The sequence below is a fragment of the Nonomuraea roseola genome (assembly GCF_039535395.1).
Taxonomy (GTDB): Bacteria; Actinomycetota; Actinomycetes; order Streptosporangiales; family Streptosporangiaceae; genus Nonomuraea; species Nonomuraea roseola.
In genome coordinates this window covers 5,259,793-5,314,855 of record NZ_BAAAXC010000015.1, presented here as the reverse complement: position 1 = coordinate 5,314,855, position 55,063 = coordinate 5,259,793, and the positions used below count along the sequence as shown (strand labels likewise).

General features: G+C 70.8%; 55 protein-coding genes (2 of these 55 running past the window's edge). 16 read left to right on the top strand and 39 right to left on the bottom strand.

Going from position 1 to position 55,063, the window contains the following annotated elements; genetic code table 11:
• The 3 genes from ABFX55_RS48580 to ABFX55_RS48570 all read left to right on the top strand — a co-directional run.
• A protein-coding gene (locus ABFX55_RS48580; RefSeq protein WP_346130926.1) for a TIGR03557 family F420-dependent LLM class oxidoreductase crosses the window boundary here: on the top strand, positions 1 to 363 show its 3' portion. It extends 606 nt beyond the left edge of the window; only the last 363 of its 969 coding nucleotides appear in the window; its start codon lies beyond the left edge, outside the window; the stop codon is at positions 361 to 363.
• A gap of 50 nt (positions 364 to 413) precedes the next feature.
• Positions 414 to 1,601, top strand: coding sequence for a cytochrome P450 (locus tag ABFX55_RS48575; RefSeq protein ID WP_346130925.1), 1,188 nt, complete (start codon positions 414 to 416; stop codon positions 1,599 to 1,601).
• 189 nt (positions 1,602 to 1,790) lie between these two features.
• Complete coding sequence (locus ABFX55_RS48570) at positions 1,791 to 2,909, top strand: alkene reductase (protein WP_346131486.1); 1,119 nt, start codon at positions 1,791 to 1,793, stop codon at positions 2,907 to 2,909.
• A 13-nt stretch (positions 2,910 to 2,922) separates the two neighbouring features.
• On the opposite strand, the gene ABFX55_RS48565 is transcribed toward ABFX55_RS48570, so the two are convergent.
• The 4 genes from ABFX55_RS48565 to ABFX55_RS48550 are packed head-to-tail and all read right to left on the bottom strand — an operon-like array spanning position 2,923 to position 7,136.
• Positions 2,923 to 3,111, bottom strand: a complete 189-nt coding sequence (locus tag ABFX55_RS48565) for a hypothetical protein (RefSeq protein ID WP_346130923.1) — start codon at positions 3,109 to 3,111, stop codon at positions 2,923 to 2,925.
• Positions 3,077 to 6,142 (bottom strand): AfsR/SARP family transcriptional regulator, encoded by a 3,066-nt coding sequence (locus ABFX55_RS48560; protein ID WP_346130921.1) that lies wholly within the window; start codon positions 6,140 to 6,142, stop codon positions 3,077 to 3,079. Before ABFX55_RS48560 ends, ABFX55_RS48565 begins: the two co-directional genes overlap by 35 nt.
• A gap of 34 nt (positions 6,143 to 6,176) precedes the next feature.
• A complete protein-coding gene (locus tag ABFX55_RS48555; RefSeq protein WP_346130919.1) occupies positions 6,177 to 6,674 on the bottom strand; it encodes an ion channel in 498 nt (165 codons plus the stop codon).
• Positions 6,675 to 6,710: 36 nt separating this feature from the next.
• Entirely contained in the window at positions 6,711 to 7,136 is a 426-nt protein-coding gene (locus tag ABFX55_RS48550; protein WP_346130917.1) for a helix-turn-helix domain-containing protein, read from the bottom strand.
• Positions 7,137 to 7,182: 46 nt separating this feature from the next.
• Between ABFX55_RS48550 and ABFX55_RS48545 the strand changes: the two genes are divergently transcribed.
• Positions 7,183 to 8,145 (top strand): NAD(P)/FAD-dependent oxidoreductase, encoded by a 963-nt coding sequence (locus ABFX55_RS48545; protein ID WP_346130915.1) that lies wholly within the window; start codon positions 7,183 to 7,185, stop codon positions 8,143 to 8,145.
• A 5-nt stretch (positions 8,146 to 8,150) separates the two neighbouring features.
• Positions 8,151 to 9,575: an MDR family MFS transporter gene (locus tag ABFX55_RS48540; protein ID WP_346130914.1), complete on the top strand. Its 1,425-nt coding sequence runs from the start codon at positions 8,151 to 8,153 to the stop codon at positions 9,573 to 9,575.
• A gap of 144 nt (positions 9,576 to 9,719) precedes the next feature.
• On the opposite strand, the gene ABFX55_RS48535 is transcribed toward ABFX55_RS48540, so the two are convergent.
• Positions 9,720 to 10,673 carry an AraC family transcriptional regulator gene (locus tag ABFX55_RS48535; RefSeq protein WP_346130912.1) on the bottom strand — a complete coding sequence of 318 codons (954 nt, stop codon included), beginning with the start codon at positions 10,671 to 10,673 and terminating at the stop codon, positions 9,720 to 9,722.
• A gap of 114 nt (positions 10,674 to 10,787) precedes the next feature.
• Between ABFX55_RS48535 and ABFX55_RS48530 the strand changes: the two genes are divergently transcribed.
• Positions 10,788 to 11,237, top strand: a complete 450-nt coding sequence (locus tag ABFX55_RS48530) for a DUF6069 family protein (protein WP_346130911.1) — start codon at positions 10,788 to 10,790, stop codon at positions 11,235 to 11,237.
• 8 nt (positions 11,238 to 11,245) lie between these two features.
• Here the strand turns inward: ABFX55_RS48530 and ABFX55_RS48525 are convergent, their stop codons facing one another.
• Positions 11,246 to 11,626: a winged helix-turn-helix transcriptional regulator gene (locus ABFX55_RS48525; RefSeq protein WP_346130909.1), complete on the bottom strand. Its 381-nt coding sequence runs from the start codon at positions 11,624 to 11,626 to the stop codon at positions 11,246 to 11,248.
• 75 nt (positions 11,627 to 11,701) lie between these two features.
• Here ABFX55_RS48525 and ABFX55_RS48520 point away from each other — a divergent pair, with 75 nt between their 5' ends.
• Entirely contained in the window at positions 11,702 to 12,271 is a 570-nt protein-coding gene (locus tag ABFX55_RS48520; RefSeq protein WP_346130908.1) for a carboxymuconolactone decarboxylase family protein, read from the top strand.
• 33 nt (positions 12,272 to 12,304) lie between these two features.
• Here the strand turns inward: ABFX55_RS48520 and ABFX55_RS48515 are convergent, their stop codons facing one another.
• Positions 12,305 to 12,952 carry a response regulator gene (locus tag ABFX55_RS48515; RefSeq protein ID WP_346130906.1) on the bottom strand — a complete coding sequence of 216 codons (648 nt, stop codon included), beginning with the start codon at positions 12,950 to 12,952 and terminating at the stop codon, positions 12,305 to 12,307.
• A 4-nt stretch (positions 12,953 to 12,956) separates the two neighbouring features.
• The gene (locus ABFX55_RS48510) at positions 12,957 to 14,105 is read right to left on the bottom strand and encodes a sensor histidine kinase (RefSeq protein WP_346130904.1); all 1,149 of its coding nucleotides are present in this window, start codon (positions 14,103 to 14,105) and stop codon (positions 12,957 to 12,959) included.
• A 138-nt stretch (positions 14,106 to 14,243) separates the two neighbouring features.
• On the opposite strand from ABFX55_RS48510, the gene ABFX55_RS48505 reads away from it, so the two are divergent.
• From ABFX55_RS48505 to ABFX55_RS48495, 3 genes are all read left to right on the top strand, one after another.
• A complete protein-coding gene (locus ABFX55_RS48505) occupies positions 14,244 to 14,957 on the top strand; it encodes an ABC transporter ATP-binding protein (RefSeq protein ID WP_346130903.1) in 714 nt (237 codons plus the stop codon).
• A complete protein-coding gene (locus tag ABFX55_RS48500) occupies positions 14,954 to 15,697 on the top strand; it encodes an ABC transporter permease (protein WP_346130902.1) in 744 nt (247 codons plus the stop codon). The genes ABFX55_RS48505 and ABFX55_RS48500 overlap by 4 nt, the downstream gene beginning before the upstream one ends.
• 134 nt (positions 15,698 to 15,831) lie before the next feature.
• A complete protein-coding gene (locus ABFX55_RS48495) occupies positions 15,832 to 17,193 on the top strand; it encodes a serine hydrolase domain-containing protein (protein ID WP_346130900.1) in 1,362 nt (453 codons plus the stop codon).
• A 7-nt stretch (positions 17,194 to 17,200) separates the two neighbouring features.
• On the opposite strand, the gene ABFX55_RS48490 is transcribed toward ABFX55_RS48495, so the two are convergent.
• The 13 genes from ABFX55_RS48490 to ABFX55_RS48430 form a co-directional block, all read right to left on the bottom strand.
• The gene (locus ABFX55_RS48490; RefSeq protein WP_183658227.1) at positions 17,201 to 17,380 is read right to left on the bottom strand and encodes a hypothetical protein; all 180 of its coding nucleotides are present in this window, start codon (positions 17,378 to 17,380) and stop codon (positions 17,201 to 17,203) included.
• A gap of 80 nt (positions 17,381 to 17,460) precedes the next feature.
• On the bottom strand, positions 17,461 to 18,426 hold the full coding sequence (locus ABFX55_RS48485) for an ABC transporter ATP-binding protein (RefSeq protein WP_346130898.1): 966 nt from the start codon (positions 18,424 to 18,426) through the stop codon (positions 17,461 to 17,463).
• Positions 18,423 to 19,394: an ABC transporter ATP-binding protein gene (locus ABFX55_RS48480; RefSeq protein WP_346130896.1), complete on the bottom strand. Its 972-nt coding sequence runs from the start codon at positions 19,392 to 19,394 to the stop codon at positions 18,423 to 18,425. Before ABFX55_RS48480 ends, ABFX55_RS48485 begins: the two co-directional genes overlap by 4 nt.
• Positions 19,391 to 20,221, bottom strand: a complete 831-nt coding sequence (locus tag ABFX55_RS48475) for an ABC transporter permease (protein ID WP_346130894.1) — start codon at positions 20,219 to 20,221, stop codon at positions 19,391 to 19,393. Before ABFX55_RS48475 ends, ABFX55_RS48480 begins: the two co-directional genes overlap by 4 nt.
• A complete protein-coding gene (locus tag ABFX55_RS48470; protein ID WP_346130892.1) occupies positions 20,218 to 21,189 on the bottom strand; it encodes an ABC transporter permease in 972 nt (323 codons plus the stop codon). Before ABFX55_RS48470 ends, ABFX55_RS48475 begins: the two co-directional genes overlap by 4 nt.
• On the bottom strand, positions 21,186 to 22,787 hold the full coding sequence (locus ABFX55_RS48465) for an ABC transporter substrate-binding protein (RefSeq protein ID WP_346130891.1): 1,602 nt from the start codon (positions 22,785 to 22,787) through the stop codon (positions 21,186 to 21,188). Before ABFX55_RS48465 ends, ABFX55_RS48470 begins: the two co-directional genes overlap by 4 nt.
• Positions 22,787 to 23,482, bottom strand: coding sequence for a PIG-L deacetylase family protein (locus ABFX55_RS48460; protein ID WP_346130889.1), 696 nt, complete (start codon positions 23,480 to 23,482; stop codon positions 22,787 to 22,789). Before ABFX55_RS48460 ends, ABFX55_RS48465 begins: the two co-directional genes overlap by 1 nt.
• The gene (locus ABFX55_RS48455) at positions 23,479 to 24,420 is read right to left on the bottom strand and encodes a GNAT family N-acetyltransferase (protein ID WP_346130887.1); all 942 of its coding nucleotides are present in this window, start codon (positions 24,418 to 24,420) and stop codon (positions 23,479 to 23,481) included. Before ABFX55_RS48455 ends, ABFX55_RS48460 begins: the two co-directional genes overlap by 4 nt.
• A 190-nt stretch (positions 24,421 to 24,610) precedes the next feature.
• Positions 24,611 to 24,955: an ArsR/SmtB family transcription factor gene (locus tag ABFX55_RS48450; RefSeq protein WP_346130886.1), complete on the bottom strand. Its 345-nt coding sequence runs from the start codon at positions 24,953 to 24,955 to the stop codon at positions 24,611 to 24,613.
• The gene (locus ABFX55_RS48445; protein ID WP_346130885.1) at positions 24,952 to 25,884 is read right to left on the bottom strand and encodes a 2-dehydropantoate 2-reductase N-terminal domain-containing protein; all 933 of its coding nucleotides are present in this window, start codon (positions 25,882 to 25,884) and stop codon (positions 24,952 to 24,954) included. Before ABFX55_RS48445 ends, ABFX55_RS48450 begins: the two co-directional genes overlap by 4 nt.
• Positions 25,885 to 26,008: 124 nt before the next feature.
• Complete coding sequence (locus ABFX55_RS48440; RefSeq protein ID WP_346130883.1) at positions 26,009 to 26,338, bottom strand: STAS domain-containing protein; 330 nt, start codon at positions 26,336 to 26,338, stop codon at positions 26,009 to 26,011.
• Positions 26,335 to 27,678, bottom strand: coding sequence for a PP2C family protein-serine/threonine phosphatase (locus tag ABFX55_RS48435; RefSeq protein WP_346131484.1), 1,344 nt, complete (start codon positions 27,676 to 27,678; stop codon positions 26,335 to 26,337). The genes ABFX55_RS48440 and ABFX55_RS48435 overlap by 4 nt, the downstream gene beginning before the upstream one ends.
• Positions 27,678 to 28,478 (bottom strand): alpha/beta fold hydrolase, encoded by an 801-nt coding sequence (locus tag ABFX55_RS48430; RefSeq protein WP_346130881.1) that lies wholly within the window; start codon positions 28,476 to 28,478, stop codon positions 27,678 to 27,680. The genes ABFX55_RS48435 and ABFX55_RS48430 overlap by 1 nt, the downstream gene beginning before the upstream one ends.
• A 114-nt stretch (positions 28,479 to 28,592) precedes the next feature.
• Between ABFX55_RS48430 and ABFX55_RS48425 the strand changes: the two genes are divergently transcribed.
• Entirely contained in the window at positions 28,593 to 29,147 is a 555-nt protein-coding gene (locus ABFX55_RS48425; protein ID WP_346130879.1) for a TetR/AcrR family transcriptional regulator, read from the top strand.
• 30 nt (positions 29,148 to 29,177) lie between these two features.
• On the opposite strand, the gene ABFX55_RS48420 is transcribed toward ABFX55_RS48425, so the two are convergent.
• The 5 genes from ABFX55_RS48420 to ABFX55_RS48400 all read right to left on the bottom strand — a co-directional run bounded on the left by ABFX55_RS48420 (position 29,178) and on the right by ABFX55_RS48400 (position 33,773).
• Positions 29,178 to 30,749 carry an MFS transporter gene (locus tag ABFX55_RS48420; protein WP_346130877.1) on the bottom strand — a complete coding sequence of 524 codons (1,572 nt, stop codon included), beginning with the start codon at positions 30,747 to 30,749 and terminating at the stop codon, positions 29,178 to 29,180.
• Positions 30,750 to 30,898: 149 nt separating this feature from the next.
• On the bottom strand, positions 30,899 to 31,819 hold the full coding sequence (locus ABFX55_RS48415) for an NAD-dependent epimerase/dehydratase family protein (RefSeq protein WP_346130875.1): 921 nt from the start codon (positions 31,817 to 31,819) through the stop codon (positions 30,899 to 30,901).
• Complete coding sequence (locus ABFX55_RS48410) at positions 31,816 to 32,220, bottom strand: hypothetical protein (RefSeq protein WP_346130873.1); 405 nt, start codon at positions 32,218 to 32,220, stop codon at positions 31,816 to 31,818. Before ABFX55_RS48410 ends, ABFX55_RS48415 begins: the two co-directional genes overlap by 4 nt.
• Before the next feature lie 87 nt (positions 32,221 to 32,307).
• Positions 32,308 to 33,009 carry an HAD family hydrolase gene (locus ABFX55_RS48405; RefSeq protein WP_346130871.1) on the bottom strand — a complete coding sequence of 234 codons (702 nt, stop codon included), beginning with the start codon at positions 33,007 to 33,009 and terminating at the stop codon, positions 32,308 to 32,310.
• Positions 33,010 to 33,044: 35 nt separating this feature from the next.
• Positions 33,045 to 33,773 carry a helix-turn-helix domain-containing protein gene (locus tag ABFX55_RS48400; RefSeq protein WP_346130869.1) on the bottom strand — a complete coding sequence of 243 codons (729 nt, stop codon included), beginning with the start codon at positions 33,771 to 33,773 and terminating at the stop codon, positions 33,045 to 33,047.
• Positions 33,774 to 34,021: 248 nt separating this feature from the next.
• Here ABFX55_RS48400 and ABFX55_RS48395 point away from each other — a divergent pair, with 248 nt between their 5' ends.
• A complete protein-coding gene (locus ABFX55_RS48395) occupies positions 34,022 to 35,101 on the top strand; it encodes a serine hydrolase domain-containing protein (protein ID WP_346130867.1) in 1,080 nt (359 codons plus the stop codon).
• A 28-nt stretch (positions 35,102 to 35,129) separates the two neighbouring features.
• Here the strand turns inward: ABFX55_RS48395 and ABFX55_RS48390 are convergent, their stop codons facing one another.
• From ABFX55_RS48390 to ABFX55_RS48375, 4 genes are all read right to left on the bottom strand, one after another.
• On the bottom strand, positions 35,130 to 35,909 hold the full coding sequence (locus ABFX55_RS48390; protein WP_346130865.1) for an acyl-CoA thioester hydrolase/BAAT C-terminal domain-containing protein: 780 nt from the start codon (positions 35,907 to 35,909) through the stop codon (positions 35,130 to 35,132).
• A gap of 1,033 nt (positions 35,910 to 36,942) precedes the next feature.
• Positions 36,943 to 40,167: a WD40 repeat domain-containing protein gene (locus tag ABFX55_RS48385; protein WP_346130863.1), complete on the bottom strand. Its 3,225-nt coding sequence runs from the start codon at positions 40,165 to 40,167 to the stop codon at positions 36,943 to 36,945.
• Between the two features lie 58 nt (positions 40,168 to 40,225).
• Positions 40,226 to 40,537: a hypothetical protein gene (locus tag ABFX55_RS48380; protein ID WP_346130861.1), complete on the bottom strand. Its 312-nt coding sequence runs from the start codon at positions 40,535 to 40,537 to the stop codon at positions 40,226 to 40,228.
• A 38-nt stretch (positions 40,538 to 40,575) separates the two neighbouring features.
• Positions 40,576 to 41,124 (bottom strand): helix-turn-helix domain-containing protein, encoded by a 549-nt coding sequence (locus tag ABFX55_RS48375; RefSeq protein WP_346130859.1) that lies wholly within the window; start codon positions 41,122 to 41,124, stop codon positions 40,576 to 40,578.
• Positions 41,125 to 41,182: 58 nt separating this feature from the next.
• On the opposite strand from ABFX55_RS48375, the gene ABFX55_RS48370 reads away from it, so the two are divergent.
• Entirely contained in the window at positions 41,183 to 42,511 is a 1,329-nt protein-coding gene (locus ABFX55_RS48370) for an erythromycin esterase family protein (protein ID WP_346130857.1), read from the top strand.
• A gap of 126 nt (positions 42,512 to 42,637) precedes the next feature.
• On the opposite strand, the gene ABFX55_RS48365 is transcribed toward ABFX55_RS48370, so the two are convergent.
• A complete protein-coding gene (locus tag ABFX55_RS48365; protein ID WP_346130856.1) occupies positions 42,638 to 43,357 on the bottom strand; it encodes a Crp/Fnr family transcriptional regulator in 720 nt (239 codons plus the stop codon).
• Positions 43,358 to 43,380: 23 nt separating this feature from the next.
• Here ABFX55_RS48365 and ABFX55_RS48360 point away from each other — a divergent pair, with 23 nt between their 5' ends.
• Positions 43,381 to 43,647, top strand: a complete 267-nt coding sequence (locus tag ABFX55_RS48360; protein ID WP_346130854.1) for a YciI family protein — start codon at positions 43,381 to 43,383, stop codon at positions 43,645 to 43,647.
• An 82-nt stretch (positions 43,648 to 43,729) separates the two neighbouring features.
• On the opposite strand, the gene ABFX55_RS48355 is transcribed toward ABFX55_RS48360, so the two are convergent.
• Positions 43,730 to 45,508 (bottom strand): PA14 domain-containing protein, encoded by a 1,779-nt coding sequence (locus ABFX55_RS48355; RefSeq protein ID WP_346130852.1) that lies wholly within the window; start codon positions 45,506 to 45,508, stop codon positions 43,730 to 43,732.
• Positions 45,509 to 45,664: 156 nt separating this feature from the next.
• The gene (locus tag ABFX55_RS48350; RefSeq protein WP_346130850.1) at positions 45,665 to 47,431 is read right to left on the bottom strand and encodes a serine/threonine protein kinase; all 1,767 of its coding nucleotides are present in this window, start codon (positions 47,429 to 47,431) and stop codon (positions 45,665 to 45,667) included.
• Positions 47,432 to 47,543: 112 nt separating this feature from the next.
• Here ABFX55_RS48350 and ABFX55_RS48345 point away from each other — a divergent pair, with 112 nt between their 5' ends.
• Positions 47,544 to 48,302, top strand: coding sequence for an IclR family transcriptional regulator (locus ABFX55_RS48345; protein WP_183658184.1), 759 nt, complete (start codon positions 47,544 to 47,546; stop codon positions 48,300 to 48,302).
• A gap of 39 nt (positions 48,303 to 48,341) precedes the next feature.
• Here ABFX55_RS48345 and ABFX55_RS48340 read toward each other — a convergent pair whose 3' ends face one another.
• From ABFX55_RS48340 to melA, 4 genes are read right to left on the bottom strand one after another with little or no spacing between them, the layout of a single operon-like run.
• On the bottom strand, positions 48,342 to 49,160 hold the full coding sequence (locus ABFX55_RS48340) for a carbohydrate ABC transporter permease (protein ID WP_346130848.1): 819 nt from the start codon (positions 49,158 to 49,160) through the stop codon (positions 48,342 to 48,344).
• A complete protein-coding gene (locus ABFX55_RS48335) occupies positions 49,157 to 50,083 on the bottom strand; it encodes a carbohydrate ABC transporter permease (protein ID WP_346130847.1) in 927 nt (308 codons plus the stop codon). Before ABFX55_RS48335 ends, ABFX55_RS48340 begins: the two co-directional genes overlap by 4 nt.
• Positions 50,080 to 51,372, bottom strand: a complete 1,293-nt coding sequence (locus ABFX55_RS48330; protein WP_346130846.1) for an ABC transporter substrate-binding protein — start codon at positions 51,370 to 51,372, stop codon at positions 50,080 to 50,082. Before ABFX55_RS48330 ends, ABFX55_RS48335 begins: the two co-directional genes overlap by 4 nt.
• Positions 51,369 to 52,658: an alpha-glucosidase/alpha-galactosidase gene (melA, locus tag ABFX55_RS48325; protein WP_346130844.1), complete on the bottom strand. Its 1,290-nt coding sequence runs from the start codon at positions 52,656 to 52,658 to the stop codon at positions 51,369 to 51,371. The genes ABFX55_RS48330 and melA overlap by 4 nt, the downstream gene beginning before the upstream one ends.
• A gap of 246 nt (positions 52,659 to 52,904) precedes the next feature.
• On the opposite strand from melA, the gene ABFX55_RS48320 reads away from it, so the two are divergent.
• Positions 52,905 to 53,897 carry an endo alpha-1,4 polygalactosaminidase gene (locus ABFX55_RS48320; protein ID WP_346130843.1) on the top strand — a complete coding sequence of 331 codons (993 nt, stop codon included), beginning with the start codon at positions 52,905 to 52,907 and terminating at the stop codon, positions 53,895 to 53,897.
• Positions 53,898 to 53,935: 38 nt separating this feature from the next.
• On the opposite strand, the gene ABFX55_RS48315 is transcribed toward ABFX55_RS48320, so the two are convergent.
• Together ABFX55_RS48315 and ABFX55_RS48310 are read right to left on the bottom strand one after the other, a co-directional pair.
• Complete coding sequence (locus ABFX55_RS48315) at positions 53,936 to 54,985, bottom strand: amidohydrolase family protein (protein WP_346130841.1); 1,050 nt, start codon at positions 54,983 to 54,985, stop codon at positions 53,936 to 53,938.
• A 12-nt stretch (positions 54,986 to 54,997) separates the two neighbouring features.
• Positions 54,998 to 55,063: the 3' end of a zinc-binding dehydrogenase gene (locus ABFX55_RS48310; RefSeq protein WP_346130839.1), read on the bottom strand. Its footprint extends 870 nt past the window's final position; 66 of the gene's 936 nt are visible here — the last part of the coding sequence; the start codon falls outside the window, past its right edge — the gene reads right to left on this strand; it ends in the stop codon at positions 54,998 to 55,000.

Below are 55,063 nucleotides of genomic sequence, written 5' to 3'. Positions count from 1 at the left end.
GCCGCGGGCGGTACGGGCAAGCCGGTCTACGGCCAGCTGCCCATCGCCTACGACACCGACGCCGAGGCCGCCAAGGAGCGCGCCCACCGGCTGTGGCGCTGGTCGGGCGTGGGCGGGTGGAAGGTCATGGCGGAGCTGCCAGGCCCGGTGAACTTCGCGGCCGCGGCGAGCACGGTACGGCCCGAGGACGTGGCAGAGAGCGTGCCCTGCGGGGACGCCGTGGACGCCGTCGTCCAGGCGGTGCGGAAGTTCGCCGACGCCGGGTACACGCATGTGGCGCTGGTGCAGATCGGAGCAGACCAGCAGCAGCCGTTCTTCGACTGGGCGAAGGGCTCGCTGCTTCCCGCGCTCAGGGAGATCTAGCCGCGGCTCAGGCCTGTCCAGTCGGTGGATCAGTGGATAGCGTCCGGTTCATGGCCGACTTTGAGCGCTACCCGTTCGTACCCGGTCCACGGGGAGTCCCTGCGCAGACGTACGCCGAGCGGCGGGCCAAGGAGCCCCTCGGCAAGGTCCTGTTGCCCAGCGGGGACACGGCGTACCTCACCACGACCCACGAGGACGCCGTGGCCGTGTTGAGCGACCCGCGGTTCAGCCGCGACCTCAGCCGCCCTGGCGCGCCCAGGATGTTTCCCGGGTTCACCATCGCCGACTCCCCAGGGACCCTCACCAGCATGGACCCGCCCGACCACACCAGGCTGCGCAGGCTGCTGTCGGGGGTGTTCACGCCGCGCGTGGTCAACGGCTGGCGGCCCAGGCTGCGCGAGCTCACCGCCGAGCTCATCGAGGGGCTTCAGGAGGAGTTCGAGTTCCTGCACGACTTCGCCTTCCCCCTGCCCATCCAGGTCATCTGCGACGTCATGGGCGTGCCCGGGATCGACTCCGTCCGGGTTCGGGCCTGGTCGGACGCGATGCTGTCCACCTCCAGCCTGTCGGAGGAGGACAAGCTCACCGCGGCCATGGAGTTCTACGCCTACATGGCCGAGGTGATCGCCGGGCATCGGGAGGATCCGGGGGACGGCCTGCTGGCCGCGATGATCCACGCCCGCGACGGCGAGGACCGGCTGAACGAGGACGAGCTCGTGCGCAACGCGCTGGGACTGTTCCTCGCGGGGCACGAGACGACCGGATCGGTGCTGGGCAGGGCGGTGCTCAGGCTGCTCGACCCCCGCGACGGCTACGCCCGGCTGGCCGCCCGGCCCGAGCTGGTGCCCGACGCGGTGGAGGAGCTGCTCAGGATGGAGCAGCCCGGCGACAGCCCGCTGCTCAGGGTGGCCACCGAGGACATCGAGCTGCCTTCGGGCACGGTGCGGAAGGGCGAGGGAGTGATCGCCTCCTTCGCGGGGGCCAACTTCGACCCCTCGGTCTTCCCCGACCCGCACACCATGGACCTGCGACGTGAGACGGCCCAGCACCTCGCCTTCGGCCGCGGCCCGCACTACTGCCTGGGCGCGAACCTGGCGCGCATGGAGCTGCAGGAGATCCTCGGCGTCCTCGTCCGGCGGCTGCCCGGTCTCACGCTGGCGGGAGCGGCCGAGGACGTGCGGTGGACGTCGGGCAGCATCATCATCCGCCCGGCTCGCCTGCCGGTGCGCAAGGGCTGACGCCCGCTTCGTGTCGTGCGTCAGCCCGATGCGCAAGGGCCTGACGCCCGCCTCGTGACGCGCGTCAGCCGACCGTCAGCGCCTCCGAAGCGCCTGAGAGCACAGTCGTCCCTGTCAGCGAAAACACGCAGCAGGGAGCAGATCATGACGACGTACGCCGACGAGGCCACCACCGCGAACGCACCGGTGATGTCGCGCCTGTTCGAACCCGCAAGCCTCGGCGACCTCCGCCTGCCCAACCGCCTGGTGATGGCGCCGATGACCCGCAACCGCGCCGCAGCCGACGGCGTCCCGCAGCCGATCATGGCCACCTACTACGCCCAGCGAGCCTCGGCCGGGTTGATCATCGCCGAGGCGTCCACCCCGAACGCCGTGGGACAGACCTATCCCAACATCACCGCGATCCACGACCGGGCGCACGTGGCCGGGTGGCGGCAGGTGACCGACGCGGTGCGCGCCGCCGGTGGCCGGATGTTCCTGCAGCTGCAGCACGGCGGGCGGGTCGGCCACCCCGACAACAGCGGACTGGCGCCGGTCGCGCCCTCACCGGTCCCGCTCCCCGACACGATCTTCACCCCGAGCGGGCACCAGCCGGCCGTCGTGCCGAGGGAGATGACCATCGACGAGATCCACGCCACCGTGGCCGACTTCGCCGCCGCCGCCCGCAACGCCGTCGACGCGGGCTTCGCCGGGGTGGAGGTGCACGGCGCCAACGGCTACCTCATCCACCAGTTCCTCGCGGGGGGCACCAACCACCGCACCGACGCCTACGGCGGCTCGGTGGCAGGCCGCATCCGGTTCGCGGTGGAGGTGGTCAAGGCCGTCGCCGACGCGGTCGGCCCCGAGCGGGTCGGACTGCGCATCGCTCCCGGACTCACCGTCAACGGCATCGAGGAGGGCGACACCGGCGACATCTACCGGGCGCTGCTCGACGCGCTGGCGGACGTCGGCCTGGCCTACCTGCACGTCGTCTTCGCCGACCCCGGCCAGCCGCTCTTCCACGACCTGCGCAGGCGCTGGCAGGGCACGCTGATCGCCAACCCGATGCTGCCGTGGCCAGGGCCCCTGCCCGCCGACGGCGGCAGGCGGGAGGGCGAGCGGCTCCTGGCCGCGGGAGCCGACCTGATCTCGCTCGGCCGCGCGTTCCTGGCGAATCCCGACCTGGTCGAGCGGCTGCGGACGGGCGCGCCGCTCAACCCGGTGCGTGACACGGGCCTGATGTACGTCGGCGGGGAGAGCGGATACACCGACTACCCCACGCTGGACGCTGTCGCCAGGGCCGAGACGCTCGCCCCGGCCGCCGCGTGACCGGTCGCGCCCGTCAGACGCCCTCCGCCAAGGAGGGCGCGGGCGGCAGCACCTTCGTGGCGGTGAGCGCGGCCTCCTCAGGTGACAGGGTCGCGCCCCGCTGGAAGGCCTCGGCGAAGGCCGTCTGTCCCAGGGCGGCCTTCGCCGCCTCCGTGATCCTGTCGACGTCACCGCGCTCGGCGCGCGGCAGCGGGGCGCCCACGCTCAGGCGCGCGGCCTGCGCAGCGCCGAGCAGCAGGGCCGCGCACCCGCCACCGTCGGCGTCCCCTGTGAGCGCCGCCGCCCCCGCCAGGCCCTCGAGGGAGAGGGCCATGGCGCGCGGCTCCTCGACGGAGCGGGCGATCCGCAGGCCGAGGAGATGGTGAGCCGTCGCTCCCGCCCTGTCCCCCCCGCTGTTCGGCGACGAAGCCGAGCTCCGCGAGCAGCAGATGCTCGCCCACCCGCGAGGACACCGCCGCGTCGCGCAGGCGCAGCAGCCGTGCCTCGGCCTCGTCGAGGTCGCCCGAGCGGCGCGCCCCCAGCGCGAGCCCCATCTCCGAGTGGACCTCGCCGTACTTGTAGCCCTGCTCGACGGCCAGCCGCCGCGCCCGCTCATGCAGCTCACGGGCCCTGTCCCACTCGTGGGCGAGCAGCGCGAGCCTGCCGAGCCCCGAGTAGCGCGCCGACACCTCCGTCTCGAGCCCCAGCTCCTGCGCGATGCGCAGCCCCTCGCTCTGCAGGCGCGTGGCCTCCTCGTAGTCGCCCTTGATCTCGGCGAGCGCGGCGAGCGGCGAGACGGTCTGCAGCTCTCCCCAGCGGTCGCCGAGCTCGCGGAAGAGCCGCGCGCTGCGCAGGCCGTCGCCGGCGATGCCGTCGAGGTCGCCGCGCATCAGCGCCTGCATGGCGCGCAGCCCCAGAGCGGCGGCGCTGCCCCATCGGTCGCCCGCGACGGCGAAGAGGTCGAGGGCGCGGGCGTTGGCCTCCTCGCCGGCGTCGAGATCACCGGCGTTGAACAGACCGTACGCATAGATCCACACGGCCAGGCCGCGCCGCCCCGGGTCCTCGATCTTCGATTCCGGGCACTCCCCCGTGCTGGACCTGTCGCCTGTCAGCAGGGCGAAGGCGTTGCGGAGCACGTGGAGCTCGGCGGCACCCGGAGCGACGGCGAGCACGCTCGACAGGGCGCGACCCGCCTCGTTCAGCCGTCCGCGCAGCAGCCACCACCAGGCGAGGGCGGTGGCGAGCCGTACCGCCTCGGGCGCGGGCGCGCCCGCCTCGGCGGCGCGCCGGGTCGCCTCGTCGAGCGCCGAGCGCAGGTTGGCGGCCTCGGCGTCGAGCCTGCCGAGCCATTCCCGTTGCAGGGCGCCGCGAAGGTGGGGTTCCGCCCGCTCCGCGAGATCCAGGTAGTGGCGTAGGTGCCGCTCCCTGACGTCGCCGACGTCCTCCGCCTCGTGCAGGCGCTCCATCGCGTACGCGGCCACGGACTCGAGCAGCCGGTAACGGGGACCGGCGGGCCCGTCGACCACGACGACGAGGGAGCGGTCGACCAGGCGGGTGACCAGGTCGAGCACCTCCTCGGGGGCCACGCCGTCACCCGCGCACACCGCTTCCGCGGCGTCCAGGGCGCAGCCGTCGCTGTGCACGGCCAGGCGGCGAAGCACGAAGCGTTCCCGCTCGCCGAGCAGCTCCCAGCTCCAGTCGATCATCGCGCGCAACGTCTGCTGCCGCGCGGGCGCTCCGCGCTGTCCCGAGGTCAGCAGCCTGAACCGGTTGTCGAGGCGGGCCGCCAGCTCCCGCACCCCCAGGGCGCGCACCCTGGTCGCCGCCAGTTCGAGGGCGAGCGGAATGCCGTCGAGGCGGCGGCAGATCTCCGCCACCGCATCCAGGGTCTCGCGGGTGGCGCCGTCGAGCGAGAAGCCCGGGGCCGCCGCGGCGGCGCGCTGGGCGAACAGCCGTACGGCGTCGGCCGGCTCGAGCGGCTCCACCAGGAAGACCGCCTCGCCCGCCAGGCCCAGCGGCTCCTGGCTGGTAACCAGGACGCGCAGTCCTGGGGCGGCGCGCAACAGCAGCTCCGCGAGTTCGGCGGCGGGTTCGACGACGTGTTCGCAGTTGTCGAGAACGAGCAGGATCCTGCGGTCGCGCAGGGCGGCGGTGAGCCGTTCGGCGGGCGCGGGAGCGACTCCGAGCCGCTGCGGGCCCGAGGGCACGTCGTCCCTGACACCGAGCACGGCGGCGACCAGCTGCACCAGGTCCGCCAGGCCGCCGCCCTGCCCCGCCAGTTCGACCAGCCACACCCCGTCGGGCACGTCGGCGGCGAGCCTGGCGGCGCTCTCCACGGCGAGCCGTGTCTTGCCGACCCCGCCCGAGCCCGTGAGGGTGACCAGGCGCGCGGCGCCGAGGAGCCGGCCGATCTCGTCCATGGACTGGTCGCGGCCGACCAGCGCGGTGAGCGGGGCGGGGAGATTCGACCGGGGCCGCTGCGACGGGCCGGCGTCCGCCTGCCCTCCGGTGAAGGCGGGCGGTGTCACGTCCTGGCGCAGGATCGCCTGGTGGAGCGCGGCCAGCTCAGGACTCGGATCGAGGCCCAGGTCCTCGGCCAGGCGCTCCCGCAGCTCCGCGTACGAGGCCAGCGCCTCGCTCTGGCGACCTGCCAGGTAGAGGGCGCGGATCTGGACGGCGCGCAGCCGCTCCCTCAGCGGATGGCGCGCCACCAGGTCCGCGAGCTCCCCCACGAGCAGGGTACGGTCGCCCGACTCCAGCCGGGCCTCGGCCTGCTCCTCCAGGACGGCCAGTCGCTGGTCGGCCAGGCGCTGCGCGGCCGTCCGCGCGAACTCCTCGTCGGCGAACTCGGCGAACGCCGGCCCGCGCCACAGCTCGAGCGCCTCGGTGAGGAGCGCGACCCTCGCCCTGGGGTCGCCGGCCAGGCGGGCCCTGCTCGCCAGGCTCTGGAACAGGCGCGCGTCCACCTCGTCGCCCTGCTCGTCGAGGCGCAGCCGGTAGCCGGGCGCCTGGTAGACGACCCTGTCGCGGCCGAGAGCCCGGCGCAGCTGGGAGACCTTGGCCTGGAGGGCGTTGGCGGGGTTGCCCGGCGGCTCCTGTCCCCACAGGTCGTCGATGAGCCGGTCGGCGGAGACCGGCCGCCCCTCGTGCACCAGCAGGTCCGCGAGGAGCGCCCTGACCTTCACCTCGGAGATCCTGACCGCATTCCCCTCGGCGTCCCACACCGTCAGTGGACCGAGCACCCCGAACCGCATGCGAGAACCGTACACACCGCGTGGTGGCGGGCCCTCAGCGCTCGCTCCTGTGGGCGAACGTCAGCCGGTAGGCGCTCACCAGCGCCGCGATGATGACCAGGTCGAAGGCCATCTGCACGGTGACGAGGGCGCGGGCCAGCTGGCCGACGGCGTGCACGTCCCCGAACCCGACCGTGGCGATGGTCGCGACCGTGAAGTACAGCGCGTCGGTGCGGGTGTGCAGGTCCGCGAACTGGTCGCCGTCGATCCTGGCGACCGCGTAGTAGCTCAAGGCGAAGAAGGAGGTCGCGGCGTACAGCAGGTACAGGAGTATCCCCACCCGAGCCTGCCTGTCCCTGCGCGCCACAGCGAGGGTGTGGCGGGCGAACACCCAGACGAGGACGGCCACGCCCAGGAGGAAGAGAGCCGCTCCCAGGCCGACCCTCGGAACGTCGGACCCCTCGCCGATCGGGATCAGGTAGTAGAGCACGATCAACCCGGTCACGAGCGCCGCGTGCTCCAGCACGACCGTGAACTTCCGCCGCTGTGCCACCTCAAGGATCATGCCATCGTGTCGCGGCGATTCACGTCAGACAGGCCGGTCCTCCACCAGGCACACGTTCTCGTGGAGGTTCCAGCCACCGGCCTCGCTCTCGGCCAGCCGCCGGTAGCCGGGGCACTGGGTGAAGTCGTCGGCCTGGCACTGCATGATGTGCTCGATCAGCGCCTTGGACGCCGCGATCTCGTGAAGCCTCCGCTCCAGCTCGGCGTGGTGCCGCTCGAGGATCTCGCGCCGCTCTTTCTGCCCGGGGACGCCGAGGACCTCCCTGATCTGCTCCAGGCTCATCCCTGCCGACTTTGCGCGCAGGATCGTCATGACCCTGACGAAGTGGTCGCTGGTGTACTGGCGGCGACCGCTCACCCTGGTGGCGGGGGCGAGCAGGCCCATGGACTCCCAGTGGCGCAGCACGTGCGGCGCGAGGCCGAACCGCTCGGCCAGCTCCCCGATGCGCATGGAACCACTTGACTTCATGTTGACATTAACTTGCAGACTCTCTCTCATGTCAAGCAACGAATGCCTGTTCGATGTCGTCATCGTCGGCGCGGGCCCCGCGGGGATGTCCGCGGCGCTGACCCTGGGCAGGGCCCACCGCACGACACTTCTGATCGACGCGGGAGAGGGCCGCAACGCCCCCGCCTCGGCGGTCCACAACTTCCTCACCCGCGACGGGACCCCGCCCGCCGAGCTGCGCGAACTCGGCCGCGCCGAGCTGGCGGCCTACCCGGGCGTCCGGGTGCGCGACGAAGCCGTCACCGCCGTGAGCTGCACCGATCGGGGCGCCTTCCGCCTGTCTCTGTCCGGCGGCGACACGGCAGGCGCGCGGCGGCTCCTGCTCGCCACCGGACTGGCCGACGAGCTGCCAGGCCCGCGCGGAACCGGCCCGCTGTGGGGCCGCTCCGCCTTCCACTGCCCCTACTGCCACGGCTACGAGTGCACCGGCAAGGCCGTCGCGGTGATGGGCTCCGAGCCACCCCGTGTCCGGCTGGCGCTGCAGCTGAGCCGCTTCGCCTCCGACGTCGCGCTCTGCACGGACGGCGGAGCGCTCGATCCGGCCTCGCGCGCGACGCTCGAATCGAACGGCGTCACCGTGCGATGCGAGCCCGTCGCCCGTCTGGAGGCGACGGGCGATCGCCTCGAGCAGATCGTGTTCGAGAGCGGCCCGCCGCTGGACAGGGAGGCGCTCTTCGTCGTCAACGCGCCACGCCAGCGCTCAGGCCTGGCCGCCCTGCTGGGCTGCAGGGCCTTCTCCGACGGCTGCGTGGAGGTGAACGAGTTCGGCCAGACCACCGTGCCGGGCGTCTACGCGGCAGGCGACATGGCGCGAAGGGCGACCGTGCCGATGCCGCTGGCCGCCGTCGTCGCCGCCGCGGCGAGCGGCACCGTCGCCGCGGCGGTCATCGACCAGGACCTGCTCAGCGCCGACTTCGCCCTGCCCCACCCGTTCGCCAGGGCCGGGGGTTGAGCGTCATGTCGCAGTCCATCCAGACCGCATCCGACGCCCCGGCCAGAGCGAGCCGGGTTCCGCTGGCCACGGCCGGGCTCCTGATCGGCATGCTGCTGTCGGTCCTCGACCAGACGGTGGTGGCCATCGCGCTGCCCGACATCGCCGCCGACCTGGGCGGCATGGACGCCATCGGCTGGATCGTGACCTCCTACGTGCTGGCCTCGACCACCACCGGCGCGCTCTACGGCCGCTTCAGCGACCGATTCGGACGGCGCGCCGTCTTCGTCACCGCGGTCACCGTCTTCATCGCGGGCTCCGTGCTGTGCGGCGTGGCGCAGTCGACACCCCAGCTGATCGCCGCCAGGACGCTGCAGGGCATCGGCGCGGGCGCGCTGTTCGTCCTGCCCACGATCGCGCTGTCCGAGCTCTACCCGCAGCGCCTGCGCGGCAGGGTGCAGGGTCTCACCGGCGGTGTCTTCGCCGTCGCCAGCGTGGGCGGGCCGCTGGCCGGCGGAGCGATCACCGACGCCGTGGGCTGGCGCTGGATCTTCTACATCAACCTGCCGCTCGGCCTGCTCAGCATCGCCATGGTCGCGTTCGCGCTGCGGCTGCCGAGGACAGGAGGGGGCGGCAGGATCGACGTCGCGGGGTCCGTGCTGCTCGTCGGGGCGACGGTGAGCCTGCTGCTGGTGGCCGAGTGGGGCGGTCACGCCCACGCGTGGGCCTCCCCCGTGATCCTCGGGCTGATCGGCGCCTTCGCCGTGCTCCTGACGGCTTTCGTGTGGTGGGAGCGGCGCGCGGTCAACCCGCTGCTCCCGCCGAAGCTGTTCGCCGACCCCACGCTGCGGGTCGCCCTGCCGGCCACCACGCTCCTCGGTGCGCTGCTCGGCGGCTCGATCGTCTACCTGCCCACCTATCTGCAGGGCGCGTACGGCATGGGCGCCACGCAGGCGGGCCTCGCGCTCAACCCGTACGTCGTCACCTTCATGGCGGTGTCGTTCCTCGCCGGCGCCCGCGTCGGCAGGAGCGGCAGGTACAAGTCCTCGCTGGTCGCCGGCTCGCTCGTCGTGGTGCTGGGCTTCGCGCTGGTCAGCCAGATCGGACCGGGCACCGCCTACGCCGTGCTCGCCCTCGAACTCGGCGTGCTGGGCGTCGGGTTCGGGCTCCTGATGCAGAACCTGGTGGTCGTCGCGCAGAACGCCGCCTCGCCCGCCGATCTCGCGGCCGTCACCTCCGCCACACTGTCGGTGCGCGGCCTCGGCATGTCGCTCGGGGTCGCGAGCTTCGGCAGCCTGCTGACCAGGCAGCTGCAGGGCGGCGGCGCCCAGACCGCCGAGGCGACGGCCGCCGCCGTCCCCGAGGTGCTCTTCTGGGGGGTCCCCGTGGCCGCCGCGCTGGTCGTCCTGCTCGCACTGCTGCCGCGCTCGGTCAACCGCTCGTCGATCTAGCCCCGCCCGCGTGGAGATCCCTGGCGATCTCCACGAAGCGGGCTCTCGCCATGGCCACCCACGGCCTGACGCTCAGGCCCCGGTGGAGCCCCGCCGCTCACACCGAGGCCGCCACCTGCGGCGGCCGCTGAACGAGCGATCGGCTTACGTCGCGGCGGCGGAGGCGGAGACCGCCTCTCCGCCCTGGCGGCGGTATCGGCCCGGCGCGAGACCGTACTCACGTTTGAAGGCGTTGGCGAAGGCGAACTCGGAGGTGTAGCCGACGCGCGTGGCGACCTCGCCGAGCTGGGCGTCGGACTCTCGCAGCATCCGCGCCGCGACGGCCAGGCGCCACCAGGTCAGGTAGGTGAGGGGCGGCTGGCCTGCCAGGGCGGTGAAGCGCTTGGAGAAGGCGGCCCGCGACAGGCGCGCCCGATCGGCGAGGGTCTGGACCGTCCAGGGCCGGGCGGGGTCCTGGTGGATGGCGTGCAGGGCGGCGTTGACCGCCGGGTCGGCCAGGGCGGCCGACCAGCCGGCGGCCTGGCTCTGCGCGGGCCGGCCGGCGAACCAGGCGCGCAGGATGTACACCAGCAGCATGTCCAGCAGGGCGAGCACGAGGGTGTCGGCGCCCAGGCCTGGATGGTCGACCTCGGCGCCGAGCAGGTCGACCGCCGCACGCAGCTCGGGGTGCTGGCCGACCCTGGCGGGCAGGTGGATGACCTCGGGCAGGTCGCGCAGGAGCGGGTGGGCCCTGGCGGGGTCGAGCTGGTAGCCGCCGCACAGTGTCACCGTGACGGGCCCGTTCTGCCCGACGAAGTCGGAGACGAACAGCTCGGTGTCCTCCATCGGGTCGCAGGCGGGCTCGGCCAGCGACGCCGCCGGGCTGTCGGCCAGGCCGTACCCGTGGCCGTGAGGGAAGAACACCACGTCGCCCACGCCGAGCGCGACAGGGTCGCCGGTCGGCGGGATGAGCCAGCAGGATCCCTGCAGGATGACCTGGAATCCGGCCGATCCCGGCACCGAGGGGAAGCGCTGCCCCCACGGACCGTGCCAGGCGACCCTTGCCGAGCGGGGCCTCCCGGAGCGCATGATGGCGATCACATCGCTGAGCACATCCATGCGGCGACGCTAGCAGAAGACGACCACGTATAAATCCGCGACTGTGGAGCATTCAGCATCTTCCAACCCCCTCCTACATTTGAGGATCAGTTATCCGCCCCGAAGGAGGACCTCATGGCCGACATGGCCACCATCACCGGCAGCGCCCGCCCCGGAAGCCGCCGGTCACGACCCGTCGCGGTCGCGGGCGCCGTCCTGGCCACCAGCCTGCTCTGGCTCCTCGCCCTGATCCTGGGCATCGACCTCACGGTCGATCAGCGCGACGGCCGGCCGCCCATGGTCGTCGGCCTGCCGATGGTGGCCGGCTTCACGCTGATGCTGTCGTTGCTCGGCTGGGGGGTGCTCGCCGTACTGGAACGCCGCGCGCCGCGTCGCGCCGGGCTCGTCTGGACCGTGCTGGCCGTCGCGGTCCTGGTGCTGTCCTTCGTGCCGATCCTCGGCGTCGGGGCCACGGCGGGGGCCAAGGTCATGCTGTCCCTCATGCATCTGGCGGTCGCGGCCGTGCTCGTCCCCGTGCTGGGCCGCGGGGCGCATGCGACCTCGGCCACCCGGCATCGACCCTGACCTCCGCGTCAGCCGCCGCCTCCGCTCGCGGGCGGCGGCTGCGAGGCCGCCGTCACGCCCGGCGGCGGCGAGAGGACCTCGGCCCACGTGGTGGCCCAGGAGTCGAGAGGCGCCAGCGCGTGGCCGAGCGACGCGCCGAGGGGGGTCAGCTCGTACCCGTCGCTCGAGGAGGCGACGACCTGCGCGGAGGCCAGTTCGCCGAGCCGCTGGTAGAGGACGCTGGAGGAGAGCCCCTGGCAGCGGGACAGCAGGGTCCGCGGCCCCACGGGACCGTCGCGCAGCTCCCAGATGATCCGCAGCGCCCAGCGCCGCCCCAGGAGATCCATCGCGGCCATGATCGGCCGGCCGGTGGTCGAACCGCGCACAGGGGTGCCGGGACGCGGAGCCATGACTCTCCTTGCGTTTCGTTTTCAGCAACATTAGCATCGGCGGGTGTTTCTGATTCCGAAACGCGAGGAGTCCCGTTGCCCAGAATCGCCCCGCTCGACCCGCCCTACTCCGAACAGGCCGAAGCCCAGCTCGCGGCGATGATGCCGGTGGGGGTGCCGCCCATCGCCCTGTTCAGGACCTTCGTCCGCAACCTGCCCATGACCGTCGCCATGCACGGATGGGGCCGCTACGAGCTCGGCCGCGACCTGACGCTCGGCATGCGTGACAGGGAGATCGTGATCGCGAGGACGTGCGCGCGCTGCGGCTGCGAGTACGAGTGGGGCGTGCACGTGATGATGTTCGCCGAGCGGGTGGGCCTGACCCCCGCGCAGGTCACCTCCCTGACGCACGGCACGGCACGGGACGCGTGCTGGACCTCGGAGCGTGACCGGCTGCTGATCAGGGCCGTGGACGCCCTGCACGACACCGCCGACATCGGCGACGAACTATGGGCGGCGCTGGCCGGGGCCATGGACGACCGTCAGCTCCTGGACCTGCTCCTGCTCTGCGGCTGGTACCACGCGATCAGCTTCACCGCGACGGCGACGCGCCTCTCACCCGAACCGGGGGCGCCGTCCTTCGCCGACGTCCTGCCCCCCGCCTGACCTGCCGCCTCGCCGCCGGTACCGGGACCTGGTTCACAGCAGGCCCGCGTCGCGCACCCTCATGGCGACGTGGACGCGGTTGTCGGTCCCCAGCTTGGCGAAGATCCGCGTCACGTTCGCCTTCACGGTCGCGACGCTCATGTGCAGACGTTCGGCGATCTCGGCGTTCGAGCTGCCCCTGGCCACCTCGATCGCGACCTCGCGCTCGCGTTCGGTGAGCCTGGACAGCTCCCGCCGCGCTTCGGGGCGCCGCGGCTCGTGCCTGCCGGTGGCCGCGGCGATCACCTGGTGGACGACGCTGGGGGACAGCACCGGCTCGCCGTTCGCCACGGCGTGGACCGCCTCGATCATCTTCGGCGGCGGGGTGTCCTTGAGCAGGAAGCCGCTCGCGCCGAGCTGGAGGGCGCGCAGCACCATGTCGTCGGCGTCGAAGGTGGTGAGGACGACGATCCTGGGCGGATGCGGCCTGGCCAGCATCAGCTCCGTGGTGGTCAGCCCGTCCTGGACGGGCATCCTGATGTCCATCAGCACGACGTCGGGCCTGAGGTCGCGCACCACCGCCATGGCCCGCAGGCCGTCGCCCGCTTCGCCGACGATCTCGAGGCCGGGGTCGCCGCCGAGGATCAGGCGCAGCCCTGTCCGCACCATCGGGTCGTCATCCACGATCACCAGTCGAGTCACGGTGTCAAGCCTTCCACGGCAGCCGGGCGTCGAGGACGAAGCGTCCGTTCCTGACGGCATGGCTCATGGTGCCGCCGGCCATCCTGGCGCGTTCGGCCAGGCCGACCAGCCCCAGCTTGCCGCCGGGACCCGCGGGCGTCCCCGCGGGCACGGGGTTGCTCACCGTGATCCGCAGGCCGTCACCCGGCCGCCCGCGCAGCTCGGCCGTCACCCTGCTGCCCGGCGCGTGCTTGCGGGCGTTGGTCAGGGCCTCCTGCACGATCCGGTACGTGTGCCGCGCGGTCTGTGCCGGCAGCAGGTTCCTGTCGTGGATCGCGTCGTCCACCTCGACCTGCTGTCCGGCCGCGCGCACCTCGTCGAACAGGGCGTCCAGGTGGGCCAGGGTCGGCTGCGGGGCCTCCACGAGGCTTTCGCGCCTGAGCGTGCCGAGGACGGCGCGCAGTTCGTTCAGCGACTGGTGCGCGTTCTCCTGGATCGCCGACGCCACCTCGCGGGTCTGCTCGGCGGTGAGGTCCTTCCTGTACGCCAGGCCGCCGGCGAGCATCGACAGCAGAGAGATCCGGTGCGCGAGGACGTCGTGCATCTCCTGCGCGATCGCGAGCCGCTCGGCCATCTGCGCCTGCTCCACCCGCTGGAGCTGTGCGGTCCGCTCCGCCGCTCGCTGCGAGGCGGCAAGGTCACGGCGTCCGCGCAGGTAGAGGCCGAGGACGGTCAGCCCTCCGAGCGCGAGGGCCCCGACGACGCCGTAGAAGACGGTCAGCTGGTCGGTGCCCTGCCACCTGGTGGACGCCACCAGGCACAGCCAGAACACGACCGCGACCGGTACCAGCTGCCGCCACCGGCGATGCGTGCACAGGGACACGTACGCGACGCACGCGGGAGCGGTCGCGGTGGAGGAGATGACGGTCAGCAGGGCCGTCGCCAGGGCGACCTGCCATGGCCACCGGCGCCGCCATCGCATCAGGACCAGCCCGATCGCGCCGAGCCCCATGTCGAGCAGCAGCGACCTCAGCACGTCCTGGGCGGAGGGGGCGCGGTCGGTCATCGAGGCCAGGAGGATGCCGTAGAACAGCAGTGGCAGCGCGGCGAACAGGTAGCGCAGCGCCATGCCGAGCCGGTCCAGGGGCGGCTGGTACTCCGTGGGATCGTGCACGCCCTCAGCCTAGGTACCGTGGGCGGCCGCGCTCAGCGACCCAGGTCGACACCTGCCTGGCCGCAGGTCCACATCGAGGGCGGCAGCGCGCTACCTGGGGGCGATGATGCTCGGCCGCGCGCCCGCTGGACTTGATGCGTGATCGAGTTCAACAACGTCAGCAAGGTCTACAAAGAGGTGAAGGCGCTCGACGACGTGTCCTTCACCGTCGAGCCGGGATCCGTCACCGGTTTCCTCGGCCCCAACGGCGCGGGCAAGTCGACGGCCATGCGCATCCTGGCCGGCCTGTCCCGTCCCACCTCGGGCTCGGCCACCGTGCTCGGCCGGCCGTACGGGCAGCTGGACCGCCCCGCCTACCGCGTCGGCACGCTGCTCGACGCCGGCGCCCAGCATCCGGGCCGCACAGGACGGGAGATCCTGACCCTCGGCGCGATCGTCCTCGGCCTGCCGAGGTCACGCGTCGACGACATCCTCGACCTGGTCGGGCTCACCGCCAGGCAGGGACGGCAGACCGTCGGCGGCTACTCGCTCGGCATGAGGCAGCGGCTCGGCATCGGTCACGCCCTCCTCGGCCGGCCCGAGGCGCTCATCCTGGACGAGCCCGCCAACGGACTCGACCCCCACGGCATCCAGTGGATGCGCGGGCTGCTGCGCGACCTCGCGGGCTCGGGTTGCTCGGTGCTGCTCAGCTCACACCTGTTGCACGAGGTGGAGCAGGTCGCCGACCGCATCGTGATGATCGGCCGCGGACGCGTCCTCGCGCAGGGCACCGTCGGCGAGCTCAGCGGGAGCCGCGGTCTCGAACAGGCCTTCCTCGACCTCACCGCGAATTCCGGACGGAGCACGACATGACCCACACCACGGTCCCGACCCCGTTCCGCCGGCTGCTGTGGGCCGAGACCCGCAAGCTCTTCGACACCCGCAGCGGCAAGATCATGACCGCCGTCCTGATCGCGCTGACCCTCGCCTCCATCGTCGGTCGCGGCCTCTCCTCGGGTCCGCGGCTGGACGTCCTGGCCACCACCGCGGGGATCGGTTACGGAACGTTGCTCCCCGTGCTCGGCATCCTCTCCGTGACGGGTGAATGGAGTCATCGCACCGTCCTGACCACGTTCGCGCTCGAACCCCGACGCCGTCGGGTGCTGGTGGCCAAGTGCCTGCCCCCGTTGATCACGGCAGTGGTGGCGAGCCTGTTCGCGATGCTGGTCGCGGTGCCCGTGACGGCCGTCGTCGCCGACGTGCAGGACGTCCCCGCCGTCTGGGATGCCGACCCCCTGGCCCTGCTGGGATGGGCCGTCACGGGTGTGCTCGTGGTCGCGCAGGGGCTGGCCATGGGCATGCTGCTCCTCAACGCGCCGGCCGCGATCGTGATCTGCCTGGCGGCGCCGATGTTGTGGAGCGCCGTCGGACGATCCGGTCCCACCGGCAGTTTCCTGGCCGAGTGGTTCGACCTGGGCGCCACCACCGGTCCCCTGATGGACGGCGCACTGACCGGTGGCGACGCGATTCGGCTGGCCGTGTCCGTGCTCCTCTGGATCGTCGCGCCGATGGCCGCGGGCGTCCTGCGCGTGGTCCGCAAGGAGGTGCACTGATACTCGGTCGTCAGGAGGAGATCGCGTGCAGCCGGTCGACCCCTTCGGGGCCTCGCAATTGGCCACAAACCCTACCTGCGGTATGTCCGTAATATACGGTGCTGCCTGACATATCTGGGACTAGGGAGTCAGCAGTGACGACTATCAGCCGCAGGAACCTCCTCGCAGCGAGCGCGGGAGCCGTACCCGCTCTCGCCCTTGGCCTGCGTCCAGCCGCGGCCGAAAGCGAGCTGACCACCACGGGCATCGTCCCCGCCCAGCTCGCCCGCCTCGACACCATGCTGAAGACCTTCGTCCAGGCGCGCTCGATCAGCTGCGCCCAGCTCGCGGTCTCGAGGAACGGCAAGATCCTGCTGGCCCGCGGCTACGGGCACTACTCCTTCACCCGTGCTCCCTCGCCCAGCCCGTCTCCGACACCGACGCCGACCCCCACCGCGACCCCGAGCCCCAGCGTGAGCCCCAGCCCCAGCGCCTCCCCCACCGCAGGGCCCCTCATCTGGCGGGGGAACAAGGCCGGCCTCGCGCTGGTGCAGCCGACCTCGCTGTTCCGGATCGCCAGCCTGAGCAAACACATCACCAGCGCCGCGATCATGCGACTCGTCCAGGACGGCAAGCTGTCGCTCGGCGCCTCCGTGACCACTCTGCTCGGCCTGTCGGCCGCGGCCGACGCGCGCCTGGCCAAGGTGACCGTCCTGCGCCTGATGCAGAACCTCGGCGGCTGGGACAAGGAGGTGTCCAAGCGCGACTACCTGTTCTCCGACCACGCCATCTCGGCGACCCTGGACGTGCCGCTGCCCATCACGCACGCGCACATCCTCAAGTACGCCACCCAGCGGCCGCTCGACTTCGCCCCCGGCACCCGCATGTCGTACAACAACTACAACTTCCTGCTGCTGGGCCGGATCATCGAGAAGGCCTCGGGCCAGAGCTACGAGTCGTACGTCAAGCAGAAGGTGCTCGCCCCTGTCGGCATCACCAGGATGCGGCTGAGCAGGAGCGTCGAGGAGGGCCTGCCCTACCACTCGAAGTACACGGCCAAGACGGTCCTGGACGACTCGGGCGCCGTGGTCCCCCACCCGTACGGCGGCGCCAACTACGCCAACCTCGACTCCGCGGGCGGCTGGCTGGCCTCGGCGATCGACCTGGTCAGGCTCTCCACGATCTTCACGGGCGGGGGCGGCGTGCTGAGCTCCGCCTCGGTCGCCAAACTGCTGGCCAAGCCCGAGACCGGCCTCAACCAGCACGGCTCCTGGTACGCGGGCGGCTGGTGGGTTCGCACCATGGGCTCGGGCCTCAACACCTGGCACAACGGCTCGCTGCCCGGCACGTTCGCGATCCTCACCCGCATGCACAACGGAGTCACCTTCTGCGCGACGTTCAACCGGCGGGAGGAGGAGGGCGCCGCCGACTACGACGCGCTGCAGGAGCAGCTGTACGACGCCGCCATGGGCATCACGTCGTGGCCGACGACGGACCTCACGCCCCGCTACTTCTGAGCCTGTCTCAGAGGTGACGCCAGCACATGCCGTAGCCGCCGCCCTCCCAGTCGAAGCACCAGTCCCACACCCACTCCATGTCCTGCGCCTGGGCCGGAGCGGCGGTGGCGCCGCCGATCACGCCGGCGGCGAGGACGCCGAGCACGACGGCTGTGAGCCGCCTGCCGACCCTGGAAGAACGCGACATCGCATGACTCCTTCTCTTTCGTCGGGACACGAAAGAGTTCACCGCGACCGAACTGCGGATCACTTGGGACCGCTTGCGGATCAGTTGTGCCGGAGTCCAGCGGCCTCGGCGTGCCAGCAGTGGGTCCACCGGCCGTCGCCGAGCTCGGTGCGGCCCGGCACCCGCGTGGCGCAGATCGGCAGCGCGACGGGGCAGCGCGGGTGGAAGCGGCACCCGCTCGGCGGCGCCATCAGGCTGGGCGGCTCGCCGTGCCGGGTTCCGTCGAGCGGCGTCACCCTGTCGGGGTCGGGAGCCGAGTCCAGCAGCAGCTGGGTGTAGGGGTGGCGGGCCGCCTGGGTGAGCGCCTCGCCGGGGCCGCTCTCGATCAGCCGTCCCGCGTACATGACGGTGATGTCCTCGGCGAAGTAGCGGGCGCTGGCGATGTCATGCGTGATGTACAGCAGCGCCAGCCCGCTGTCGTCGGCCAGCTTCTCCAGCAGCCGCAGCACGCCGAGCCTGATCGACACGTCGAGCATGGAGACGGGCTCGTCCGCGATCAGCGCGATCGGCCGTACGGCGAGCGCCCGCGCGATCGCCACCCGCTGCCGCTGCCCGCCCGACAGCTCGTGCGGCAGCTTGTCCATGAACTGCTCGACGGGCGTGAGGCTGACCCGTTCCAGCAGCTCGGCCACCAGCTCGCGCTCGTGCGCGGTGGAGCGGACGTGCCCGTGGACGCGCATCGGCCTGGCCAGGTGGTAGCGGACCCGGTGGAAGGGGTTGAGGGAGGCGAACGGGTCCTGGAAGATCAGCTGCACCTGCCGCCTGTACTCCCTGAAGCCCCTCACCCTCCGCCCGCGCAGCAGCACCTCGCCCGACGTCGGCGGATACACCTGGGCCAGCAGCCTGGCCACGGTGCTCTTGCCGCAGCCGCTCTCCCCCACCAGCGCCGTCACCGACCCGGCGCGCAGCGCCAGCGAGACGTCCTCGACCGCGCGGACGGTGCCCCGGCCGCGGGCGGCTCTGAAGTGCTTGGTGAGGTTCCTGCCTTCGAGCACGACCTCGCTCACTGGACCCCCTTCCCCTCGTTGAGCAGACAGGCCACGTCGGGATCGAGCCGCGGCAGGGTCGAGTCGCAGGCGTCGAAGGCGAAGCGGCAGCGCGGGTGGAAGGCGCAGCCGGACGGCAGCGAGCGCAGGTCGGGCGGGGTGCCTGGGATGCCGAGCAGTTCCTCGCGCGGCCCGTGCAGGCGGGGGAAGGAGCGCAGCAGCCCCAGCGTGTACGGGTGGCGCGGGGCCTTGTGCAGGGCTCGGGCGTTGCCGGTCTCGACGACCCTGCCCGCGTACATGATGGCGATCCGGTCGGAGATCTCCATCAGCAGCGACAGGTCGTGGGTGATGAACAGGACGGCGAAGCCGTACTCCTCCCTCAGCGCCCTGATCTCGTGGAGGATGTCGCGCTGCACCACCACGTCGAGCGCGGTGGTGGGCTCGTCCATGATGATGATCTCCGGGTTGAGCGCCAGCGCGATGGCGATCGCCGCGCGCTGGCGCATGCCGCCTGACAGCTCGTGCGGGTAGCTGCGCCGGCGGTCCGCGCTGATGCCGACCCGCTGCAGCAGCTCCACCGAGCGCTCGACGCGCGCCTTCCTCGACATGCCGGGGACGTGGATGCGGAGCACGTCGTCGATCTGCGAGCCGACCGTGCTGACCGGGTTGAGCGAGTTCATGGCGCTCTGGAAGACGACCGCCAGCTCCCTCCACCGGAAGGCGCGCAGCTCCTCGCGTCTCAGCCCCAGCACGTCCACGGGCGGGCCTTCGGCCCGATGGTAGGTCACCGAGCCGCCGGTGATCGTGGCCGGTGGCCGCAGCAGCCGCCCGATCGCGTGCGCGAGCGTGGACTTGCCGCTGCCGCTCTCCCCCGCCAGCCCGAGGATCTCGCCGCGTCGCAGGTCGAGCGAGACGTCGGCGACCGCGTGGACGGCACCGCTCGACGACAGGTAGTCGACGCCGAGCCCGCGCACTTCCAGGACGTTCACGCCTTCGCCTCCTTGGGGAGCTTGACCGTGCGCAGCCGGGGGTTGGCGATCTCGTCCAGGCCGAAGTTGACCAGCGCCAGCCCCGTGCCGATGAGCGCGATGCAGAGCCCGGGCGGCACGAACCACCACCAGGCGCCGACCAGCAGCGCCTGGCCGTTCTGCGCGAAGTAGAGCATGCTGCCCCAGCTCACCGTGGACAGGTCGGCCAGGCCGAGGAAGGAGAGCCCGGCCTCGGCCAGGATGGCCCCGACCACGGTGGCGAGGAAGCTCGTGGCGATCACCGGCAGCAGCACGGGCATGATCTCGAAGAAGACGATCCTGAACGGGCCCTCGCCGCCGGCCCTGGCCGCCTCCACGAAGTCGCGCCGCCGTACGGACAGGGTCTGGGCGCGCAGCACGCGCGCGCCCCACGCCCAGCCGGTCACGGCGATCACCACCGCGACCGAGGTGACGCCGCGCTGGGGCAGGTAGCCCGCCAGCACGATGATCAGCGGCAGCGCGGGCAGCACCAGGAAGATGTTGGTGAGCACCGAGAGCACCTCGTCGACCGCGCCGCCGAAGTAGCCGCCGACCAGGCCCACGGCGATGGCGAAGAAGGTGGCGATGACCGCCGAGAGCAGGCCGACGCCCATCGAGACCCGCGAGCCGTGCACGATCTGCGTGAGCACGTCCTGACCGGTCTGCGTGGTGCCGAGCCAGTGCTCGGCCGACGGGCCCTGGAGCCCCGCGTCGCTGGTCGCGGCCGGGTCGGCGGGCAGCAGCAGCGGCCCGAGGAGCGCCATCAGCACGAAGAAGACCAGGATGCCGATGCCTATGCGGATCTTCATTGGCGCGTCCTTGGGTCGAGGATCACGTAGGCGAGGTCGGCCAGCAGGTTCGCGACGAGGACGGCCAGAGAGATCACCAGGAAGATGCCCTGCATGAGCGGGAAGTCCTCGTTCTCCACGCCCTTGAGCAGCATCGAGCCGATGCCGGGATAGGAGAAGACGATCTCGGTCAGCACCGAGCCGCCGACCACGAAGCCCAGCGACAGCGCGAAGCTGGTGATGTTGGGCAGGATCGCGTTGCGGGCGGCGTAGGCCCACATGACGCGGCGGCTGGTCAGCCCCTTGGCCTCGGCCATGACGACGTAGTCCTCGCCGAGCGTGGTGACCATGACGTTGCGCATGCCGAGGATGCGGTCGGCCATCGAGGCCAGCACGATCGTGACCGCGGGCAGCGTCGCGTGGTAGGCCATGCTGGCCAGGAACTCCGCGTCGAAGCCGGGCGTCACCTCCAGCCCGTACGCTCGCGAGCCGGGGAACCACTGCAGCGTCGAGCCGAAGACGAAGACCAGCACGAGCGCCACCCAGAAGTACGGCACCGCGTGCAGGAAGGTCGCGGCGGGCAGCACCCCGTCGAGCCAGGTGCCGCGCTTCCAGGCCATCAGCACCCCGAGCGAGGTGCCGACCACGTAGCTGATCAGCGTGGCCACGCCCACCAGCCCGATCGTCCACGGCAGGCTGTCGGCTATGACCGTGGACACCTCGGTCGGGAAGAACGTGATCGAGCGCCCGAGCTCGCCGCGGAACAGGTTGCCCAGGTAGTCCACGTACTGCGTCCACAGGCCGGCGTCGCTGATGCCGAACGCCTTCTTCATCGCCTCGATCGCGGCCGGGTCCACGTTGCCCTTGAGCCTGGCCACCAGCAGGTCCACCGGATCCCCCGGCATCAGCCGCGGGATCAGGAAGTTGAGCGTGACGGCGGCCCAGGCCGTGAGGAGATAGAACCCGAGCCGCCTGGTCAGGAACCTCACGTGCCCGCGGGCCTCAGGTTGAGCAGCACCACGGCCGCGTCGGGCGAGGTGTACGGCGAGGGCATCGCGTACGGGTCCTGCGCCGACGGCCAGCCCACGTACTTGTTCGTCCTGAACTGCGCCCAGGCGGGGCTGTAGAACAGCGGCAGCACCGGCAGCTTCTCCACCATGATCCTGCCGAGCTCCTGGGTGGCCCGCTGCTGCTCGGCCAGATCCTCGGTGGCGGCGTAGGCGTTGATCAGCTTGTCCGTCTCAGGGTCCTTCCACCGCTGGTAGTTGCCGGTGGCGGCGGTGCCGACGGGCTTGGCCAGCTCGCTGAGGAGCAGCGACCTCATCTGGAAGTACGGCGAGGCGCCCGCGGGCGTGGCCCTGATCGACAGGTCGTAGTTGCCCTTGCCGACCTTGGACACCCAGTCCTGGAAGGCCACGCCCCTGGTCTCGACCGTGATGCCGACCTTGGCGAGGTCCTCCCTGATGAGCTGGGCGGCGTTCACCCAGTCGGTGAACGGCGAGGGCACCAGCAGGGTGAATGTCAGCTGGGCGGGGTCGACGCCCTTCAGCAGCTCCTTGGCCTTCTCGACGTCCACCTTGTAGGCCGCGTCCTTGTACTCGGGCGGCAGGAACGCCTCGCCGCCCGGCATCGGGATGCTGGTCGGATGGGCGACCTCGGTGTAGCCGCGCTCGGCCACCTTGACGATCTTGTCCCGGTCGACGGCCAGGTTGATGGCCTGCCGTACCTCGGGCTTGGACAGGACGGGATGGGTCAGGTTCGGCAGGAGCGAGACCACGCCCTCAGGCGGGAAGTAGTACTTGTTGATCTCCGGCTTGCCCTGGACGTAGATCTTGTCGATGTCGGGCACGAACGCGCCCGCCCAGTCGATCTCGCCCTGCTGCAGCCCTGTCTGGACCGCGTTGGCGGTGTAGGCGGGGAACCTGATCGTCGGGACGACCGGCTTGCCCGGCTGCCAGTAGGCGGGGTTCTTCGTCATCTCGTACAGCTGTGCGGAGAACTTCGAGAGTTTGTACGGCCCGGTGCCGACCGGCTTCGGGTTGGTGAAGGTGACCGGGTTCTCCTTCTCGAACAGGTGCTTCGGCACGATGGCGGTGTTGCCTGAGATGTTGAAGAGCTTGGCGTACGACGTGGTCTTGAAGTCGATCCGCACCTTGTCGGGGGCGAGCACCTCGGTCCCCGAGATCTCCAGTGCCCCCTTGTTGAGCTCGGGGTGCCTGCTCATGGTGTCGAAGGTGAAGGCCACGTCGTCTGCGGTGAACGGCTTGCCGTCGGTCCACTTCACGCCCTGGCGCAGGGTGAAGGTGAGCGCCTTGCCCTCGTCGGCCCACTCGTGGCTCAACGCCAGCCACGGCTTGACCTCGCCGGGCCTGAGCTTGTTGAAGTACTCCAGCGTCTCGTAGATCATCCCGGTCGTGCCGAAGTTCACGCCTTCGAGGTGGAACGGGTTGAAGTTCTCCTGGAAGGTGCCCGAGTCGATGGCGTGCATCACCAGGGGCGGCGCCGCGCCCTTGGCGGTGGATGCCCCGCCGCTCGAACACCCGGCGGCCAGGGCGAGCGCCAGGACGACTGCGGTTAAACGTCTCATCAGAAGGTTCCTCTCACACGGAGGTCACGGGAGCCGACCGGCGCCGCGAAGGCCTGGGCCCTGCGGAGACCGGCAGGAGCGCCGCGCACGGTGGTGAGGGCGCGGTAGTAGTCGACGTACGGGAAGCCGTACGTCTCCCCACGGGCGAACGCGTAGCCCGTGATCGCCTCCGACCAGACCTCGTAGGCCTCGTCGGTCAGCTCGAAGAAGACGTCGGGCCGGTAGCCTTCGGCGTCCTCCCAGTTGTCCGCGTAGAACAGCTGTCCCGCCCAGTGCGCGGGCCGCTCCCGCTCCAGCGTCTTCAGCCCGCCGTAGAAGCGGGCGTCCTCGACGATGCGGTGCGTGCGGGCGTGGTCCTTGTGGATCGACCGGCTCCAGTGGGTCAGGATCACGTCGGGGCGCAGCTCCCTGATCAGGTCGCCGACGCGCATCTTGACGTCCTCGTCCTCGGGCAGCAGGCCGTCCTCGTAGTCGAGGAACCTGGCCTCGGCGCCGATCGCCCCCGCGAACGCCTCGGCCTCGTCGCGCTTCTGCTTGGCGTAGTCGGGCACGGGCAGGCGCGGGTGCCCGCGCTCGCCGAGGGTGAGGTGCAGGAGCGTGGCGCGCCGCCCCTCCAGGACATGCTGCGCGAGTACGGCTCCCGCCGTCAGGTCCATGTCCCCCGCGTGGGCCCCGATGGCCAGGACATGGGTCATGCCGTCCACCTCATGACGTGGAAGCGGCGGGTGACCTGGTATCCCGCCCGGGTGTACAGGTGTCCGGCGGGGCTGGCCTCTCCGGTCCAGAGGAACCACGAGGAGTGCAGGCCCTCGGCCCGCATCCTCGTCATCGTGAGGTGAAGCAGGATCTTGCCGAGCCCGGTGCCCCGCTCGCCCTCGTCCACGCCGAAGGGCCCGAACCGCTCGGGGATGCCGCGGTAGGCGGCATACAGCGCGAACCCCACCAGCCGGTCCCGCTTCTTGGCGATGACCATGCGGGTGGGGTCCCTGTGGTGGCGGATCGCCTCACCCCAGTCGGGGTTGAACTCGTCGGCCGCGAACCTGATCAGCTCGGGCAGTTCGCCGTCGGCAGGGCTGCGGAAGCCGTACCCTTCGCTCTCCCGTTTGGCGCGCAGCTCGTGCACGTCCTGCGGTGTCAGGTAGCCGACCAGCGTGCGGTCCATCGCGACCGGCGAGTAGAGGGTGCCGAACCCGAGACCGGTCAGCAGGGCGAACCCGTCGGGGTAGAGCTCGGGGTCAGCGCCGGGCAGCACGTAGTTGGGCGTGTAGGAGGCGAAGTCGACCCGCGTCCTCCCCCTGGCCCGCAGGAACTCCAGCGCCTCGGTGAGCAGGCGCCGTCCGAGCCCGCCACCCCGGTGGTCCGGCGCGACGAAGAAGAACGGGATCCAGCCCGTCTCGGGCTCCAGGTCCGTGCCCGGCGCGAGCGGCGTCAGCCGGCGGACGGCGTAGGCACATCCCACCACGCGCCCCTCCGCCACGGCCACGCGCAGGCCTTCAGGGTCGAAGTTGGGGTCGAGCAGGACGCAGTCGCGAAACCACGCCGCGGTCGTGGGGTCGCCTGGCAGGCTCCGGTTCCAGGATTCGATCAGAGAGTGCTCGTCACCGGGGGCGAACGCGCGGACAGTGACCGTCATGCCCAAGAGCTTTGCGATTGGTCAGGCCCAAGGTCAATAAGTTCGGGGAAGAAATTTTCTCTAGTGGCTACCCTCTAGAAACTTTCCTTCGTCTCGGGTAACTATGGAACGTTGGCTTACCAGATCTCCTTCTTCACAGCAGCGCGTCGTCGACATCACGGCCGGTCTCATGCACGTACGGATGAACGCGTCATCGCGGAGGTGATGCCGTGGCGCACGAGACGATCAACGTGGCGAGGTCGCGCATCGGCGTCAGCAGCTGCGGGTAGTCGGCGGCGTTGAGGGCGTACAGGCGCTGGGTGCCGCTGCGCCGTACCGTCACGAGCCTCGCGTCGCGCAGGATCTTCAGGTGGTGGGAGGCCGCAGGCTGGGACAGGTTCAGGTGGGCGGCGATCTCGCCGACGCTGCGCGGATCGGCGGACTCCAGGAGGAAGACGATGATCTCCTGCCTGCGCTCGTCGCCCAGCGCGGTGAACAGCGGCCTGGTCTGCGCGAAGAGGGCGACAACGTCCTGAGCCGCCACCGGGCCGCTCACGCCGGCGCTCCTTCGGGAAGGGAGTCGCGAAGGGCGACGAGGTGGGTCACGGGGAGCGCGCGGGCGGCGCCCTCGGCGATCCAGCCGTCCAGCATCAGCCGGGTCTGCGCGCCGACCTTGGTGAAGTGCGCTTGCAGGTAGCGCGGCAGGTCGAAGGGGGTCAGCAGCGGCAACGCGCGCAGGGCCAGGCCCACGGCCCAGGCCGGCACGGACAGCGGGGGGCGCCCTCCGTGCTGAGCCGCCGTCACGGCGACCGCCTCGCGGCTGGCCGCCGCCGCACCTCCCAACCTCCTCCGTACGGCCCGCAACGACCAGCCCGCGCTCTCGATCGCGGCGATGTAGGGAACCAGTCTGGCGGCGGTGACCTCGCCGGACCCGGCCTTGCGCACCCGCCTCACCCGCGCACCGCCGCGCCGCAGCGCGTCGATGACCTGCGGGGCGCGCGCCCCCGCGACCCCCATCGCCGAGCCTGGCGGCACCCAGTAGGCCACACCCTGGCCCGGTACCTCCCCCGCCAGTGGCGCCTGGTAGGCGAGCAGCGTCGGCGTCACCTGGACGATCGACTCCCGCGGCCAGACCCCGGCCAGGGTGTCCAGGTCGTGCGGGTCCTGGCCGATGGTGACCACGGTCGCCGCACCGGCCGCCGCGCGCAGCTCACGCGTCCAGTCTCCGCGCAGCGCGGGAGAGTCGACGCAGAGCCACACCATGTCCCACGCTTCTCGCGGCGGCCGGCTGATCACCTGGTGCGGCACCAGCCGCCTCCCGACCGCCGGCCGGCCCTTCCTCAGCCGGAACAGCTCCACCCCGTCCTCGGCCCAGCCCTCCCTGCCCTGCCGCACCAGGAAGCTGACCTCGGCTCCCCCCTCGGCCAGCCAGGAGCCGAAGACCTGCCCAAGCGCCCCCGCCCCGACCACCAGCACCTTGGACATCGCCCCTCCATACATCCATCTAAATATTTGGATATATCGAGACTAGCAGCCCACGTTCGCCGCTCCCGTGGGCTCGGACGGTGCGCGCCGCCCGAGGCGACGGCGCTTCATGGGGCGACGTCGGTCAGGCGGTGCGGGCGGCGGGGTGGATGGTGAAGACCCGGTCGAGGCCGATGACGGCCAGGATGCGCAGCGTGTTGGCGGGAACGGCGGCCAGAGCGATGTCGGCGCCGGCGGCCAGGGCGTGCTGGCGGGCCGCGAGCAGTGCGGTGATACCGCTGGAGTCGCAGAACCTCAGGCCGGCCAGGTCGATGACCAGGCGCTGGCCTGGTCGCAGAGTGAGGCGCTCGACCTGTCTGCGCAGGGCGGCGGCGTGGGTGTAGTCGAGGTCGCCGGCGACTTCCACAACGGGTCCTGCGGCGGCGTCTCTGTCGGTGATGGTCAGCGAGCTCATCGTTCGTGTTTCGTTGCCGGGCGGACGTGCGGAGGGGCGGCGGGAACGCCGAGGGCGAGCAGGGCGGTGTCGTCGTCGAGACCGTCGCCGAAGCTGTCCAGCAACTCGCTCAGCGCTCTGATCGCTTCCTGGGGAGTGCAGGGAGCGTGAGCGGTGGCGAAGGCGTGCAGGGCTTCCTCGCCGTACAGGCTGTTGTGGGTGGGCCCGGTGCGCGCCTCGGTCAGGCCGTCGGTGTAGAGCAGGAGGGTGTCACCGGGCTCGAGGACGGTCTCGGCGGTGGTGGCGGGCGCGGTGGGCAGGATACCGACGAGCAGGCCGCCGGGGGTGGGCAGGAACTCGGCGTGGCCGCCGGCCCGCAGGATCAGGGCCGAGGGATGCCCGCCTGAGGCGAGGCGGACAGTGGCGTGGCCAGTGCGGGTGCCGGTGTCGACGATGCCGAAGATGGCGGTGCAGTAGCGGACGTCGCCGCTGGCGGCGTACCGCTCGTGCAGGACGGAGTTCAGCGTGGCCAGGGCGGCAGCCGGCTCAGGGTCGTGGAGGGCGGCGGCGCGCAGGGTGTAGCGGACCAGGGAGGTCAGGGCCGCGGCCTCGGGTCCCTTGCCGCACACGTCGCCGAGGAAGAATCCCCAGCGGGTGCCGTCGATGGGGAACAGGTCGTAGAAGTCCCCGCCCAGCCGGTCGGGGGAGGCCGTGTGATAGTAGACGGCCGTTTCCAACCCCGGCGCGGCCGGCAGCGACGCCGGCAGCAGCGACTGCTGCAGCACGGCCAGGGCGTCGGCCAGCCGGGCGCGGTCGGTCTCGGCCTGCCGTCGCGCTTCTTCCGCCTCCGCGCGTGCCTGCTCGGCTTCCGCCCTGGCCAGTTCCGCCTCCCGCTTACGGTGCAGGAGTTCCTCTTCGTAGGTGCGGCGATCGGAGGCGTCGAAGACAGTGGTGCGGATCAGCAGCGGCTCGCCTTCACTGCTGTGCTTGACGGTGGAGGAGACCAGCACCGGAAGCCGGCCGCCGTCGGCGGTCTTCAACTCCAGGGCGATGCCGCTGAGCTCGCCCTTCATCCGCAGCAGGGGCGCGAAGTGGGTCTCGTGGTACAGCTTGCCGCCGACAGTGAGCAGGTCGGTGAAACGTCTACGCCCCACCACCGCCTCGCGCTCCAAGCCGAGCCAGCCCAGCAGCGTGGCATTGATCTTGGCGATGGTGCCGTCCATCAGCGTGGACAGATACCCGCACGGCGCCGACTCGTACAGTTCCTCGGCACTGTCCTCCAGCAGCGCGATGAACACCGCGTCCGTGTCGGCCTCGTCCTCGGTCTCTGACGACTCGGGGTCCTGCTCTGTCCGGCACATCACAGGGACTCCAGGAAGTCCAGGACGGCCCGCGCGGTGGCCTCCGGCGCGCTCAGCTGCGGGCAGTGACCCGTGGCGTCCAAGGTGACCAGGCGGGAGGAGGGGATCGCGGCGTGCACGAACGCGCCGACCTCGCGCGGGGCGATGACGTCCTGGACGCATTCCAGCACCAGCGTCGGCACGTGCACGCTCTTCAGGTCCTGACGGCTGTCGGACAGGAACGTCGTGCGGGCGAAGACCCGCGCGATGTCGGGATCGGTCGCGCAGAAACTGTTGGTCAGCTCCTCCCCCAACTCGGGGCGCTCGGGGTTGCCCATGATGACCGGGGCCATCGTGGATGACCAGCCCAGGTAGTTCGCCTCCAGCGCTGCCAGCAGTTCGTCGATGTCCTGCGCGGTGAACCCGCCGAGGTAGCCGTCGTCGTCGATGTAGCACGGCGAGGGGGTCACCATCACCAGCGCCCCGATCCGCTCCGGGGCCGCCTGCGCGGCCAGCACACCGATCATGGCGCTGACCGAGTGCCCCACGAACACGGCCCGCTCAAGATTCAGCTCGTCGCAGACATCCACCACGTCCTGGGCGTAGCCGTCCAGCGACGCGTAGCGGTCCTCGCTCCACGCCGACAGCTCAGAACCGCCGGAGCCGACGTAGTCGAAGAGCACCACCCGGTAGCGCTCGGTCAGGGCGGGGACGATCAGGCGCCACATGTTCTGGTCACAGCCGAATCCGTGTGCCAGCACGACCACCGGCCCGTCCGAGCGGCCGGTCACCGTTACGTTGTTCCTGCGGCAGATGTCCATGACAACCTAGTTTTCCATCTTCGCCTTGCCCACCCGGACGGCGGGCCGTCATGGTGCACGTCGGCGCCTAGGCGGGGCGAAGCAGGGGCGGGCCGCGCTGGTAGGGTTCCGGGCGTGGGGGTTCCTGAGGACTTGCTGGTCGCCGCCAAGCAGTGCCTGGCCGAGCGGGGATATGCCCACACCACAGTGCGGGACATCATCGCGGTCTCAGGGAGCAACCTGGCCGCGATCAACTATCACTTCCGCTCCAAGGACGCGCTGCTCAACCGGGCGATGATCGAGGCGACCGACGAGGCCGTCCAGGAGGTCTTCAAGGCGCTCCCCGAGAGTTCGCACGGTGAACAGAGCGAGCGTCTCGAGGCGTTCTGGGCCGCGCTGATCGACTCCTTCCGCGAGAAGCGAGCGCTGTGGCTGGCCAATGTCGACACCCTGGCGCAGGCGCCGCACTCCCCCGAAGTGCGGGAGCAACTGGCGGACGGCCAGGCGAGGGCGCGGGCCGAGCTGGGCCGACTGCTCCAGCAGGAGGGCGACGAGGCGTCCGGGGTGTTGCTCACCCTGCTCATCGGCATGCTGGTGCAGTGGGCTGTCGACCCGGACCACGCCCCGACCGCCCACGATCTCTCCCAGGGCATGCGGGTCATCGCGACGGCCGCGACGACCGGCGACTGACATCGGGGCCGCCGGTCGCCGCCGGGGCGATCACCCCATCGGTCTGCTGTCGCGGGCGTGCTGTCCGCTCCGCCGTACGGCACGCAGCAGGATCGGCGCCAGGACCGCCATGAGGCACAGACAGGCGGCGGCCGTGATCATGGCGTAGTGCTGGCCCTGGGTGAAGGCCTCGCGCGCCGCGGCGGCCAGTGCCCGCCCCGTCGGCTCGGACGTGTGCCGCGCCACCTGCAGGGCGGCGCCGAGGGTTTCGCGGGCGGCCGCCGCGGCCTGCGACGACACACCCTCGGGAGAGTGTCCCGTGAGGTGGCCGCGGTAGACGGCCGTGCCGATGCTGCCCAGGATCGCGATGCCGAGCGCGCCGCCGAACTCCGTGGCGACCTGCGACAGCCCCGCCACCGAGCCGGCTCGCTCGGGCGGCGCCGTGGCGATGATGAGGTCCGAGGAGACGGTCAGCACGAGCGTGATCCCACCGGCCATCAGCATGATCCCGGCTACCAGTGGCGTGGTCCGGCCGCTCGTGTCGAGCAGCGCCAGGAGCGCGAAGCCGCCGGCTCCGATGAGCAGTCCGAGGCAGACCACGAGGCCGGGAGGGATCCTCCGCACCAGAACGGGAGCGAGCGCCGCGCTGAGCATCGCCGTCCCCGCCGAGGGCAGAGCGTACAGGCCCGCCTCGAACGGCCCTGCGCCCATGACCATCTGCAGGTACTGCGTGGTGAACAGGCTCGAGCCGACCATCGCGAAGACGCCGAGGGTGTTGGCGCCGATCGCCGCGGTGAAGGCGCCACTGCGGAAGAGCGACACGTCCAGCATCGGATCGGGCACGGTGCGCTGGCGTTGGATGAAGGCCGCCCCCGAGGCCAGGCCGGCCGCGATGGCCAGGACCGGCGGCCAGCCGAGGCCCTCCTGGGCGATGTGCTGCACGCCGTAGATCGTCGGCAGGATCGCGGCCAGTGACAGCGCCACGCCGAGCAGGTCGAAACGTCCGGGCCGCGGGTCACGCGACTCCGGCAGCAGCAGCGGGGCCGTGATCAACAGGATCGCCATCACCGGCAGGTTGACCAGGAACACCGAACCCCACCAGAAGTGCTCCAGCAGGGCTCCGCCCATCAGCGGGCCCAGCATGGCGCCACCGGCGAAGGCGCCGGTCCAGACCGCGATGGCGGCGCGGCGCTGGCCGTCATCGTGGAACATGTTCCTGATCAGCGACAGCGTCGAAGGCATCAGCGTCGCCCCGCCGACACCGAGCAGGGCGCGGGTGGCGATGAGCATACCCGAGTCGGAGGAGAAGGCGGCGATCACGGAGGCGGCGCCGAACGCCGCCGCGCCGATCATGAGCAGCCGTCGCCTGCCGATCCTGTCGCCCAGCGTCCCCATCGGCAGGAGCAGCCCGGCCAGCATGAACGGGTAGATGTCGATGATCCACAGGAGCTGGGAGCCGCTCGGGGACAGGCTGGCGCTGATGAACGGCAGCGCGTACGACAGCACGTGCAGGTCCACGGAGATGAGCAGCACCGGCAGGACCAGCACGGCCAGCCCGATCCACTGCTTGCGTCCCGCCTTCACGGGCATGCCGGAAAGGGGGCGGGAGGTTGCTTGTGTCATGACGGCGACCATACATATGTTTGGCACGCTTGTACAAAACAAATGTTTGGCTCAAGCGTTCAGGCCCGGGTAAGGTCAGCGTGTCAGCCGCTGGGCGCGCTCGGCAGTGCCGAGCGCGCTCCCCGCCGTGGAGGGATGAACACATGCGGCTACGTCGAGAACGTGAGCCCTTCGCGGTAGGAGGGGTAGGCGGGCGCCCAGCCCAGCTCGCGCTTCGCCCGCTCGGAGCTCAGCCGGATGCGCGTCCCCACCATCAGCGCGTACATGTACGGCATCGGGCGCAGCAGGGCGCTGGGCAACCGCAGCGGAGCGGGCGCGCCGGCCGCCGCCGCGAGGGCCCTGACGTAGTCGTCGAAGCGGACGGGATGGTCGTCGGCGACGTTGTACGGCCGGCCGGCCACGCCGCGTTCGAGGGCGGCCACCGTGGCGGAGGCGGCGTCCTCGATGTGGATGAGCGAGACGGTTCCCGCAGGGTCCGGAACGGGAAGCATCCGCTTCCTGGTCATGTCCATGAGCTTCCTGGTCGACGCCTCGGGACCGTAGAACATCCCGTAGCGCAGGGAGATCCCCTCGATGCCCGGCGCGCCGAACACCTGCTCCTCGTTGGCGCGCATCGAGCGCATGTGGGGGTCGAAGGCGCCCTGGCCGGGCTCGGCGAAGGGGCGCTCCTCGGTGACGGGGGCCTCGCCGTGGTCGCGGTAGCCGTACCCCAGGAAGAACGACTGGGTGACGAACCTGTGCGCGCCCACCAGCTTCGCCGCCTCGAGGAGGTGGGCGGTGCCGCGGTCGCGCAGGGCGTCGGTGGCGTAGAGGGCGCGGTGGAACAGCGGCAGGCCGGTGATCGCGGTGGCCTCGTGGACGACCGCGTCCGCCTGCCGGCCGTCGAGCGCGGCCAGCAGCGCCTCGCGGTCCATCATGTCCGCCACCACCGGCACGGCCCCCGCCTCGGCGAGCCGCCGGGCGCCGCCGCCTGACCTCGTGATGCCCAGCACCGAATGACCGGCGGCGAGCAGGTGGCGGACCAGGACCGAACCCAGCGTGCCGGTGGCCCCCGCGAGCAGGACGTTCACGCGCTCGCCCCTTCCTTGGCGTTCCTGCGGTTGTGAAGCGTGCGCAGCCTGACGGCGAGCCCCGCCGCGGCCACCACCGAGACCGCCAGCAACGCCCACGGGTCGCCGGCGTTGCCGCCACCGAGCTCGAGGTCGACCGCGTGGTTGAACGCGTGGAAGGTGTTGGCGAACACGAAGCCCGCCAGCACCACCACCACGACGTCGCGCCACCACAGCGCGCACAGCAGCATCAGACCGATGGCGATCTGGAACACACCCGCGTCGTGCAGGAAGTGCACATGGTTCGGCCAGTTGGCCCACTCGGCGAAGCTCGCGGGGTCCACCCGCGCCCACACCCCGGTGACCAGCATGGACATCGCGGCCAGCACCGTGACGACCTTGACGAAACGACCTGCTGTCATGATCCGTCCTTTCTTCCGCCTTCGCGCTTCAGACGGATCGAGGAAGGACGGCTGTGACATGCGGGGTTGTGATCTGACGCACACCTGTCACAGGGTGCTGGACCGCACCTCGGGCGGCGAGGGAGCACGGACGCCTTCGAGACGTGCCACGGCTTGGACCACGTCAGGGAACGCGTCGATGAACGCGTCGACGTGGTGAGCGGCGAAGTCGTCGCGCCACCTGACACCGCTTTGCAGGCACGCGACGAAGCGCAGGCCCGCGCCGTTGGCGGCCTGCGCGTCTCCGGGCGAATCGCCGACGTACACGCACTGGCCCGGTCGCAGTCCGGTGGCCGCGAGGAGCTCGTCGAAGGCGCGGGCGTCGGGCTTCCCGAAGCGCATGTTGCCCGCGTGGTAGGCGGCGGTGAGCCGGCCCGCGAGCACGTGGTCAGGAGCGAGCAGGTGCTCGACCTCCGCTTCGGTACGCGATGTCAGCAGCATGAGGCTGCGACCCGCGACTGCGAGCTCGTCGAGCGCGGCGAGGTTCTCCGGCGCGATGACATCCAGGCGTCCGTCCCCGACGTACTCCCTGAGCACGACGTGATAGGCAGCCGTGAAACTGTCCAGGTCCACCCCGGGCGACCGCTCGTGCATCGCCTCGAGCAGGGGCTGTCCCCATGTGGACAGGTGCACGGCACGCGACATCGGCGCGCGACCGATGCGGGCCAGCACCTCGTTCTCCAGCTCGAAGCAGACCGCCTCGGTGAGGCAGAGCGTGTCGTCCACGTCGATCACCACAGCGCCGATCACACCGCACAAGCTATCGGACGCCTACCCGCGCGCCGTCACCCGTTCTCGGTCGTCTCCGGCCTGGAGTAGACCGCGCGCCAGTGCTCGGCGGAGCGGACCAGGTCGTCGCCGACGCGGGCCAGGAACTGGCTCATGTTCTCCAGCCGGACGCCCGCGGGCGTGGTCGCACCGAGGGACTGCGCGCTGTCCCTGGCGGTGGCGGCCAGCAGGGCGTTGGTGCGGGCGCTGGCCAGCATGGCCTGGAACCAGACGTCGTCGTCGATGACGTACCGCTCGGCCCTTCGGCGGGGGTCGCGTTCGCGTCTGATCAGCTCCTGGTCTTCGAGGTAGCCGACGGCTTTGGAGATCGAGGCCGGGCTGACCAGCAGGCGTTGCACGAGCTCGGCGGAGGTGAGGCTGCCGGTGTCGGTGCTGTACAGGCAGGCCAGCACCTTGGCCATCATCTGGGGAAGCCCTGTCTGGACCAGCAGGTCGGTGAGCCGTGTGGCCACCTCGCGCACCGTCTCGGGGTCACGCCCCCACGACTCGGCGCCCTCCCGTGCCGCCGCGGGTGAGGTGGTCCTGCGCCGGTGCATGCGCCGTTCGACGGCCCGGTGAGCCTGATCTGCCTGGTAGGTGCCGGGGCCGCCGTTGCGCATCACCTCGCGGGTGACGGTCGAGGTCGGCCGATCCAGGCGCCTGGCGATCTCGGCGTAGGTGAGCCCGTCGGCCAGTCCTGCGGCGATCTGCCTGCGGTCCTGGTGGGTGAGCCTGTCTCCGGGCATCGTCGTCCGCTCTTCGTCGCGATGGGCCTGCCTGAGCAAGAGACAGTGTGCGCCCACCCGCACCCATATGCAACTCGGCGACGCCGGGTTGCATTAAGCGGCAACCATCATGCAACGATTCCATAGCTATGACCTGTATAAACGCCGTTGCTTCACATAACTATGATTGACGATTCCTTGCATGCAACGTAACTTTTGCGGTGTCGCGAAGATCAGCGACCTTCCCCCGCACTTTTGAGGAGATTCCGATGGACACGACCCAGCTTCAGCGCCTGCTCGACCGCGCCGTGACGCAGGAGGGCTACCCCGGCATGCTCGCCGAGGTCCGCGACGGCAATCAGCACTGGTTCGGTACGGCGGGCACGGCCGACGCCACGACCGGTCGCCAGGCCACGGCGCAGGACCAGTTCCGCGTCGGCAGCATCACCAAGACCTTCACCGCCACCCTGGTGCTGCAACTGGCGGCCGAGCACAGACTGAGCCTGGACGACACGGTGGAGCAGTGGCTGCCCGGCCTGGTGCAGGGCAACGGCCACGACGGCTCGAAGATCGCCATCCGGCAGCTTCTCAACCACACCAGCGGCGTCTTCGGCTACACCCTGGACGCGACCATGCTGGAGCGGTACTGGGGCCCCGAGTTGCTGGCACACCGCTTCGACACGCTGACCCCCGAAGAGCTGGTGAAGATCGCCGTGTCCAACCCCGCCGACTTCCAGCCCGGCGAGGGCTGGGGCTACTCCAACACCAACTTCGTCCTCGCCGCCATGATCGTCGAGAAGGCGGCAGGCATGCCCTACGCCGAGGCCCTCGAGCGCCGCATCGCCCGCCCGCTCAGGCTGACCGGCACCTACGCCCCCGGCCACGAGGCCGGCTTCCGCGGCCCGCACACTCGCACCTACTCCAGGCTGATGCTTCCCGACACCGACGCTCCCGTCCACGACATGACCGAGCTGAACCCGTCGTACGCCTTCGGGGTCGGCGAGATCATCTCCACCGCCTCGGACCTCAACGCCTTCCTCGGCGCGCTCCTGAAGGGCTGGCTCCTGCCCGCCGTCCAGCAGGAGGAAATGTTCACGATGACCCCCGTCCCCGACGGCACATGGCTGGACGGCTACAGCTACGGCCTGGGCATCTCCTCGGTCACACTGCCCAGCGGCACCACCGTCTACGGCCACGGCGGCATGATCACCGGCACCTGGTCCTACCTGTACGGGACCCGCGACGGCGAGCAGGTGACCGCCCAGAGCGTCAACGGCGACTGGGGCAACCCCACCGCGGGAGTCTTCACCGACGTCCTCGAGGCGGCCTTCTCCCCTGCCACCGCCTAGGACCGCGAGGACGCGGTCGTGCACTCGGCTAAGTCAGCATGTCCACGATGGAGGGCCAGGCCGTCGCCCCCAGGGCGGCATCGGCCTCGGGCGATCCGCCGTACAGATAGGACGGCGAGGGCGGAGGCGCAGCCTCGCCGGGAAAGAGCGGGCGGTGCCCCGCCGACGGGTGGCTGACGATGCGGACCTCGCGGCGTTCGGCCAGCGCGTCGGCGAAGACGAGCGACGGCCACATGAGGTCGTCGCCGCCCGCCACCAGGAGGACCTCCGCCCGAGTGCGTTCCAGCGGAATGGCCGCCTCGGGAGGCGCTGCGGCCAGGCCGCGTTCGTAGAACGCGCGGAACGAGGTGGGCGGCCCTTCCGTCGGCCACTGCGCGGGGTAGGGGGCGAAGGGGACGGGTCGCCCGCGCCATGTCCACGATGAGCGGTACGGCACGGTGACGCCGTCCGGCCCCGGCCCGACGTTGGCCCAGACGACCGATGAGGGCGAAAGGGCGACCACCGCCTGGACCCGCGGCTCGACGCACGCCAGCATCAGCGCCGCCTCCGCGCCCTTGGACAGGCCGAGAACGGCCAGCCGGGACACTCCCGTCGCGGCCAGCAGGTCGAGCGCGGACACGAAGGTCTCCAGCGGCACCTCGCAGATGCCGGGCGCCTGACCCGGTCCGCCGAACCAGCGGATGGACATCGCGGTCATCCCGTGCGCGGCCAGCAGCGCGCAGCGGCCCGCGTCGACGCGTCCGCTGGATCCGCCCAGGACGAGCACTCCGACCTCGGCGTTCTCGGAGGTGGCCAGGCAGCTTTCCATATGAGGATTATCGACGTTTCGCCGGACAGGTCAGCCGCCCAGCCGCGGCTACCGCACCACGAAGACCTCCTGCCCCGGAGCTCTCGGTCGCGCGTTCCGCTGGCGGCTTCACCCCAAAATCTGCCAAAGGCATAGATAACGTTGCGTATCCTTCGTTTTCGGTGCGAACCGGTCGAAAGCTGGACAAAAGCGGCGTCCATCCGTCAAGCTCCAGCCATACCCCTCAACTGATGGAGATGTGTGTGTTCAAGGCAACTCGCAGGCGATCAGCGGTGCTCGCCGCCCTCATGGCCGCCGGCCTCGTGCTGGCGCCCGTCGCCACCGCCGCCGCCACAGCCGCCGCCCCCGGCGTGGGCGCAGTCAGCCGGCCGCCGCCCCGGCGCGGGCCGCCCGCCATCATCGGTGGAAGGGCCCGTGACGGAGCCCTACTCGTTCGATGGTCTCCTTCCAGCTGCGGAGGGAGCCACGGCCTGATCACTCTGCGGCGGCTCCTCATCGCCTCGGACTGGTTCGTCACCGAGCCGCCCACTGCAAGGGGCCTTCAGAAGGCCCCGGCAGGACTCTGGTGGCGGGTCGGCTCCCTGAGAGAAGGCAAAGGGCGGAGAGGTCGCCAGCGTCAAGCGGGTCGTCACCCATCCCGGCTGGCGACAACGCGGGGCGCCGGCGATCACAGATCGACATCCTAGCTGGTCCAGCTGGACCGGAAGGTCCTCCCTCCAGCCCATCCGCATCGCGCGACGACCGCGGGGAAGGTCAGCCAGCCGACGCCGCGTCATCGTCTGGGCCCTGGTCTTGCGAGGACGGGTGAGGACCCCCCTCCTGCGAGCCTCGGCAGCTGCAGGAGCTCGACAAACCGTGCGCGTGCCCGACGGCTAATTGCTCCGACCTGGTCGCCGCCGAGGTGCCGAGTGTGGCACCGGCGACAGCCGCGGGCGGGCTGCGCAGGCCCTGCACGGTGACATCCGGGAGGCCCGCAGATCCGCAGTGGCCGACAGGTGGGACTGCCTCGGCGACCTTCGCGGACGGCGGACGACTACGAGTAGACCGGAGGAACGGCGGCGCGGGCTGCTCCACCAACCCCGAGCGGCGGTCCCGGCGTCGGATCTGACCGACGTGACCCACTACCGCAGCTGGATCGACGTGCATCGTGGGAGCGGAGCTGCGCACGCTTTCCTGAGCCCACTGGAACACCGCGCCCAGTCGGTTCCAACGACCGCTGGGCGCACGCGGTCGTCGGCGAAGGTCCGCCACACCCTGCGACCATGAGCATGGGCCCGCTAGCTACTGGTAGGCAGGCGCAGGCGAACCGCGTGGAGCCTCGGCCCACCCCGTACACGTAGAGCGGGTTCCGCGGGGTCCACGCGCACTCGTCCAGCCCGGACTCCAGGTGGATCGCCGCGATGCACTCGCCCGCCTGCACATCCCACACCCGCACCGCGTCGTCGAGGCACACCGTGGCCAGCCACGACCCGAACGGGCCCACCGCCAGGTGGGTGGCCGCCGCTGCCGCCTCAAGCTCGGCCAGGAGCCTGCCCTCGCGGTCCCACCGCAGGATCGCGCCCTGCCCGGTGGTGGCGGCGACCCAGTCGCCGCGCGGGGAGAGCGCCAGTCCCGTGATCTCGTCGCCCGCGCCCAACGCCGGGCCCAGCCGCCGCCCCCGCGCGTCGAAGAGCAGCACGTGGTCGGAGCGGGCGGCGGCCAGCCAGCTGCCGTCGGGCGCCATGGCCAGGTACTCCGCCCCCGCGACGGGCACCTCGGTCCGTAGCCGGCCGTCGGCCTCCCAGAATCCGAGTTCGTTCTCCGTCGCCACGGCGGCCCAGGAGCCGTCGGGCGCGATGGCCAGCGCGGTGCCCGGCTCGCTGAGCCGTACCTGATGGCGGATCGCGCCGTCGCGATCCAGCAGCCACAGCAGGCCGTCCTCGTCGTCGACGGCGGCGAGCGCGGAGCCGTCGGCGCTGATTGCCACCGCGTCGAACCGTTCCTCGTCGTGGACGGCACGCAGCGCGCGGCCCTCCGCGTCGCGGAAGGTCAGCCCGCGATAGCCCGTGGTGACCAGCACGCTGCCGTCGCCCGCGACGGCGAGCGAGCGGACCGACTCGCGGCGCAGGTGCTCGTCGGGCACGGGCAGGCCGCCGCCGGCGTCCCAGAGGCGGACGGTGGCGTCGTCGCTGACGCTGGCAAGCCAGGTGCCGTCCGGGCTGAAGGCGACGTCACTCGGGGGCGTGCTGTGCCCGGTGAGGCGCGAGTCGGTGAGCGGTTCGAGGGTCCGCAGGAGGACGTCGCTGCCCGACCCCTCCCCCGCGACCATGGACCCGTCGGGCGCCGCGGTCAGGGCGCCGAAGATGAGCCCGTCCGTCTCGATCGCGCCAAGCGGCACGCCGTCCGGGCTCCACATCCGCATCCAGCCGTCCCAGTGTTCTGTGATCAGCAGGTCGCGGGCCGGGTGCGCGGCGACGTACTGGGCACCCTCCTCACCATCGGCCAGCTCGGCGCGCAGGCTGCCCTCGCGCGTCCACACCAGCACGCTCTCGCGTTCCTCGTCCACATACGCGACCCAGGAGCTGTCCGCACCGATGACCGGCTTGGAGTCCGACATGATCGTCATGTCCACCCGCCACAGCGGGGTGCCGTCCGCCGACCAGGCCCACAGGTCGTCGGCGCACGAGACGAGCCAGCTGCCGTCCGGTGCGATCACCACGCGCCGCACGGCGCCCTCGTGCCCGTGCAGGACGGCCCGCTCCGTCCCGTCGTCGTCCCAGAGCCGCACGGTCTCGTCGTCGCCCGCGGTGGCCAGCCACGTGCCGTCCGGCGCGATCGCCACGTCGTTGACGTCGTCGTCGTGACCGGAGAGCGTGGCTTCGACGCTGCCGTCAAGGTTCCAGATCCTGACCCTGCCGTTGCCGCCCGCCGTCGCCAGCCAGGACCCGTCGGGACTGATCGCCACTCCGCTCAGCGGCTCGGCGCGGCCCATGACCCGGCGCAGCGCCGGATGGGGAAGGTCGGGCGGGGCCCAGAGGCACTCCAGCCAGGCGGCGCCGAGCCGGCTGAGCAGCATCTTCATCTCGTCAGCCGTCTCGGGGATCCCGTACAGGCGGCAGGCGAGCGTGGCCGCCACCGTCGGCAGCGGGGGCGCCACCAGCTCCGGCCGCTCCAGCACGGTCATGCTCTGGGCGAGAGTACGGCGCAGCCGCTCGGCCAGCGGTGTCCCTGCCCGCATGAGGTCCTGCTCCACGGCCGCGATGCCGAAACGGTTCAGCTTGCGGGCGAGCCACGCCCCGTCGCAGACGATGTCGGACACCTCGTCACCTGCCTGTGCCGCGTGGTCGGGCAGATAGGAGAGGAAATACCTGGCGTCCTCCGGGGAGAACGCCGTGTGGGGGGCCTCGACGACGGCCTCCATCAGGGCGCGGTGGACCTCGCCGGATCCTGCGGCCGCCAGCTCCGCTCGCAGGTGGCCGCGGATCACGTCGGGGATCATCACCACCTCGCGGTCCGGCGCGCGGGAGAGCACGCCGAGCGCGCTCAGCCCGGTCAGCGTGAGCTCGCAGTCGAGCGGTTCCAGCTCGGCGGTGCGCTTCCACAGCAGCCGCACGAGCCCTGCGGGGATGTTGGCCTCGTCGGCGAAGACGCCGAGCTCTGTCAGGCGGGCCACGCTGCCCGGCAGTCTCAGCCCGGCCAGCCCGGCGCCCAGCACCTCGCGCACGGCCGCGGCACGCGAGCGTGGATCATTCAGGTCGGGCTCCCGCGCGGGACGGACGCCGAGTTCGCCCGACAGTCGCTCCAGCAGCGGCCAGCGCGGTACGGGCAGAGCGATGACCGGGATGTCGTCGGGCAGCACGCGGGCGGATCTGGCGGTGACCAGCACGCTGACGCGGTCGGCGATGACCAGGGCCGCGAGGGGCAGGTAGGGATCGCGCAGCCCGTCCAACACCAGCAGTCCGTCTCCCGGCGGGCCCGGCCACTCGCCGCCGTCCATGAGCCGGCCGGTCGAGAAGGCATCGAGCCAGTCCATGTCAGGGTCGCTCTCGCCGTTCACCTCGAAAGCTCGATCGACCATCTGGTCCGTCAGCATCTCCGCCCGGTCGGCGCCCACGCTCAACCAGGCGATGCCGTTGGGGAAGCGCTTCACGACCCGGGGATCGGCGCAGGCCGTGGCCGCGGCCGTGGTGACGCCCGCGCCCTCCAGCCCGTCGATCTCGGGCACGAGGGCGATGATCCGGCTTTCGCCCTCCGTCAACGCCTTGATCAGTTCTTCCATGCGTCGAGGGTCGCAGCTGGATGTCGCGACTGTCACGGGGCCTCTGACGTGATGCGGATCAGAACCGCGGTTCGTAGTCCTCCGGCAGGCGGAGGGCCCGATGGACCATCTGGTGCATGTTGGCCCTGAAGCGGTGCAGCGCCCGCGGGTCGGAGAATCCGTTGCGTCCGCTGTCGGGCACCCCGCCCTGCCCGAAGCCGTGCACGCACCACATCAGCGCGTGCAGCACGTACTCCAGATCGACATCAGAGCCGATGTATCCCGCGGCCACCCCTGGCTTCAGCGTCTCGAGGATCGCCGTGTAGAGCGGCCGGGCGTAACGAGACTCGAGCTCCTCGACGTCAATGGCGTCGGACAGCCACCGATGCATCCACAGTGCGTGGATCCCGTGCGGGCAGCAGGGCCCCTTCACCCGCTCGGACGCGGCGGCGGCTCCTCGGTCGGGAACAGGATCGTGCTCAGCAGATGGGGGCTGCGGTCCGGCGCGGGCTTGTTGTGCATCTTTGACACGATGGCGCCGGTGATGTCGCCGATCAGCTCGGCGAGTTCGTCCTGGTTGAGCCAGAGCGGGAACTGCCGGTAGGACACCGAGTCAGCGGTCGGGTCCGCGCGCTCCCTGTCGAGGTAGGCGTCGAACTCGGCCAGCAGCGCGGCCATGGCGGCGGTGAACCCGTGGCGGTGGTCGTCCAGGGACATCGACGCGGCCGCGTCACGGTCGATCACCGCCCGCTCCCTGCGCAGCCGGTAGCGCCGTTCGACGGCGCCGTGCACCCGCTGCTCGCTCTCCACCTCCAGCACTCCCGCCTCGGCCAGCAGGCCGACGTGCCGGTACACGGTGGTCTTGGGGACGTCGGGCAGGCGCGCGCACAGGTCGGACGTGGTGCGGGTGCGCTCTCCCGACATGGCGTGCACGATGCGCAGCCGCACCGGGTGCAGGAGCAGGCCAAGCATGTCCATCGTCACATGGTCCCACATCTGGTACCGTTCCCAAAAATGGGAAAGCAAGGAGCCGGCTGTGACCGCGAAACCTTTGACGACATCCGCCAGGCTGAGTGACGAGGCGGTGATACCGCTGTCCACGCTCGACCCGGCCGCACCGCTGGACGATCTCGAATGGCTGGACCTGGCGATCGGCGACGCGCGGGTGGTGGCGATCGGAGAGAGCGCGCACTACAACCGCGAGTTCTACGACCTCCGCCACCGCCTGCTGCGCTATCTGGTCGAACGGCACGGCTTCAGCGCCTACGCGACCGAGTCGGGGTTCGTCGAAGGACGGCTGCCCGACACCTGGGTCAGGGGCGGCGAGGAGCAGCTCGGCCATGTCATGGCGAACGGCATGACGTCGCTGATGGGGCTGTGGAAGCAGATGCGCGCCCACCTGGAGTGGATGCGGCGGCACAATCGCACCACCGCGCACCCCGTCGGCTTCTACGGGATCGACATGCCGGGCTCGATGGTGTCCCTGCTGCCCGGCCTGGACGCGGTGATCGCCTACCTCGCGCAGGCCGATCCCGGGTTCCAGGCCGATCCGCACATCCGGGAGACGGCCGCCGCCTTCGCGGCGACGTCGGCGTTCTCCGCACCCGCGGCCTTCTCCGCCTACGGGCAGCTGGCGCCCGCGACGAGGGACGCGCTGACGGCGGGCCTGGCCGATCTCAGGGCCCGCATGACGGCCAGGCGTCTCGACTACCTCAGGGGGACGGCAGCCGACGCCTACGAGCGCGCGCTCCGTTCGCTGAGCATCACGATCACCCTCGACGCGATGCTGCGGGAACTGGCTCGCGGCGACCAGCACGGGATGATGCTCGACCGCGAGGCCACGATCGCGGACACGGTCGAGTGGATCCTGGGCAGGGAGGGCCGGATCGTCCTCGCCGCCCACAACGGCCACGTCCAACGCTGGCCCAGCGCCGTTCCCGGCGTGTCCCCTTCGACGTCGATGGGCATGCACCTGGCCGATCGGCTGGGCGAGGACTATCTGGTCATCGGCACGACCTCGGCGAGCGGCCAGACGCTCAACACCTCGCCCGACTTCTATGCCGGCACGCTCTTCACGGAGCTGGAGGGGGCACCCCAGCCCGGCAGCCTCGACGCGCTCATGGCCGCCTGCCACGACGGGCTCTTCGCGACCGACCTGCGGCGCCTGTCGCCGGCCGACGCCGCAGCCGTACGGGCCGTCTCCCGGCAGCGTCACGGCACGTACTACAGCGGCGTGAGCCCCATGGACGCCTACGACATCGTCGTCCACCTCCCCCGCGTCACTCCGGCCGAACCCGACGAGGCCGCCCTCGCCCACGCACCTCATGAGGTGCAGGCGGCGTTCTCCCGGTGGAAGCCGGAGTGACGCCCGCGCCGTCCGACGCCAGGTCCGTGCTCGACGGGCGGCCCTACAGGGGGACCATCCGCGCCGCGACTCTCGACAACGTGCGCGTGCCGCAGGGAGCGAGGACCGATGACCGCCGACCGGGGTTCACCGCTGTGCCTCGCGGCGCGAGGGGGCGTGGGCGCGCAAGGCGAGGAGCTCGGGCGCGAGGACCGCGACGGTGCGGCGGGTGACCTCGACCAATCCGTCGCGGCGCAGGGTGGAGAGTGCGCGGTTGACCGTCACCCGGGTCGTCCCCAGCAGGTCGGCGAGCTCCTGCTGGGTTCCCGGCAGCTCGACCCGCGCGTGAGGGGACGCCGCGGCCCGCGCCAGCAGCCAGGTGGCCAGCCTGGCCTCCACGGGGAGCATGGCGGCGTCGGCGAACCGCTCCTGTTGCCGCCTGGCATGCTCGGCGAGGAGGCGCAGGACGTGCCGGCGTACCGAGGGCACGTCGTCGACCAGCTCCTCGAACCGGGCGCGGGGAAGGCTGCGCACGCTGCAGGCGGTGATCGCCGTGAGCGTGGCCGTGTGGCCGCGGCCGTCGATCACGGCGACCTTGTCCAGCGCACACGGCCCTGCCCACTCGCCGAAGCGGACGACCCTGCCCGCGGACGTGCCCGCGGTGGCGCAGACCCTGCCGCGCAACAGCACGAGCAGGTGCTCGGCCGGATCGGCGATGCCGCGCAGCACCTCTCCCGGGTGATGGCGGCGCGGCAGCGAGTCGCGCCACAGCGCACGAAGACGGTCTTCAGGCAGCGTCGCCAGCAGCGGGACGGCGGCCAGCGCCCGCCATGGCGCCGGTGTATCGGCTGATACTGAACTCGCCATCGTCCGACCATACTCTCGGCCGCATGGTGATCCTTGAGCTGGCTTTCACTGCCACCCCCGAACGGCTTGCCGCGCGTCCCGCGCACCGGTCGTTCCTCGCTCGGCTCCACGAGGAGGGGCGCCTGCTCGCGGCGGGGCCGTGGGCGGACGACTCGGGCGCGCTCCTGGTCTTCACCGGCGAGCGCGCGGAGGTCGCGCGCGTGCTCGAGGCCGATCCGTACTACCGCACGCCCGGTGTGGAGGTGACCCGCGTCAGGGAGTGGGCGCCGGTGGTCGGCCCAGCCCGCTGACGGGTCCGCCCGGCCGCGTCGAGGCGCCGCTGATGCCTCCGCGCCGGCCGCTCGCCGCCGCGGAGGCCGGTACGGCCGGCTCCTAGCCCGCCAGCAGCTTGTCGGCCGGGATGACCTGGCGCGGGATGCTCGGGCTCGACCAGCGCAGTTCGGCGATGGCGTCGTAGCCCCTGTCGTAGAACTCCATCCTGATGTCGTGCGGCCCCGCGCTCAGCGCGATCTGGCCGGTGTCGTCACGCTTGGAGTGGTCGGTCCAGTTGTCGATGAGCGCCTTGCCGTCCACCCACAGCCGCACCCCGTCGTCGGTGGTGGTGACGAAGGTGTAGGTCTCGGCCTTGTCGGCCACCACCTTCCCCGTCCACCGCACGCTGAAGGTGTCGGGGCCGATGGCAGGGTGAGGGGCGCCCTGCCCCCAGTCGAAGTTCACGGTGGAGTCGATCCTGGTGGCCGTGGCCCCGGTGAGGTCGACGTTGTCGTAGTAGGTCGCGGAGAGGCCCTGCTGGTCGATCACCAGCGTCGTCACCGAGCCCGCCGGCAGCGTGACGGTGGCTTTGCCGCCGCTGATCGTGGCGGTTCCTGTCCTGTGCGGGGCCCAGGCGTCCTGGGTGCTCCGCCAGACGGCGGCGGTCCCCGCCGTCACTCCGGTGAGCGTCACGCCCGCCTCGACCTGGTCGGCGCCGACGTTGATCAGGACCACGTTCTTGGCGTGGTCGGAGGCGAACACGTGCAGCTTGTCGGTGTCCGCGCTCGCCTGCACGACGGTCTTGCCGAAGGGCCTGAACAGCCCCTCGCCCGTGTACATGCCGATGCCGTGGTAGATCGGCAGCGGCTCGCTGCGCGGGATGCCGCCCTCGCCCTTGGTGCTGGTCAGGCCGAGCTGGCCGTTCTTGTCGCCGTACTGGAAGGCGCCGGCGCCCGCGTGCAGCATCTGCCCGAGCGCCGCCGCGCCCCACAGCGTGTTGAAGTGCGTCAGCGTACGGTGGCCGTCGGGGTCATCGAAGTCGGAGTTGAACTCGCCGATCTGGAGCTCGACCTTCCTGCCGAGAACGGACTCGGCCAGGGCGCTCACCTCCTTGATGTCGGTCTCGTACTGACGGATCACGCTGCCGAGGAGCGCCTCGTCGGTGACGGGCTCGGAGCCGTTGCCGTAGTCGTGGTAGTCGAGGAAGTCGACCCGGTCGCGGGAGCCCTCGAGGAAGGTCCTGATGTAGCCGAGGTCGTTCCACGCCGTGGCGGGGCCGCCCACCTTGACCGCGGGGTTTTCCGCCCGCAGCGCGTCGGCGATCAGGTTGAAGCGCCTGCTGTACTCGCCGGCCGGCATCTCGGGCTTTTCCGGAGTGCACGCGCAGTTGAGCTCGTTGCCGAGGATGAAGCGCTGGACCGGCTTGCCGGTGGCGGCGAAGTGCTTGTAGAGGGCCACCGCGTCGCCGCGGTTCACCTCGGCGCTCTGCCGGCCGTCCACCTGGAGGATGACGACGGGCTCGGCGCCCAGGTCGCGGATGGCGGCGATCCAGGCGTCGCCCGAGACCTCCGTGGCGCACTTGTAGCCGCCGCAGATGATCGGGCTGTCATGGTTTCCAGGCTCCTGGTAGTGGAGCTCCAGCCGCATGCGGCCCACACCCAGCTTGCGCAGGTGCTCGCGGTGCTTGGCGTCGTTGGTGATGTACGAGCCTTCGCCGTACCCGGTGATCGAGACGCCGATGTCGGCGGGCGAGATGGTCCGGATCGGCTTGGTGAAGTCCACTGATACGGCGGCGGCCACGGCCGCCTCCGCCGGCGCGCCCGCCGGGCCGATCACCACGGCGGCGGTCAGACCGCCCGCGAGTACGGCGCGCAGCGTGCGACGTGCGAGTGCGATCATTCTTCTCCTGTCAACAATGCCCACAAGATCCTGTGGATCATGACATAAGCGGATGACCGTGGAGTTACACGAAGCCGACCTCTCCCCTCGCACGACCGCGGGGCGCGTGGCCGTCAACTCGAGGGAGCGGCAGGCGAAGAGCGCCCCGCCCGCCCGTCACGGCTTGTCGATCCGGCCGCCGGACCGCCAGTCGCGGTAGGTGGTGATGAAGTCGGATCTGTAGATGCCGCTGTCGCCGGTGGGGACGCACCAGGTGAGCCTGAAGCGCTCCGGCCTGCCGTCAGGGTCGGTGGAGAGGCTGTAGGTGAGGTACGAACGAGGGGTCGTCCGCTCGACGTCCCCGCCCGACCAGGAGTCGAGGAGGGCGCGAAGGAGCCCGCTCGTCTGGTCGATGGCCATGGTTCCCGTGTAGGTGTGTCCCCTCCTCCTCATCCGCGTGGAGTTGGCCACCACCTCGCGGATGATCGACGGTCCGGCGGTGCCCGCGATCATCAGGGCGACCCATTCGGGGCTCTCTGGCCGCAGGACCGACACCTGCTCGTCACCGGGGTGGAGGGTGTCGCCGTCGAGGACGACGTAGCGGGCCCTCGGTCTGTCGTCGCCCGCCTCGACCAGCATGTCGAGGTCGTTCCCACCGTGGTCGGTGGTCACCGTACGGCCGGTCGCCGTCGCGTGGGCGCTGCTCTGGGTGATGCCGCCCTGGAAGGAGAAGCTCGCCGCGGGGTTGGCCTCCAGCGCCAGGTCGAGGGCGGCGGCCAACTCGGTGGGCGTCCGGGGCGGCTCGAACTGCTCCGGAGTGGACGGTGACGCCGAGGTGGGCTCGGAGGACGGCGTGGGCTCCGACGACGAGATGTCGGGCGACGGTGGTGTGGAGTCGCTCGCGGACGTCGACGGCCTGGACGCCCTAGCGGTGGTGGCGAGGGTGGAGCGCGTCGACGGCTGGTCCTCCTCCGGCAGGAGCCGGAGGGCGCCGGCCGCCCCCACGCCCAGGACGAGCACGGCCGCCACGTACGCCATCGCGGTCCGGCGACCGCCGCCGCCCCCGGGCCATGGGACGTCCTCGACGGGAAGCACCCACGTGCGGTCCAGCCGCGCCGTCAGCTCGTCGGCCCCGCCGATCCGCCACGCCCCTGACACGGCTTCCATGACCTCCTGCGTGGAGGGCCGGGATAACGGCTCCTTGGCCAGCGTCCTGTCGACCAGCTCGCGCAGGGACGCGGGGACCGCCGGGGTGTCCACAGGGTCGTTGAGAACCCTGAGCGCGAGGACCTCGGGCCGGCCCGTGCCGTACGGCGGCCTGCCCGTCGCCGCGTACACGGCGAGCATCCCCCAGCCGTAGACGTCGGCGGCCGTCGCGGCCGGCGTGCTGCGGTACTCCTCGGGGCTCACCCATCCCGGAGTCCCGATCAGGGTCCCCGACCGGGTCACCGATGTCCCGTCGAGGGCTCGCGCGATGCCGAAGTCCACGAGCCTGGGGCCGCTCGGCGAGAGGATCACGTTGGAGGGCTTGATGTCACGGTGGATGACGCCCACGGCGTGAACGGCGGCCAGCGCCTCCGCCAGCCCGGCCACGAGGCCGAACCACCGGTCGCCCTGGAGGGGGCCGTCCGCCTGGACGTACTCCTCCAGCGTCGGCCCCGGCACGTACTCGGCGGCCAGCCATGGGCGCGCCGCGTTCGCGTCGGATGCGAGGATCCGCGCGGTGCACACGCCTCGCACGCGCCCCAGAACGGAGATCTCGCGCGCGAACCTCGCCCGGAACTCGGGGTCCGCCGCGAAGGAGGCGTGGATGAGCTTGACCGCGATCCGTACGCCGTCCGGGCCGAGCCCGGCGTACACGACGCCCATTCCGCCCGCTCCCAGCCGGCCCACGATGCGGTACGGGCCGATCTGCCGAGGGTCGTCGCCGTTGATCGGGATCACTCGGAGTTTCTATCCCATTCCCGCGGCGGTGGAAACGAGAAGACCGCTCGGAACGCGCCCAATTCCGTATAACGCGCTAGCATTCCACAAAGCGGAACATGAGGAGAGTGCAGTGGCTGAGGCCCAGTCCCCCGTCGGCAGCGTCGATCGCGCCCTGCTCATCCTGCAGGAGATCGGAAAACACAGCAGGGGCGTTACGCTCGACGAGCTCGCCACCCGGCTCGGCCTCCCCAAGAGCTCGCTCCACCGGCTGCTCGGCGCGCTCAAGCACCGCGGGTTCGCCGCCCAGCCCGAGCCGAGCGGCCCCTACTTCCTCGGCACCGAGATGCTGGCGACGGCCTTCAGGTTCTACGAGACGATGGACCTGCGCACGCTCGTACGGCCGCTGCTGCTGCGGCTGAGCGAGGAGTTCACCGAGACCGTGCACATGGCGATGCTCGACGGCAGCGAGGTCGTCTATCTCGACAAGGTCGAGGCGGTCCGCTCGATCACGATGACCTCGGTCGTGGGCGGCCGCAACGCGGCCCACTGCACGGGCGTCGGCAAGGCGCTGCTGGCCTGGACCTATCCGACCGACGAGGCGATCAGGGCGTGGGCCGAAAGGTACGGCCCGCTGTCGACCAGGACCCGTAACACGATCACCCATCCGGGCAAGCTCGCCACCCACCTCGACCAGGTACGGCAGCGCGGCTACGCGCTCGACCTGGAGGAGAACGAGTACGGCGTGCGGTGCGTGGCCGCCCCCGTCTTCATGGGCAGGACCGCGCCCGTCGCCGCGGTGAGCGTGACCGCGATCAAGGACCGCATGTCCCCCGCCAGGATGGAAGAGGTGGGCAACGTCCTGAAGCGGGCGGTGGCCGAGAAGATCTGACAGCTCGGGCGGAGAGCGCGCCGCTCCCCGCCCGAGCCGTCAGCCCTTGACCGCGCCGGTCAGCGCCTGGACGAAGCGGCGCTGGCCGAAGAGGAAGACCGCCAGCACCGGCAGCGTCGTCATCACCGTGCCCGCCATGATCGCCGGCCAGTCGGCGCGGTGCTGCCCCTGGAAGGTCGTCAGACCCACCTGGACCGTGTAGTTGTCCTCCGAGTTGATCGCCACCAGCGGCCAGAACAGGTCGTTCCACGCCGTGATGAACGTGATGACGGCCAGCGCCGCCAGTGCGGGCCTGGCCACCGGCAGCACCACCCGGTAGAACACCGCGACGCGCGAGCAGCCGTCGATACGCGCCGCCTCCTCCAGCTCCTTGGGGAACGACTGGAAGAAGGAGGTCATCAGGTAGATGCCCACCGCCGAGCTGAGCTGCGGCACGATCAGCGCGCCGAGCGTGTCGGTGAGCCCCATCTGGTTGAACATCAGGAAGGTCGGGATCACCGTGAGCTGGAACGGGATCAAGGCCGTGGCGATGACCAGGACAAGGACCAGCTTGGAGCCGACGAACCTGATCCTGGCGAACGCGTAGCCCGCCATGCTGCACAGCACGACCTGGGCCAGCACGATCGCTCCCGACACGACGACGCTGTTGAGGAACCAGCGCAGGAAGTTCGAGCGCTCGACGACCGTGCGGTAGCCGTCCAGATCGACGCCCTCCGGCCAGATCGCCGGAGGGAACCTGTTGAGCTCGGCCTGGGTCATCACGGAACTGAGCACCAGCCAGACGAACGGCAGCAGGACCACCGCCGACATCGGCGCCAGCACCAGGTGCCACTTGCTGGGCAGGCGGAGGCGTCTCATGTCGCGACCCCCCTCCGCCGCGCCACCAGCAGGCCCACGACGATCAGCAGCAGAGTCCCGGCGAACAGCACGTAGGCCACGGCGGCGCCGTACCCCGCGGTGGAGTAGGTGAAGGCGAGCTGCCAGACGTAGTAGACGATGGTCACCGTCGCGTTGGCGGGGCCGCCCTTCGTCGTGGTCATGACCAGGTCGAAGAACTGCAGTGCGTCGATCACGCCCCAGACCGTCAGGAAGATCGTCATCGGGCGCACCGACGGCACGATGATGTGCCTGAAGGTGGTCCACCGTCCCGCGCCGTCGATCGAGGCGGCCTCCATCACCTCCCTGCTGATCTCCTGGATCGCGGCCAGGTAGATCACCACGGAGAACCCGAAGCGCGTCCAGAAGAAGATCAGGGTGAGGACGAACATCGCCTGCGAGGGGCTGCTGAGCAGCCCCTGGATCGGCAGCCCCAGCTTGGCGAGCAGCCCGTTGGCCAGGCCGAAGTCGCGGTCGAAGATGAACCCCATGAGCAGGCCCGTCGCGGTGGCCGAGACGATGTAGGGCACGAGGAAGCAGGTCCGGTAGAACCCTATCCCGCGCACCTTCCTGTTCAGCAGCACCGCGACCAGCAGGCCCGCGACCAGCGACGCGGGGATGTAGAGCATCAGCAGCAGCCCGGTGTTCCGCAGCGCCTGGAAGAACACCGGGTCCTCGAGCAGCGCCCGGTAGTTGTCCAGCCCGACGTTGCGCCCTGGCGTCATCAGGTCGGAGTCGGTGAACGACAGCGCCAGCGCCCACGCCATGGGCACCAGCGAGAACCCCAGGATGACCAGCGTCGCCGGCCCTGCGAAGGACCAGCCCGCGATGTTGTCGCCGAGCTTCCTGCGGTCCTTCGAGCGCCTGTGCGCGGCGGTGGAGGCGCTGACCGCGGTGCTGCTCATGATCCAGGTACGGCCAGCGCCGCGTCCGACTTGGCGACCGCCTCGTCGAGCGCCGTCTTCACGTCGCTCCTGCCGAGCAGGGTCTGCGCGACGGCCTCGGCCACGAAGGCGGACACCCTCGGGTACCTGGTGGTCGCCGGCCTGACCCGCTTGGCGTTGGCCAGGTTGGCCGAGATCACGTCGATGCCCCGGTACTTGTCGAGGTAGTCCTGGTAGCCGGGCAGCTTGGTGATCGACTCCCTGATCGGCAGCGAGCCCGTGTCACCCATCCACACCAGCTGCTGCTCGGCGGCAGTCAGCCAGGCCAGGAACGTGGCCGAGGCCTTGACCCTGCGCTCGTCGTGGTCGAAGACCACCCAGTTGTCGGGCCCTGAGATGGTCTCGTGGTTGCCGTCGGTGCCGGGCAATGGCGAGACGCCGTAGTCGACCTTCGCCGCCTGCAGGTCGGGCAGCACCCACGGCCCCGACAGGAACAGGCCGAGCCTGCCGGACTCGAACAGCTTCTGCCCCTTCTCCGCGGGGCTGGAGTCGAGGTAGACGGACTTGTCGTCGACCGCCATGGCGCGCAGCCTGCCGAGCGCCTGCTGGCCCGCCGCGGAGTTGAAGACCGCCTTCTTGTGGTCGGGCGTGAGGATGTCGCCGCCGGCCTGCCAGATCATCGGCCACAGGCCCCAGACCGCCTCCTCGCCGCCGCTGATCGGCCAGGTGGTGCCGAAGACGCCGTCCTGGGCGTTGGTGGCCTGCTTGGCCATCGCCCTGAAGTCGTCCCAGGTCCAGCCCGCCTTGGGCGGCTGGAGGCCCGCCTTGGCCAGCACCTTCTTGTTGTAGAGGACGACCATGTTGTCGACCACGGCGGGGAAGCCGATGACCTTGCCCTCGATGGTGACGGCCTCGCGCTCGCTGGCCCAGAAGTCCTTCCATTGGACGGCGGGGTCCTTGACGAACTCCGTGAGGTCGGCCGTCTTGGGGTTCCTGGCGATGTTGGGCGCCCATGAGCCGTAGAGGTAGGCGATGTCCGGGTAGGAGTCGGAGGTGAGCGCCGCGGTGATCTTGGGCAGCATGCCGTCCGCCGTGGCTCCACCCGACTCGGTGTTGACCTTGATGTCCGGGTGGCTCTGGTTGAACCGGTCGACCAGCTTCTCGATCGACTTCGCGGAGGCGTCCTCCTGGCCGTGCCAGATGGTGATCTCGACTGGACCGCTCGCCGCCTGCTTGTCCTGTGTGCCGCCGCCGCCGCAGCCGGTCGCGACCAGGGTGAGGACCGCCGCGGCGGCCAGCGCCCGCCTCATCGGACACCCTCGGGAAGCAGCTCGCCGTGGGCCTCGATCATCTCGTCGACGAGGTCGTGGATCTGCTGGAGCGTGAGCGTGGCCGAAGCGTTGGGATCGAGCATGGCGGCGTGGTAGACGTGGTCGCGGCGGCCTTCGAGGGCCGCTCTCACGGTCAGGTCGCCCACGTTCAGGAACGTCCTGTTCAGCGCGGCCAGCTGGGGCGGCAGCTCGCCGATCCTGGTCGGACGCATCCCCGACCTGTCGACCAGGCACGGCACCTCGACGCAGGCGTCGCCGGGCAGGTTGGCGATCAGGCCGTCGTTGCGCACGTTGCCGTGGACGACCCTCGACGTGCCGGTCTCGATGGAGTGGATGACCTCGGAGGCCAGCTCCATGGCCGGCTCGATCTCGACGCCCTCGCCCGCGGCGAGCCTGCGCCTGGTCTCCTCGTAGGTGTCGAGGTTCTCCTCCGACCAGCGCAGGTAGATCTCGACGGGGATGCGGAAGTGCTCGACCTGGTCGTCGTGGTGCAGGAACCAGGGCAGGTACTCCGAGCCGTGCTCGCTCGACTCGGTGGGGAAGTGGCCGAAGCGGCGGTACATCTCCACTCTGACGGTCCTGCGCAGCTCGGGGTCGCGGGCGATGACCTCGTCCAGCGCCGGGTAGAGGTTCTGGCCCTTGTGCTCGAACTTCAGCACGAACGCCTGGTGGTTGGCGCCCGCCGTGACGAAGGAGACCTCCTCCTCCGGCACGCCCACCAGCGAGGCCAGCCTGGCCTGGGTGTCGCGGACGGAGTGGCAGAGGCCGACGACGTTCTTGAAGGGCGTTCCCTGGTAGACGGCGCGGGGGATCATCGCCATCGGATTGGTGTAGTTGAGGAGCAGCGCGTGCGGCGCCAGCTCGGCCAGGTCGTGGCCGAGGCCCACCATCACCGGAATCGTACGGAGCGCCCTGAAGATCCCACCGATGCCGAGGGTGTCGGCTATCGTCTGGCGCAGGCCGTAGCGACGGGGGATCTCGAAGTCGACACGGGTGGCGGCGTGCCCGCCTACGGCGATCTCGTTGATCACGTAGTCGGCGCCGTCCACGGCGGCTCGGCGGTCGAGGTGGGCCTCCACCTTGGCGCCAAGCCCGAGCTCCGTGACCATCCAGTTGGCCATGGCCTCGGCCGTGGCCAGCCGCTCGGGGTCGATGTCGTGCAGGACCAGGCTGGACTCTCCGAGCTCCGGAAATGTCAGGATGTCGGAGAGGACGTTCTTGGTGAACTCGACGCTGCCGGCGCCGACGAAGACTATGCGTGCCATGGGGTTCCCTCCACAGAGCACACGGTGGGCGTGACGGCCCACTGCGTGCGGTGAGTATAGCCACCCATCCGCGATACAGACTAGAGTTCCGCTATGCGGAAAGATCTTGTTGAGGCGGAGGATTGGCGCTTTTCATCTGTTTTGCGGAAGTCTCGACGTCAAGAGGAAGGTTGACAACCTCCGATCATGCCCGATTTCCTTAGTGGCGGAATATCATTCCGCTATATGGAATAGAAGGAGAGTGCGTTGGTCAGTTTCCGATCCATCTCCACACGCCTGACCGCGGTCGCAGCCTTACTGCCGGTCGCCGCGCTCGGCCTCACGGCGTCCGCCGAGGCCGCCGCGACAGCCACCCCTGGCGCCGCCAAGGGCACGGAGGCGGCGGCGAGCGCGGCGATCTGGCGCCCTCCGGTGCAGAGCCGCTGGCAGTACCAGCTCCAGGGCAACAAGGCCTACGCCTCGACCGGCGGCATCAACGTCAACATCTGCGAGGTGCCGCAGACCGGCGGCGCGTGCGTGCGGCCGACCGTCTTCGACATCGACCTCTACGTCGACGCCGAGATCGCGGGCAACAACTCCACGCTCAACACCGCGGGCGTCAAGGCCATCCACGCCAAGGGCGCCAAGGCCGTCTGCTACATCGACGCGGGGTCCATCGAGGAGTTCAGGCCCGACTACCAGCAGTTCGTCGACTGGCACGAGAGCCACGGCAACTCGCTGCTGGGCAAACCGTTCAGCGAGGAGTTCCCGAACGAGCGCTGGGCGAACATCAACAACGACAAGGGCCAGCGTGACTTCCTCCTGAAGATGATGGAGCCCCGCGTCGACAAGTGCGTCCAGGCGGGGTTCGACGGGGTCGAGTTCGACGTCGTGCACGCCCACGAGGAGGGCAAGGAGGTCACCGGCTGGGACATCAGCCCGGAGACCCAGCTGATCTACAACAGGGCGCTGGCCGACCTGGCCCACAGGAAGGGCCTGTCCGTCGCGCTGAAGAACGACCTCAGCCAGATCGACGACCTGGTGTCGGTCTTCGACTACGCGGTCAACGAGGAGTGCTTCCAGTACAAGGAGTGCGCCGACCTGTCGGCCTTCGTCAGGGCGGGCAAGCCGGTCTTCCAGGTGGAGTACAAGACCTCGCCGGGGAGCTTCTGCGCCAAAGCGAACCAGCTGAAGTTCAACTCCATCAAGAAGGCGACCGACTACTCGCTGTACGACAAGCCGTACAAGCCGTGTAAGTGAGCGCGCGCGGTGGCCCTGCCGGGGGCGGGGCCACCCGTTCATGCCAGCCTCGGCACGAGTGCGAGCGCGTTGCCCGCGTAGACCCGCGCGAGCACGTCGTCGGGCAGGTCGAGCCCACTGATGGTCCAGCGTCCCATCAACGGCGGGTCCTGCGTGGAGTGGGCGAAGGCCTCGTCGGCGCTCTCCATGAAGCGGAAGTGGATGCGGTAGACCTCGGGGTCAGGCGGGATCTCGTCGGTCCCGAACAGCACGCGGCCGGAGTGACGCAGCAGCAGCTCTCGAGCCGCGCGGGGCGCGCGTCCCAGCTCCGCGATGCGGGCGGCGACGTCGATGTGGAAGTTGGGGTAACGGTCGAGCATGCCGCCGACCCAGCCGAGGTTCTCCGGCCAGCACCCCGCGTGCACACCGATCACGGTCGTCGCGGGGTGGGCGGCGACCATCGACTCCATGGCCTCCATCAGCCGCTCGAAGCGGGGGAAGCCGGGCCCCGAGAACGCCCAGTCGGGGCGGGCCGCCAGCTGCTCCACCCGCTCGTTGCGCTCGTCGATCGGCTGGAAGAACGCGACAGGGTCGGCGGTGTGCAGGGCGATCGGGACGCCCAGCTCCCCCGCCGCCGCCCACAGCGGCGCGAGCCGTTCGTCGTCGAGCATGACCAGCTCGCCGCGATGGTCGCGGCGGCGCAGGCCGACGTCCTTCCACACCTTGAGCCCCGCGGCGCCCTCGGCGACGCAGGCGCGCAACTGCGCGGCCAGCCGCTCGCCGAAGCCATGGCCGGGATCGGCGGTCCACGACCAGTCGACGTGGCAGAAGGTGGCGAACCTGCCTGGATGGGCGGCGTCGTAACGTTCCAGATTCGCGGCCAGCTCGCCGCCCCAGCGGCCGTCGAGGTTGACCATGCCGCGTAGGTTGAGCCCGTCCATCGTCGCCAGGAGCGCGGGCACGTCCTTGACCATCCAGTCGCCGTCGCCGGTGAGCCAGCGGCCGAGGTGGACGTGCGCGTCCACGGCGGGCACGCGGGCCCTTTCGACGACGGTGACCGGCACGGTGAGCTGGGAGATCGGGCGGTACTGGGAGAGGGGGATGTCCACGGCTGCCTCGGTTCAGGGGGTGAGCAGGGCCTTGACGGGAACGCTGTGACCGTTCATCAGCGTGGTGAAGACGTCCGC

Excerpts from the sequence above, each read along its gene's own strand:
- ABFX55_RS48575 (WP_346130925.1), top strand. The coding sequence starts at position 414 with ATGGCCGACTTTGAGCGCTACCCGTTCGTACCCGGTCCACGGGGAGTC.
- ABFX55_RS48570 (WP_346131486.1), top strand. The coding sequence starts at position 1,791 with ATGTCGCGCCTGTTCGAACCCGCAAGCCTCGGCGACCTCCGCCTGCCC.
- ABFX55_RS48560 (WP_346130921.1), bottom strand. The coding sequence starts at position 6,142 with ATGCGGTTCGGGGTGCTCGGTCCACTGACGGTGTGGGACGCCGAGGGG.
- ABFX55_RS48550 (WP_346130917.1), bottom strand. The coding sequence starts at position 7,136 with ATGCGCATCGGGGAGCTGGCCGAGCGGTTCGGCCTCGCGCCGCACGTG.
- ABFX55_RS48545 (WP_346130915.1), top strand. The coding sequence starts at position 7,183 with ATGTCAAGCAACGAATGCCTGTTCGATGTCGTCATCGTCGGCGCGGGC.
- ABFX55_RS48540 (WP_346130914.1), top strand. The coding sequence starts at position 8,151 with ATGTCGCAGTCCATCCAGACCGCATCCGACGCCCCGGCCAGAGCGAGC.
- ABFX55_RS48535 (WP_346130912.1), bottom strand. The coding sequence starts at position 10,673 with ATGGATGTGCTCAGCGATGTGATCGCCATCATGCGCTCCGGGAGGCCC.
- ABFX55_RS48530 (WP_346130911.1), top strand. The coding sequence starts at position 10,788 with ATGGCCGACATGGCCACCATCACCGGCAGCGCCCGCCCCGGAAGCCGC.
- ABFX55_RS48525 (WP_346130909.1), bottom strand. The coding sequence starts at position 11,626 with ATGGCTCCGCGTCCCGGCACCCCTGTGCGCGGTTCGACCACCGGCCGG.
- ABFX55_RS48500 (WP_346130902.1), top strand. The coding sequence starts at position 14,954 with ATGACCCACACCACGGTCCCGACCCCGTTCCGCCGGCTGCTGTGGGCC.
- ABFX55_RS48490 (WP_183658227.1), bottom strand. The coding sequence starts at position 17,380 with ATGTCGCGTTCTTCCAGGGTCGGCAGGCGGCTCACAGCCGTCGTGCTC.
- ABFX55_RS48475 (WP_346130894.1), bottom strand. The coding sequence starts at position 20,221 with ATGAAGATCCGCATAGGCATCGGCATCCTGGTCTTCTTCGTGCTGATG.
- ABFX55_RS48465 (WP_346130891.1), bottom strand. The coding sequence starts at position 22,787 with ATGAGACGTTTAACCGCAGTCGTCCTGGCGCTCGCCCTGGCCGCCGGG.
- ABFX55_RS48460 (WP_346130889.1), bottom strand. The coding sequence starts at position 23,482 with ATGACCCATGTCCTGGCCATCGGGGCCCACGCGGGGGACATGGACCTG.
- ABFX55_RS48455 (WP_346130887.1), bottom strand. The coding sequence starts at position 24,420 with ATGACGGTCACTGTCCGCGCGTTCGCCCCCGGTGACGAGCACTCTCTG.
- ABFX55_RS48445 (WP_346130885.1), bottom strand. The coding sequence starts at position 25,884 with ATGTCCAAGGTGCTGGTGGTCGGGGCGGGGGCGCTTGGGCAGGTCTTC.
- ABFX55_RS48440 (WP_346130883.1), bottom strand. The coding sequence starts at position 26,338 with ATGAGCTCGCTGACCATCACCGACAGAGACGCCGCCGCAGGACCCGTT.
- ABFX55_RS48435 (WP_346131484.1), bottom strand. The coding sequence starts at position 27,678 with ATGTGCCGGACAGAGCAGGACCCCGAGTCGTCAGAGACCGAGGACGAG.
- ABFX55_RS48430 (WP_346130881.1), bottom strand. The coding sequence starts at position 28,478 with ATGGACATCTGCCGCAGGAACAACGTAACGGTGACCGGCCGCTCGGAC.
- ABFX55_RS48420 (WP_346130877.1), bottom strand. The coding sequence starts at position 30,749 with ATGACACAAGCAACCTCCCGCCCCCTTTCCGGCATGCCCGTGAAGGCG.
- ABFX55_RS48410 (WP_346130873.1), bottom strand. The coding sequence starts at position 32,220 with ATGACAGCAGGTCGTTTCGTCAAGGTCGTCACGGTGCTGGCCGCGATG.
- ABFX55_RS48400 (WP_346130869.1), bottom strand. The coding sequence starts at position 33,773 with ATGCCCGGAGACAGGCTCACCCACCAGGACCGCAGGCAGATCGCCGCA.
- ABFX55_RS48395 (WP_346130867.1), top strand. The coding sequence starts at position 34,022 with ATGGACACGACCCAGCTTCAGCGCCTGCTCGACCGCGCCGTGACGCAG.
- ABFX55_RS48390 (WP_346130865.1), bottom strand. The coding sequence starts at position 35,909 with ATGGAAAGCTGCCTGGCCACCTCCGAGAACGCCGAGGTCGGAGTGCTC.
- ABFX55_RS48385 (WP_346130863.1), bottom strand. The coding sequence starts at position 40,167 with ATGGAAGAACTGATCAAGGCGTTGACGGAGGGCGAAAGCCGGATCATC.
- ABFX55_RS48380 (WP_346130861.1), bottom strand. The coding sequence starts at position 40,537 with ATGCATCGGTGGCTGTCCGACGCCATTGACGTCGAGGAGCTCGAGTCT.
- ABFX55_RS48375 (WP_346130859.1), bottom strand. The coding sequence starts at position 41,124 with ATGGACATGCTTGGCCTGCTCCTGCACCCGGTGCGGCTGCGCATCGTG.
- ABFX55_RS48365 (WP_346130856.1), bottom strand. The coding sequence starts at position 43,357 with ATGGCGAGTTCAGTATCAGCCGATACACCGGCGCCATGGCGGGCGCTG.
- ABFX55_RS48360 (WP_346130854.1), top strand. The coding sequence starts at position 43,381 with ATGGTGATCCTTGAGCTGGCTTTCACTGCCACCCCCGAACGGCTTGCC.
- ABFX55_RS48355 (WP_346130852.1), bottom strand. The coding sequence starts at position 45,508 with ATGATCGCACTCGCACGTCGCACGCTGCGCGCCGTACTCGCGGGCGGT.
- ABFX55_RS48340 (WP_346130848.1), bottom strand. The coding sequence starts at position 49,160 with ATGAGACGCCTCCGCCTGCCCAGCAAGTGGCACCTGGTGCTGGCGCCG.
- ABFX55_RS48335 (WP_346130847.1), bottom strand. The coding sequence starts at position 50,083 with ATGAGCAGCACCGCGGTCAGCGCCTCCACCGCCGCGCACAGGCGCTCG.
- ABFX55_RS48330 (WP_346130846.1), bottom strand. The coding sequence starts at position 51,372 with ATGAGGCGGGCGCTGGCCGCCGCGGCGGTCCTCACCCTGGTCGCGACC.
- melA (WP_346130844.1), bottom strand. The coding sequence starts at position 52,658 with ATGGCACGCATAGTCTTCGTCGGCGCCGGCAGCGTCGAGTTCACCAAG.